This is a genomic window from Bradyrhizobium sp. Kon37, assembly GCF_055807535.1.
This window is the reverse complement of record NZ_JBVVOY010000016.1, coordinates 1-56,116: the sequence shown is the minus strand read 5'-3', so window position 1 is coordinate 56,116 and position 56,116 is coordinate 1. Positions and strand designations below refer to the sequence as shown.

The window sequence follows — 56,116 nt, the reverse complement described above, 5'->3', positions numbered from 1 at the left end:
GAAGGCCTATGACGGTCCGCCGACCGACCCGAAGGTGTTCGAGGAAACCCAGAGGAAGCTGCAGGAAGAACTCCAGAAGAAGGCTGAAGAGCTGCAGAAGAAGCAGCAGCAAGCGCCTGGCGCCCCTCCGGCTGGACAGAAGTAATCGGGACCCGATCCCGGACATGAAAAAGGCGCTCGGTTCGAGCGCCTTTTTTGCTGGCCAGTTGATCGCTGCGAAACTCAGTTCAGCGACGGATTGCGCGGGCGGTAGCCGCCGGTCTTGTCCTTGACGAAGATCTCGGCGACCTGGGAATGCCGGACCGGTTCGCCGGAATCGTCCGGCACCAAATTCTGTTCGGAGACGTAGGCGACGTATTCCGACTCCGCATTCTCCGCGAGCAGGTGATAGAACGGCTGGTCCTTGTGGGGCCGCACCTCCTCGGGGATCGACAGCCACCACTCCTCGGTGTTGTTGAATTCCGGATCGATGTCGAAGATCACGCCCCGGAACGAGAAGATCCGGTGGCGCACGACCTGTCCGATCTGGAATTTGGCGGTCCGCGCTTTAATCATTCCCCGTCGATAGACCAGGATTGTGGCCGATGCTAGTGCCCTGATCTGGAATTAACCCGCGGGTGCGGGGCAGATAGCCCCCAAATCTTCAGAAAACACTTCATCAATGGTCGATATCCTCAATCTGGCTCTACCTTATTTCGGCTTGATCTTCGTTGGATTTGCCTGCGGCAAGGTCAAATCCCTGCCGGAATCGGGTCTCGCCTGGATGAACTTCTTCCTGCTCTACGTGTCGCTCCCGGCGCTGCTGTTTGCGATCATGTCGAAGACGCCGTTCTCCGAATTGAACAACCCGCCATTCCTGGTCGCGACCACGCTGTCGACGGTTGCGGCGTTCACACTCGCGCTGGTCGTCGGCAAGGTTTTGGGCGGGCTGACATTGCGCGAGGCGACGCTCGCCGGGCTCTCGGGCGGCTACGGCAATATCGGCTATATGGGACCGGGCCTGGCGCTCGCCGTGCTCGGGACCAAGGCCTCGGCGCCCACTGCGCTGATCTTCTGCTGCGACAGCATCTTCCTGTTCACCATCGTGCCGCTGCTGATCGAGCTCTCCGATCGCGATCATCCCTCGATCGTGCATGCCTTCGGCGTCGTGCTGAAGCAGATCGTGCTCAACCCGCTGATCATGTCGGCGTGTTTCGGCGCGGCCTTCGCATCGCTGCATATCGAGATGCCGGTCGCGCTTGATCGCACCATCACCTTCCTCCAGAACGCAGCCGCCCCGACCGCGCTGTTCGTGCTCGGCGTCACCGTCGCGCTCCGCCCGTTCGATCGGGTCCCGTGGGAAGTGCCGGGCGTGATTGCGGTCAAGCTCCTGATCCACCCGCTCGCAGCGTTCGGCCTGATGCTGGCGTTCGGCCCGTTCGCGCAGCCCTGGGCGGCAACCGCCGTGCTGATGGCCTCGCTGCCGCCGGCGCTGAACGTGTTCGTCATCGCCCGGCAGAACGACGCCTGGATCGAATCCGCCTCCGTCGCGGTGCTGCTCGGGACGTTTGCGTCCGTGGTCACGCTTACGAGCGTGATGTGGGCGATCCAGACCGGCCGGCTGGCGTTTCCTTGAAGGGGCCTATCGCCGCCAAGTCGGCGTCAGGCCTTCGCGCATCGCAAAGCGCCGGAGCGGGCCGATCGCGCCGAGCAGGTGCATGCCGACCGCGCGGACCGGCTGGAGCGGCAGGAAATCGTTGAGCAGTGAGCGGTTGGCGATGTCGATCGCAAAGGTTCGGCTCAGGATGTCGGGACGCCGGGCCCGGTCGTAACGCTTGAGCACGTCTGCTGCGCCAGGATCCTGACCGGACGCGATGGCCTCGCCCGCAAGCCGCGCAATGTCGGCGGCATCGCGGAGGCCGAGATTGAGGCCTTGGGCGCCGATCGGCGGAACCACATGGGCGGCTTCGCCGACCAGCGCGATGCGATCGCGGCCAAAGGATTTGGGACGTTCGATCGCCAGCGGGAACAGATGGCGGCCCGGCTCGACCGTCATGCGTCCGAGGATCGAATGCGACTGCTTCTCGATCGCGGCGGACAATTCCTCGTCGCTCAATCCGCGAAGCCGTTCGGCCTGCGCAGGCGCGGAGACCCAGACGACGCTGGAGCGATCGCCGGGCAGGGGCACGAACACGCAAGGACCATGCGGCGTGTGGAACTCGGTCGAGACGTTGCGATGGGGCCGCGCGTGGCCGACGTTGAAGGTCAGCGCCGTCTGCGTCAGCTCGCGCCGCGTCACCGCGATGCCGGAGGCTTCGCGGCAAAGGGAATGCCGGCCGTCGGCGCCGACCACGAGGAGGGCGGAGAGAAATTGCGCAGCGGCGGTGCGGATCGCGACGTCATCGGCTTCGATGACGACAGTTTCGGCCTCGTCGTCGAAACGGACGAGACCGGGCAGTTCGGCCGCGCGCGCTTCCAGCGCCAGCATCAGCGAGCGGTTGTCGATGTTGTAACCGAAGGCATCGCGGCCGATTTCATGGCAGGAGAACCGGACCTCAGGGCTGCGAAACAGCCGGCCGGTGTCGTCGACGAGCCGCATGATTTCTAGCGCGGCCGCCTTGTCCTTGCAGCGGGGCCAGACATCGAGGCTCTCCAGCAGATCGACGGAGGCACCGAGCAGCGCCGTGGTGCGATTGTCGGCATAGGGCACGCGACGCGCCACCAGCGCGGTCCGTACGCCCGCCTGCGCCAGTGCGATTGCCGCGCTAAGTCCCGCCGGTCCGCCGCCGATCACGGCCGCGTCAAAGAGTGTCGATGCATCTGTCATGGAACGACATTGGACACGCCCCGCGGCAAATTCAAGCCCAGTCATATTGCCCTGATTTTATGACGAATTGTGCGACCAGGCGCCGCAATGGCTTATGTGCAAACCGGTGTCATTCTGATAGCAGAAGCCATGGACAGCCAAGAGGATTCCCCGAAGCCCAGGCCCGCGATCCGCGCCGCTGCCTTCTCGGTGCACATCTTCACCGCGTTCGGTGCGGCGATCGCGCTGCTGGCGATGCTTGAGGCCGTGCGCGAGCACTGGGCGGCGATGTTTCAATGGCTGGGCGTCGCCCTCATCATCGACGCGATCGACGGGCCGATCGCGCGCCGGCTCAACGTCAAGGACGTGCAGCCGAACTGGTCGGGCGACGTGCTCGATCTCGTGGTCGATTTCGTCACCTACGTCTTCGTTCCGGCCTATGCGATCGTGGCCAGTGGCTTGCTGCTGCCGGTCGCAGCACCCTTGCTCGGCGTCGCCATCATCGTCACCAGCGCATTATATTTCGCCGATCTGCGCATGAAGGCGGACGACAATCATTTCCGCGGTTTTCCGGCGCTGTGGAATGCGGCGGCGTTTTATCTGTTCCTGCTGCATTGGCCGCCGCTGCTGTCGACGCTATTGGTCGCAAGCCTGGTGGTGCTGACCTTCGTGCCGTTCCACGTGCTGCATCCGGTGCGCGTGGTGCGGCTGCGCTGGTTGACGATGTCGCTGATCGCGATCTGGGCTCTGCTTTCCTTCTACACGCTGCAGATGGACTTCCGCGTCGGCACCGGCGTGACTGTCGTGCTCTGCGCGATCGCGCTCTGGATCAGCTTCAGCGACGCATTGATACGGCTGACGAGATCCTTCGCATGATGCACCTGTTGACCAGCCCAGAAGCCTGGGCCGCGCTCCTCACCTTGACCGCGCTTGAGATCGTGCTCGGCATCGACAACGTCATCTTCCTGTCGGTGATCGTCTCGCGCATTCCCGAGAAGCAGGCGCACCGCGCCCGCCAGATCGGGCTCGCGCTTGCGCTGATCTTCCGCATCATCCTGCTCAGCCTGCTGGTCTGGCTGATTGGCCTGACCGCGCCGGTGTTTTCGGTTTCGGGCTATGGCTTCTCCTGGCGCGACCTCATCCTGATCGGCGGCGGCCTGTTCCTGATCGCGAAGGCGACGCACGAGATCCATGGTGAGGTCGAAGCCGATGACGGCGAGGGCGACGAGAAATCCCCTCGGAACGCTTTCTTCTGGGTCATCGTGCAGATCGTGATCATCGACATGGTGTTCTCGCTGGACTCGATCATCACGGCGATCGGCATGGCGCAGGACCTCGAGATCATGATCGCGGCCGTCGTGATCGCCTGCCTGATCATGTACATTTCGTCCGGGCCGGTGTCGCGATTCGTCGCGGAGCATCCGACCACGAAAATGCTGGCGCTGGCCTTCCTGGTGCTGATCGGCGTCGCGTTGGTCGCGGACGGATTCCAATTCCACATCCCGCGCGGCTACATCTATTTCGCGATTGCGTTCTCGGCGGCGGTCGAGTTCTTCAACGTGCTGGCGAAGCGCAATCGCAGGAACACCGGCAAGCGGTCGGTCTAGGCGTTCCAGCCGGCGTCGAGTTGACAAGGCGGGCGCGATGTCTTTCGCTGGCCCCGCGAGAAGAGGAGGTCAGGTGATGACCAAAGCCGTCCGTGTGCACAAGGTCGGAGGCCCCGAAGCCCTGGTCTATGAGAGCGTCGACGTTCCGGCGCCCGGGCCCGGCGAGGTGCGCATCCGACAGCATGCCGTCGGCCTGAACTTCATCGACGTCTATTACCGCACCGGCCTCTACAAGGCGCCGGGGCTGCCCTTCATCGCCGGCAACGAGGCCTCGGGCGAGGTTCTCGCAGTCGGGGCCGGCGTGACGAATTTCCATCCGGGCGACCGCGTCGCCTACTACCACAATCTCGGCGCCTATACCGGGGAGCGCAACATTCCCTGGGAGCGGCTGGTCAAGCTGCCCGACCACATCACCCACGAGCAGGGCGCCGTGCTGATGCTGAAGGGGCTGACGGTCTGGTATCTCCTGCACAAGACCTTCAAGGTCGAGCCGCATCATCGCGTGCTGATCCATGCCGCGGCCGGCGGCATCGGCCTGCTCGCCTGCCAATGGGCGAGGGCCATGGGCGCCCACGTCATCGGCACCGTCGGCTCGCGCGAGAAGGCTGCGCTTGCCGAGGCCAATGGCTGCGACCATGTCATCCTCTACAACGAGGAAGACTTCGTCGCGCGCGTCAAACAGATCAGCCGCAACGAGGGTTGCGATGTGGTCTATGACGGCGTCGGCAAGGCGACGTTCCCGGGCTCGCTGTCCTGCCTGAAGCCGCGCGGGATGTTCGTCTCCTTCGGCAATGCCTCGGGCCCGGTGCCGCCATTCTCGATCGCCGAGCTCAACACTCACGGCTCGCTGTTTGCGACCCGGCCCAAGCTCAACGACTATATCGGCACGCGCAAGGAGTTGCTGGAAGGCGCCGACACGCTGTTCGCCGCCGTCATCAACGGCAAGCTGCACGTGCCGATCAACCATGCCTACGCACTCAAGGACGCCGCCAAGGCGCATATCGATCTCGAAAGCCGCAAGACCACCGGCGCGTCGATCTTGAAGCCGTAACTCACGGTCATTGCGAGCGAAGCGAAGCAATCCAGAATCTTTCCGTTGAGGCAGTCTGGATTGCTTCATCGCTGCGCTTCTCGCAATGACGAGCTTACGCCACGCGCCGTGCCGCGCCGGCCCTGGTCAAGATCCCGTCGAGACAATCGATCATCTCGGCGATCTCGGCCCGCGTGACGTTCAGCGCCGGCATGAAGCGCAGCGTGTCGACCTGCGGCGCGTTGAGGAGCACGCCGGCCTCGAACGCCTGCGCGACGATGCCGGGTGCGATCGGCAGCTTGAGGTCGAGCGCGAGCAGGAGCCCGCGGCCTCGCACTTCGCCAAGCCCATGCCGCGCCGAGACCTTCTGCAGCTCGCTTTCGAGCAGCAGCCCGGTTTCGGTCGCCGTCTTCAGGAAGTCCGGCTTGTTGACTTCGTCGAGCACCGCAAGCCCCACCGCGCACATGATCGGGCTGCCGTTGAACGTGCCGCCCTGGTCGCCGTGCTCGAAGCAGGCCGCGCGTTCGGTCGCAAGCAGCGCTGCGAGCGGCACGCCGCCGCCGATGCCCTTGCCGAGCGTCATGATGTCGGGCGCGACGCCGGTGTGCTCGTAGTGGAAGAGCTTGCCGGTCCGGCCCATCCCGGTCTGGATCTCGTCGAAGATCAGGAGGAGGCCGTGCGCGTCGGTGAGGGCGCGCAACTCCTGCAAGAACTGGTCGGTCGCCGGCCATACGCCTGATTCACCCTGGATCGGCTCGAGCATCACAGCGACGGTGTTGTCGTTGATCAGCTTTTCGACCGACGCGATGTCGTTGAGCTTCGCCTTCTTGAAGCCGGCGACCTTCGGCTCGAACAGCGGCTCAAAGGCCTTCTTGCCCGAGGCCGACATCGTCGCCAGCGTGCGGCCGTGAAAGCCGCCTTCGAAGCTGATGATCTCGAACGCGCCGCCTCTATGGATGCCGCCATATTTGCGCGCGAGCTTGATCGCGCCCTCATTGGCTTCCGCACCCGAATTGGCAAAGAACACCTGGTCGAACGCGCTGTTTGCGACAAGTGCCTGCGCGAGCTTCAGGCTAGGCTCGTTGTAGAAGGCCGGGCTCGGCGTCAGCAGCCGCTTGGCCTGCGCGGCAAGCGCGTCGGCGATCACGGGCGGGGAGTGGCTGAGGCAGTTGACGGCCCAGCCCTGCACGAAATCGAGATAGCGCTTGCGGCTGTCGTCCCAGAGGTAGGAGCCGGCGCCGCGGACAAACACGGCCTTGGGCCGGGCGGTGATGTCCATCAGCGCGTCATACGGATGGGTGGCGTTGGTCATGTCGAACTCCTCTTGGGGCAGGAAGATCTGGGAGGCGGGTGGAAAGGGCGCGCGAAAAGCAAAAAGGCCGCACCTTGCGGGTGCGGCCTTTTCGAAAACTTACGCTGAATTCAGTGGTTCAGCGGCGTCGTCGGACATGGCGCACCCTCTCATCGTCGCGGAAGCGACGGCGGAGCATTTCGGTGCGCTGATGGGTCCGAGCGTTGATCATGGGGCGCGGCAATACATGCGAATGGCAGGGCTTGTCAAGCGGGCCTTTTACAGACCACTCGCCGAGCGTGCATGGGCAGGTGAAAGATGCGCGCCTGGAAACCATCACGTCTCTAGCGCGTTTGTGATCACAGGACGCGAATTGGCTCGAACCGAACGCATCACGGCTCGGACCAAGAGGGGCGGGACCAACCAGATAGTTTTAAGCCTTGTCCGACACGCCTTATCCGATCGACCTCGACAGCATTCGCGGCGCGTTTCCGCCGGGCATCGAGGCGCCGCCGCTGTTGCTGGACTTCGCCGGCTGGCTGAAGGGACGGCCCTGGGGCAGCGTCGGCTGCTTCTCGCTGCAGGGCCAGTTTTCCGATCAGGCGCCGATTGTCGACGGCAGTCCGTTGCGCGACAGGTTTTCGCTGTTCATGCGGCTGCCGGATGGCTCGGCTGTTGGCGGTTGGTATGGCGCGGGTCTCGACCGCGACAATCCGCCGATCGTGGGGCTTGGGTCCGAGGGTGATTACGAGCTGCTGGCGCCGAGCCTCGATGGCCTGCTCGCGAGACTGACGTCGCAACAATTCGACAAGGCGTGGCACGATCTGCTGCCGCACGATGAAGTCGAATGTCAGACGGTCGAGCTCGCGCAATGGCTCACCGGACGGCTGAGTGGGGAGATGGCGGCGGGCGATGACGATCCGTCGGAGCTGCCCGACTTTCGCGGCTTCATGGAAAAATGGAGCCGGGATCGCGAAGACTATTGGGCCAATCATCGCTTGATGGCCGAACTCGGCTGGCGCCTCGCCGCGCATCTGCCGAAGGGCAAGAAGCCCTGGGACAAGACGAGCTTCGAGATCGCGATCGTCGGCAGGCAATACCAGGCGCGCGTCCTGTCGCGCGGACCGCAACCGTTCGAGGAAGCCGCCGCGATCGAATCCCTGCTGCGCGATCTGCGCGAGGAGATGCGGAAGGCGCAGCCCGAGCTCGGGCTGTGGTACGCGATGAAATTCGGCCTCTATGCCGACGGCCGCGTCATGCCCAATTTCGAATACGATGTGCGCCCGAGCATCGACGGCGAGCCTGCGAAGCTGGCGGAGGCGCAGGCCGATCTTGCCCGCGCGCCACGACCGGAGCGCTGGGTGCCGAAATGGCTGGTGTGATCTTGAAGCTCGGAGTGCCGCGACGCTGCCGCCCAGCCGGCGCGCCGAAATCTTTGCACCTTCGATCCCCCTTGACTTAGAGCGCGCTCGAAGGGGTATCTGTATGTGCGTCAGTACGAGAACGGGCACACATGAAGATCGGTGACCTCGCAAAACGAACCGGCCTGTCGACGCACACGCTGCGCTACTACGAGCGCATCGGGCTGCTGCCATACGCCGACCGGGATCGCTCCGGCCAGCGCGACTTTGACGCATCGATCCTCACATGGATCGCATTCCTTGGTCGGCTCAAGACCACGGGAATGCCGATCCGGGACATGTTGCGTTACGCGGCGCTTCGTGACGAAGGCGACGCTACCGGCACAAGCCGGCGGCAGATCCTGGAAGTCCACCGGGAACAGGTGCGCACGCAGATTGCCGAACTCCAGGAATGCCTGCTCGTCCTTGATACCAAGATCGCCGGCTATGCCAGCGACGAACAGAGGACGAAGGAAAATGACGCACGCCTCAACACAAGACGAAAGCCGATTCGATCGCGGCCAGCGGGCCCTGTCACGCATTGACGGCAGAGCTGGTGAAGCGGTCGTTGCCTCACTCGCCGACATCGCTCCGGATTTCGCGCGATATGTGATCGAGTTTCCGTTCGGCGACATTTACTGCCGCCCGGACCTCGGCCTGCGCGATCGAGAGATCGCCACGATCGCGGCGCTGACGGCGCTCGGAAATGCCGCGCCTCAGCTCAAAGTACATCTCGAGGCGGGTCTGAACGTCGGGCTGTCTCGCGACGAGATCGTGGAGATCATCATGCAGATGGCCGTCTATGCGGGCTTCCCGGCGGCGCTGAACGGGCTGTTCGCAGCCAAGGAAGTGTTCGCCGCACGTGACGAACAGCAGGTGTCGCTGGCGTGACTGAGCGGTTGTTCCAGCGACGTTAGCGGCTGCACTATCGCATTGAACATTTGCAAGAGGTCGTCATGCCCGGGCTTGTCCCGGGCATCCACGTTCCTTATGCCGCGCATCAAGACGTGGATGGCCGGGACAAGCCCGGCCATGACGCTGTGGCCGCGTCAGCGTGCAGGAAGGCTCTCAGAATCCCGCGACGCTGCCGTGCAGGTCGTACTGGTCGGCGCGTTCGATTTTCGCGGTGACGATCTCGCCGACGCGCAAGGGGCGGCGGCTCGACAGGTAGACGGCGCCGTCGATCTCGGGCGCATCGGCCTTGGAGCGGCCTTTCGAGACGGTCGGGCCGACCTCGTCGATGACGATCTGCTGGCGCGTGCCGACCTTACGTTTCAGCCTGCGCGCGGAAATCTTCTGCTGGCGCGCCATCAGCGCGTTGTAGCGCTCCTGCTTGATCTCTTCCGGCACGGGGTTCTCGATCGCGTTCGCGGTCGCGCCGGCGACCGGCTCGTATTTGAAGCAGCCGAGCCGATCGATCTCGGCTTCGTCCAGCCAGTCGAGCAGATAGGCGAAGTCGGCATCGGTCTCGCCGGGGAAGCCGACGATGAAGGTCGAGCGCAAGGCGAGTTCGGGACATTGCTCGCGCCAGCGCTTGATGCGCGCCAGCGTCTTGTCCTGCGCCGCCGGGCGCTTCATCGCCTTCAGCACCTCGGGGCTCGCATGCTGGAACGGAATGTCGAGATAGGGCAGCACCTTGCCCTCGTTCATCAGCGCGATGACCTCGTCGACATGCGGATAGGGGTAGACGTATTGCAAGCGGACCCAGGCCCCTAATTCGCCGAGCTCGCGCGCGAGGTCGATGAATTTGGCGCGGACCTGGCGATCCTTCCACGGGCTCTCGGCGTATTTCAGGTCGACGCCGTAGGCCGAGGTGTCCTGCGAGATCACCAGCAGCTCCTTGACGCCGGCACCGACCAGGCGCTCGGCCTCGCGCAGCACGTCGTTGGCCGGACGCGAGACCAGGTCGCCGCGCAGCTTCGGAATGATGCAGAAGGTGCAGCGGTTGTTGCAGCCCTCGGAGATTTTCAAATATGCGTAGTGCCGCGGCGTCAGCTTGATGCCCTGCGGCGGCACCAGATCGAGATGCGGATTGTGGGCGGGCGGCAGCGCGCGATGCACGGCGTCCAGCACGCTCTCATATTGCTGCGGGCCGGTGATGGAGAGCACGCCGGGATAGGCCTGCTCGATCTGCTCGGGTTCCGCGCCCATGCAACCGGTCACGATCACCTTGCCATTCTCGGCCATCGCTTCGCCGATCGCCGAGAGCGATTCCTGCTTGGCGCTGTCGAGGAAGCCGCAGGTGTTGACGATGACGATGTCGGCGCCGTCATGCTTGCGGGCGAGCTCGTAGCCCTCGGCGCGCAGGCGCGTGATGATGCGCTCGGAATCCACCAAAGCCTTGGGGCACCCGAGCGACACGAAGCTGACCTTCGGCGCGGCCGTCTGATCCATATCCAAATCTGCCTGATTGACAGGGTTGAGCTAGTCCCAATTGCCCATAATTACAACCCTTTGCATGGCTCGCGGGCATGCTATGGATGAATCACTGGTGGTGAGTGAGCAATGAGCGCCGAACAGTCGCCCAAAATCGTGATCGTCGACGAAAGCCCGATCCGGGCTGCGATCCTCGAGGAAGGGTTGCGGGAGGCCGGATTCACGCAGATCGTCCATATCAGCGAGATGCAGAGCCTGCTCGCCCGTATTTATGCGGTCGACCCCGATATCATCCTGATCGATCTGGAAAACCCCAGCCGCGACGTGCTGGAAGCGATGTTCCAGGTCAGCCGCGCCGTGAAGCGGCCGATCGCGATGTTCGTCGACCAGAGCGATTCATCCTCGATCCAGGCTTCGGTCGAGGCGGGGGTCTCCGCCTATATCGTCGACGGGCTGAGGAAGGAGCGCATCAAGCCGATCCTCGACCTCTGCGTGTCGCGCTTCAATGCCTTCGCAAAACTCCAGGAGGAACTGGAGCGCACCAAGTCGCAGCTTGAGGATCGCAAGGTCATCGAGAAGGCCAAGGGCATCCTGATGAAGGTGAAGGGCCTGACCGAGGACGAGGCCTATGTGCTGCTGCGCTCCACCGCGATGCGCGAGAAGAAGAAAATCGGCGAGATCGCCCAGTCGATCATCACCGCGTCGGAGATGTTGAAATGACCGCTCACCTCCGCATCGGATTCATTCCGCTGGTCGACGCCGCAGCGCTGATCGTTGCCGTCGACAAGGGATTTGCCGCGGCCGAAGGGCTCGAGGTCGAACTGGTCCGCGAGGTCTCCTGGTCCAACGTCCGCGACAAGCTCAATATCGGCTTGTTCGACGCCGCGCATCTGCTTGCGCCCGTCGCGATTGCGTCCTCGCTTGGTCTCGGCCACGTCAAGGTGCCGATCGCGGCGCCCTTCAATCTCGGTATCAATGGCAATGCGATCACGGTCTCGCCTGCGCTTCATGCCGCGCTGATGGAGGAGATCGACGGCGACCGCTTCGATCCGCTCGCCACGGCAAAAGCATTGGCGCGCGTAGTTGCCAAGCGGCGCAAGGCGGGAGCCGACCCGTTGACCTTCGGCATGACCTTCCCGTTCTCGACCCACAATTACCAATTGCGGTTCTGGATGGCGGCGGCCGGTGTCGATCCCGACGAGGACGTGCGGCTGGTGGTGCTGCCGCCGCCCTATATGGTCGACAGTCTCGCCAATGGGCATGTCGATGCGTTCTGCGTCGGCGCGCCCTGGAATTCGATCGCGGTCGATCTCGGGATCGGCCACATCCTGCATTTCGTTTCCGACATCCTGGCCCATGCGGCGGAGAAAGTCCTGGCGCTCCGCCAAGTCTGGGCCGACAAGAATCCGGACGTGGTGGCCAGTCTGGTGCGCGCGGCGGTGAAAGCCGCGGAGTTCATCGAGCATCCGGAAAACCGGACCGAAGCGGCCCGGATCCTGGCGCAGCCCGAGCGGATCGGCGTCGATGCCGAAGTCATCCAGCGCACCCTCACGGGACGCCTCAAGATTTCGCCGGACGGCACCTTTCGCGAGAGCGGCAGCTACCTTCTGGTGGGACGCGAGGAAGCAGGGCGCCCCGATCCGGTCCAGGCCGCCTGGCTCTATGCGCAGATGGTGCGCTGGGGGCAGACGACGCTGACGCCCGACGGCGTCAAGACGGCCATGGCCGTGTTCAGGCCCGATCTCTACGACGGCGCCCTCGGCCGGCGGCCGCCCGCCCAGGCCCCCGCGGCATTCGGCGCATTCGCCGGGCCGGCTTTTGATCCCGCCAATATTCGGGGGCATCTCGAAGCCTTCGAGGTTGGCCGCTGGAGGGTGTGATTCGGGTCTGCATCGTTTTTGAGCGCTGGAGATCCGAGTCTAAATTTTAGGCCGACTGCTCGAATTTCATAAGAGTTCAAGAGCCCAGAGTTCCCCAAGGCGCTTTTAATTACCTGATACCACACACATTTTTATTTCATCGAAGCTGGCACGCAACTTGAATGTTGCAGTGCGGCCAGCCTGTCACAGACGCCTGCTGCGCCAGTCCCCAGCAACGAAGCTGATCGGACCGTTGGGTGCACAGCCGGCTCTCGAGCCAGCCGAGCTCCTCGCGGGTCGTGCACTTTCCGTCGATACCACCCAGGTGGCCGCAGGAGCTTCGTTACTGACCATGAAACTCGACACCGTCTCAGTCGACTTTACCGACGACCAGAAACGCTATCTCGAAGGCTTCACGACCGGTCTGCAGATCAGCCGGGTTGGTCTCGGCGGCGGCGCCGGCAAGGCGAATGCCGAGCCGACCGGTCCCGATGCCGTGCACATCAAGGCGCAGGACAAGGTCATCGCCGCGGGCAAGAAGCTCGCCGACCAGGAGAAGGTCAAGCGCGACGAGCATCCCTTCGATGCGTATCCGCGTCTCCGTCAGCAGGCGCTCGACAATACGCCGCCGAGCCCGGCGGACAATTTTCGCTGGCGCTATTACGGCATCTTCTACGTCGCGCCGACGCAGGACTCCTACATGTGCCGTCTGCGCATTCCGAACGGCATCATGAAGCACTGGCAGCTGTCCGGCCTTGCCGATCTCGCCGATGAAACGTGCGGGCCTTACAGCCATGTCACGACGCGCGCCAATCTCCAGCTTCGCGAGATCCCGCCGAAGAACGCCGTGAAGCTGATCGAGGGCATTCAGGATCTCGGCCTGTGCTCGCGTGGCTCGGGCGCGGACAACATCCGCAACGTGACGGGAACGCCGACGGCAGGCATCGATCCGCAGGAGCTGATCGACACGCGGCCTTATGCGCGCGAGTGGCACTACCACATCCTGAACGATCGCTCGTTGTATGGCTTGCCGCGCAAGTTCAACGTCGCCTTCGACGGTGCCGGCAGGATCGCCGTGCTCGAAGAGACCAACGACATCGCTTTCACGGCGGTCGAGGTGAAGGACGGTTTCGGCGTCGAGCCCGGGATCTGGTTCCGCCTCGGCCTCGGCGGCATCACCGGTCACAAGGATTTTGCGAAGTATTCCGGCATCGTCGTCAAGGCTGAAGACGCTACCGCCGTTGCCGACGCCATCGTGCGCGTCTTCATCGAGCACGGCGACCGCACCAACCGCAACAAGGCGCGGTTGAAATACGTGCTCGATGCCATGGGCCATGACGGTTTCCTCAAGCTCGTCGAAGAGCGGCTGAAGACGCCATTTACGCGCGTGCCGGAAGAGGCGTTTGCGCCACGGCCGGCCGCGGACCGCATGGCGCATATCGGCGTGCACAAGCAGAAGCAGGACGGCTTGAACTGGATCGGGGTGTCGCTGACGCTCGGCAAGATCAGCAGCGACCAGATGCGGGGCCTCGCCAAAGTGGCGCGGGACCTCGGCGACGGCGAGATCCGTCTGACCGTCTGGCAGAACCTGCTGATATCAGGGGTGCGCGACGAGAATGTCGAGCTTGCCATCGCGGCGATCAAGCAGATCGGACTTGCGGTCGAGGCCTCGCACATCCGCGCCGGCCTGATCGCCTGCACCGGCAATGCCGGTTGCCGCTTCGCCGCCTCCAACACCAAGCGTCACGCCGCCGAGATCGGCGACTGGTGCGAGCCGCGCGTCGAGATGGACAAGCCGGTCAACATCCATGTCACCGGCTGCCACCATTCCTGTGCCCAGCACTACATCAGCGACATCGGCCTGATCGGGGCGCGCGTGCCTGTCAACGAGGAGGACACGGTGGAGGGCTATCATCTCTTCACCGGCGGCGGGTTCGGTCCTGACGCCGACGTCGGGCAGGAGGTCTATCACGACCTCAAGGCCGAGGACGCGCCGAAAACGGTCGAAGGGCTGCTCAAGGCCTATATCGCCCATCGCTCGTCTCCCGACGAAACCTTCCTGTCTTTTGCGCGCCGCCACGACGGCGAAACGCTGCGCAAGCTTGCCGATGCCGAGGTGTCTTCATGAACCAGATCAGCCCTCCGCCCAAACTCGACATCATTCCCACGAGCGCTCCGTTCTCCGACGCGCAACGCTCCTGGCTGAACGGCTTCTTTGCCGGGCTGCTGTCGCCTGAGGCGGCCACGCCGCTCTCGGCCGAGCAGGGCGCCGCCGTCATGCAAGCCGGTGATGGTGACGACGGTGAAGCGCCCTGGCACGACCAGACCATGCCGATCGCCGATCGGATGAAGCTTGCCGAAGGCCGTCCCGTGCGGCGCAAGATGATGGCGGCGATGGCGCAGCAGGATTGCGGCCAGTGCGGCTACAATTGCCACGACTATTCGGAGGCGATCGCGAGCCGCAGTGAAGCGCGGCTCAACCTCTGCGTCCCCGGCGGCAAGGAAACCGCGCGGATGCTGAAGTCGCTGCATGAAGAGCTGGACAAGGCGCCGGCGGCCAAGCCGGCTGATAAGCAAGACACGGTGGCGGCCCCCGCCGTGACCGTGACGATCGCCGAGCCCGGCCGCTCCCGCGACAACCCTGTTGCGGCGACCTTCCTGTCGCGCCGGCTTCTCAACAAGGGAAAGTCGGAGAAGGAAACCTATCACGTCGAATTCGATCTTTCCGAGAGTAAGCTCGACTATGTCGTCGGTGACAGTTTTGGCGTGTTCGCCCGCAACGAGCTCGGCCTCGTCGACCAGGTCATCGCGTTGCTCGGTGCCTCCCACACCACCAAGGTCAATGGCAAGACGTTGCGCGAGGTGCTGATCGACGACGTCTCGCTGTCGCCGGCGCCCGACACGCTGTTCGAACTGCTCTCCTTCATCACCGGCGGCGCGCAGCGCGAGAGGGCGCGGGCGCTGGCGCAGGGCGAGGATCCCGATGGCGACGCCGCCACACTCGACGTCATGGCGGCGCTGCAGAAGTTCTCGGGCACACGGCCGCATCCGGAAGCCTTCGTCGAGGCGCTGGAGCCGCTGCAGCCGCGGCTCTATTCGATCTCGTCCTCGCACAATGCGACGCCTGGAAGGCTGTCGCTGACGGTCGATTCCGTGCGTTACGTGATCGGCAAGCGCAAGCGCATCGGCGTCGCCTCGACCTTCCTCGGCGAGCGCATCGCCGAGGGCGAGAAGCTCAAGGTCTATGTGCAGAAGGCGCACAATTTCGGCCTGCCGCAGGATCCGAAGACGCCGATCATCATGATCGGTCCCGGCACCGGCATTGCGCCGTTCCGCGCCTTCCTGTTCGACCGCAAGGCGACCGGTGCGCCCGGCAAGAACTGGCTATTCTTCGGCCATCAACGCAGTGATTGCGACTTCTTCTACCAGGAGGAGCTCAACGCGATGAAGACCTCGGGCCTGCTCACGCGCATGTCGCTGGCCTGGTCGCGCGACGGCGAGAAGAAGTTCTACGTGCAGGATCGCATGCGCGAGGTCGGCCGCGAGCTGTGGACGTGGCTTGCCGAGGGGGCGCATCTCTACATCTGCGGCGATGCCAAGCGCATGGCCAAGGACGTCGAGCGCGCACTGGTCGATATCGTCGCCCAGTTCGGGGCGCGCTCGACCGACGAAGCCGTCAGTTTTGTCGCCGAGCTCAAGAAGACGGGCCGATTCCAGGCTGACGTCTACTAGCTGTCATCCTGCCGTCATCCGAGCCGGTTCCAACTGGCTCGGATTTGAACGAATAAGATTCTCGGAACTGGTAAGCGAGGAGAATTTGCTCCTTCAATGCGGGGTCTTCAGAGAACCGGCATCGCTATTTCCGCGGGTCTCTTGCCCGCCACCCCGGTTGATCCCTCATAATCCCGCGAATGGGGCGTTGGAGATCGACCATGCGCGAACTATCGGCGGAAGCCAGGCTGCACTTCTACGCGCGCTCGCTCTCGCGGCGGACCGGTGCGAGCGTGCATCATGCCGCGATGTACAGCGCCTTCGCGGTCATCGCCGCCATCGTGTTTGGGACGCTGTCGGTGCACCCGTTCTGATCACGCCCCGCGCTTGAACGGCGCGACCTCGATCCCTGCATCCTTCAATGCCTGCCGCAGGCCGCGGGCGATGTCGACTGCGCCCGGCGTATCGCCGTGGATGCAGACCGTGTCGGTGCGCATCTTGATGACCTTGCCCGTAACCGAGACCACCGCGCCGTCCTGCACCATGCGCACCACGCGCTCGGCGATGGCCTTTGCGTCATGCAGCACCGCACCGGGCTTCTTGCGCGAGACGAGATTGCCGTCGTCTTCATAGGCACGGTCGGCGAACACCTCATGCACCATCGGCAGATTGGCGGCTTCGCCGGCCTTCACCAGCTTCGAATTGGCGAGCACGACGAAGATCAGGCCGGGATCGACCGCCTTGATGCCGGCCGCGATCGCCTTCGCCGTCATGTCGTCCTCGCAGGCGACGTTGGAGAGCGCGCCATGCGCCTTCACATGCGTCACCTTGTGGCCGGCCGCCGTCGCGATCGCCTGCAACGCGCCGATCTGGTAGGCGACGAGATTCTCGATCTCGGAGGCCTTCAGGCCCGCGATCGGATGGCGGCCGAAGCCGTGCAGGTCGCGATAGCCAGGATGCGCGCCGACCGAGACGCCGCGCGCCTTCGCCAGCTCGACCGTCCGGCGCATGATATCCGGGTCGCCGGCGTGGAAGCCGCAGGCGACGTTGACTGAGCTCGCCAGTTCGATCATGGCGGCATCGTTGCCCATCTCCCACGCGCCAAAACCTTCGCCGAGATCGCAATTGAGATCGATCGTCTTCATGGGGTGCTCTCCATCTCTGGTCGTCTTGTCGTTTACGGCTCGGCCGCGACCTGCCAGGTCCCGGCGTCGACGGCACTGACAGCATAGCCCGCGACATTGGCATCGCTGAGCGCTTCCATGTTGAGCGCGACGGTGTCGGCGGAGCGCAGGCGATCGGGCAGGTTGCGGATCAGTTGCGCAAATTTCCTCGCCTCGTCCTGTGCCTCGGCCATGCTGACCGCCTTGAAGCGAAACGCCGTTCCTGCTGAGGTCTGCGCGAGACGGCCGACATCGGCCGTGATCACGGTCGCGATCTTCGGGTAGCCGCCGGAGGTGCCGCGGTCCATCATCAGCGCGATCGGCGCGCCGTTGCCAGGCACCTGGATGCTGCCGTTGACCGTGCCGTCGGAGACGATGTTGTGGCCGTGCAGATGCTTGATCGCGGGGCCCTCGAGCCGGTAGCCCATGCGATCGGAGGTCGCCGAGATCTTCCACTCGCTGTCGAGGAACAGCGCCTTGTTGACGTCGTCGAATTCGTCGTCCTGCGGTCCGAGCAGGACGCGGATCGGACCGTTCGATGGCTTCGGCAGTTCGATGCGCAATTCCGGTGCACCGCTTGCGGCATCGCCGCTGAATTCGTCGCCGGCCTGTAGCGGGCGCGGGTAGGGGCTGCCGAGCCCGGCACGGGCGTTGACCGCGAGACTGCCGAACACCGGCTCGCCCTTGATCCCGCCTTCGATCGCCAGATAGGTGAACGCACCACCGCGGGCAAAACCCAGCGTCAGCGTCTCGCCCTCCTTCAGCGTCACCGATGTGTCCATGGCGATCGGACTGCCGGCGATATCCGCATTGCGCGGCGCGCCTGACATCGCGACGCGCACGGCACCGTCGCGTGCGGTGAACGAGGCGCCGAACGGGCCGATCTCGACAACGGCTGCGAATGGTTCGTTGCCGACGAGCGTGTTCGCCGCCGCGAGCGACAGGCGGTCCATCGCTCCGCTGACCGTCAGGCCATAGCGTTGCGCGCCATGGCGTCCGCCGTCCTGGACCGAGCTTGCGGGCCCGATGCTGGCGATCACGAGCCGGCTCATGCGACCACCTGCTCGGCAATGATCTCGCCGGCCTCGGCGGCGCGGTCCTGTTCCTCGAACGTCTTGTGGTCGATGGCGAAAAACGTCACGCAATCGCCGGGTTCGGTGAGGAAGGTCGGATTGCGGTGGAGCTGATAGGTCCGCACCGGCGTGCGGCCGAGCAGGTGCCAGCCGCTCGGCGCTGCCAGGCACTGGATTCCGGCCTGGATGCCGCCGATCGAGACCGTGCCGGCAGGCGTCAGCAGCCGCGGATTCTGCCGCCGCGACATCTGCAGGGATTTGTCGAGGCCGCTGAGATAGGACCAGCCCGGCGTAAAGCCGATCATGGCAACCTTATAGTCGCCGGCGACGTGGCGCGCGACGATGTCGTCGGGTGTGGTGTTCAGCGCCTTCGCGACGTCCTCGAGGTCGATGCCGTGCTCACCGCCATAGGCGACGGGAATGCGCCAGCGGCGCGCCTTAGTGGCCGGCGGCAGCGGCTGACTGGCGAGCGCGAGCAGCTTTTCGCCAAGGGCGTCGAAGCCGATCTTGCCGGGATCGTAATGCACCAGCAGCGAGCGATAGGTCGGCACGGACTCGGTGATGGCGTCGATCGAGCTTGCTGCGAGCGCCTTGTCGAGCGCCAGCACGCGCTGGTTGGCGTCGTCGTCGATGGTACGGCTGAACTCGACCGTGACGGCGCTGTCGCCACTGGGCAGAAGGCGGGGCGGGGGAAGCGTCGCGGACATGGGCTGTCGAAATCGGGCTTCTGGAGATACGCGGGCTCGGCCTTGAGCTCCGCTCGTTCCTGCTTCGCGTAAATGCGCCCGCAAGTCCAATAAATTAATGCAGGGGGAGGCGATAAAGCCTTGTTATCGCGACGCATAACTGCGCTGCGGCCCTGCATGATTGGTATCCTCTTGGCCCTTGACGCAAGGCCCGCACCCCGCAAGATGCGCGCGTTCTTTCCCGCCCATCCGGAGCTCGTCTGTTTCCATGTCGCTGTCCCCCGAAGCCCGCAAGACCCTCGCCGGCATCACCACTGCCACCATCACCACGGTCCTGCTGAAGAAGGGCCTGCGCAACATCTGGATGCGCGGCGCGCGTCCGCTGCGTCCGGGTCTGCCGCGCCTGGTGGGACCGGCCTTCACGCTGCGCTTCGTGCCGGCGCGGGAAGATCTGGCGACGCCGGAATCCTGGTCGTCGCCGATCTCGACCCGCACCGCCATCGAGGCGATGCCGGAGGGCTGCATCGCCGTGGTCGACGCCATGGGCATCACCGACGCCGGCATCTTCGGCGACATCCTGTGCGCGCGCATGATGAAGCGCGGCGTCGCCGCACTCGTCACCGACGGTGTCGTGCGCGACGTCGAGGGCGTGCTCGGCACCAACCTGCCGGTCTGGTGCGACGGCTATGCCGCGCCGCCGTCGGTTGCCGGTCTGACCTTCGTCGGCTGGGGCGAGCCGATCGGCTGCGGCGGCGTTGCAGTGTTCCCGAACGACATCGTGGTCGCCGACCAGGACGGCTGCGTGCTGATCCCGCAGGCGATGCTCGAACACGTGCTCAATGAGGGTGTCGAGCAGGAGCGGATGGAAGCCTGGATCGTCAACGAGGTGAACAACGGCGCGGTACTCCCGGGCCTCTATCCCATGAACGCCGAGACCAAGGCGCGCTACGCCGCAAGCAAGAAGTAATCGGGAAAGAAGCGAGGAAAATCCAATGGACATCACTGTTGCAGGGACGAGGCCGACACGCCGTGCGCCCGGGGAACACTTCACCGGCACGGTCTGGCAGGACCCCGTCATCATGGCGCCCGCGCCGGCGCGGCTGAACTGCTCGCGCGTCTCGTTCGAGCCGGGCGCGCGCACCAACTGGCATCATCATCCGCTCGGGCAGACGCTCTATGTGATTTCGGGGGTTGGCCGGGTCCAGACCAAGGGCGGCCCTGTCATCGAAATCCGTCCCGGCGACACCGTCTGGATTCCACCGGGCGAGTTGCACTGGCATGGTGGGTCGCCGACCAACGGCATGACCCACATCGCCATGCAGGAAGCGCTCGACGGTGTGTTCTCGACCTGGCTGGAGCCGGTGACCGACGCGGAATACGGCGCGGCGGTCGGCTAGTTTGCGTGACCCGGCTTTGCGCAGCGACGCTTTGCGTCGCTGCTCGTCCGGGACAAGAGCGCTTACATCCGCTCCGCCGTCCAGGTGCCAGTGCACATGCTGCCGCGCCAGGTGCCGGAGCCCGAAGTGCCGCTGAGCCGGCCGAAGCCGACGGCGCGCTTGATGCCGGTGCTCAAGGTGACGTTGATGCTGCCCGCGTCCGCGACGCGGCCTGACGCCGTCACCATGGCGCTGCTCGAGGCGATCTGACCGTTGTTGATGCCGATCGCGACGGTCGAGCCGTTACCGCAGGTCTCGCTCGACGACGAGATACGGACATTCCATGCGCCGTCAAAGGTGGAGGTGGCCGCGCCTGCCTGCGTCAGCGGGAAGGCGATGGCGACAATGGTGACGAAGAGACCCTTGCGAAATCCGTTCATGACACGCCCCTTGGGTTGATCCGGGGGCACCATGACAGACGCGGCGGGCGGACGATGTGAGGGGCGTCACGCACCTCACCGGAGCAGTGTTCCGGGGTGTCCGAATGGGTTTGCTCGGCTTCAAGCCCGGACGGGCCTGCCAGAAACGGTCATTTTGACGTCGAAGTGCGATCGAGCACGCGCGCCAGCGCAACGGCGGAGTTGGCATCGACCCGCGCCACCTTGGCGATCGTTTTCCTCAATTCGGACGCCTCGGATGCGAAAAGTCTGTCCGGATCGTCCGGGGCTCCGGTGACGCCGGAGAGGAGGCTGAGCTGCATCCCTCCCAGAACCTGCGCCACGGCCGGCGTTGCGCTTTTGCCGAGGGCTCCGTTCAAGAGAGGTCCCCGTGAGCCGCGGTGGGCGTTTTTCGGCGTCATTCGTTCGACGAGCTTGTCGAAGCTCGTCTGGTAGGCGCCGATGGCGATGAGGCGATCGTTTTCAGCCAGTTCCGGCGACGTGATGACCTCGGAGCGCAGCGCCAGCATCTGCTCCTCCGCACGGTCGAAATCTCGCGTCATGACGACGCGTGCGACGTCTTGCCAGCGCCGATGGAAGCCCAGCTGCGTCAGCGGATTGATCGTGTCCGGTCCGTCGGCGAAAAGAGTGCCCGTAAACTCGACGGCGAGCAGACAGTAGTTCAATCCGGCGACACGCTTGCCGTCCGACAACAGCTGGTCGTCGGTGACGACCAATCGCTTTGCCGCGGCCTCGTCGAGTTCGGGGCCTGCGACCAGGAAATAGCCGCTGCGGCCGAGCGCGTTTCCGTCCGCATAGGACAACAGTGGCGTGACGATGTTGAGTCCGAACAAGCCAGCGACGCGGTCGTAGACTTTTTCTGCGACACGCACGCCCTCCGACACGCCGGGCACCAGCCCGGTCTGCGTCGTCAGGTCGGCTGCAAGTTGCAGGATTTGCTGGGCGACGTCATGGTAGGGCAGGCGGAACAGGCCCACGAACAGGGACAGATTGTCTTCCTTCATGGGCGCGCGCCTGACGGCGTAGATATTCCTGAACTCGATATAGCCCGGAGCAGCCGCCCCCGCGGACTTGAGTTGCGCGGCGATCTCGTCATTGCTCAAGATCGTCGGCCTGCGCTGCCGGCCGTCGCCGAAGCTGAACTCCGTCAGGACGACGCCAAGCGGCAGGAACGAACTGAAGAATTTGCCGCCTTCGCTCAGCCCCATCTCGACCATGCGGAGTCCGAAGTAGCTTGCTTCGGGAACGAAGGCTGCTCCCGTCGAAATCGCGTTGTCGCCAGAAGCGGGCACATAGCCGACATAGGGACGCTTCAATTCGCGGCTCGCCCAATGTTCGACAGTGTTCTTGAATGTGGTCCAGACAGTCATGACAGGATCCGATCTCGGCTCAATTGCAGCGTGTTGCCCAATCCGTCGACTGCGCGAGCAAGATGGGCGAAAGCCAGATCGGGCTGTCCTCGTCGTCGGCGAGGCGCTCCCAAGAAGCTCGGCATGCCTTCCGGAACGCAAGGCAAACGGACCGCGTTTCATGCAGTTCGCTGTAGAACGCCTTGGCGAAATGAGGCGCGCGGTCATCCTCCACGTTCCAGCGGAATCCCAAGGCATAGGGGATTCCGTTCATCACCAGCTGTTGCACGCTGCCCCTGGAGATGCCGCGGCAAGCGGAGAGATAGACCAGCGTGGTCGACGAAAGACCTTCGGATGCGACCATTCTGTCGAGCTTCAGCCCGATCGCTTCTTCCGGCCTTGTGCCGGGAAGGACGAGAGACACGGTTTTCTGGCCGTCACTCCAGGCATGGCCGGCGTAGTGGAGGATCGACGGCCGAAAATGAGCAAGCCGCTGCAGCAAATGGGGCACGGCCTCATTGCCGGGAGTGCCGGAGAGGTCGACAACCTCCAGCTCGAAGCACCCTGTGGCGGCCAATTCCTTCAGGTACTGGAGTTCAACGTCGATATTGCCGAGCTTGTCGAACGTCTTGCCGTCGCAGATCACCCGTTCGAGCTTGCGGTCTGGGTGCTCGCCGACCTGCGAGCGAACAAACATGAGCCTCGAGCCTGGCTCGATGCGCCCGCGCTCGGCTCTCGCCCCTCTCTGCAGCCGAATAACCGACGGCACGCGTCGGACGATCGGGGCATGAAGAAGCACGAATGGCCCGTTCTCTTCAGCGAGATACCGCACGCTCGCCTCGAAGGGGACAGGATAATATCCGGCATCGTTGATCACGAAGCGGAACGACAGTCCTGCCAGCCCACCGGCCGCCCTCTCGATCTGCGAAAACAGGTGCTCGCCGATCGCCTTGACGACGAAGCTCTTGAACAGCCGTGTTCCGACACCCCGCGTCTGGGCGAGCCAGTTCTTGGGCAGGCTGGTGCCGATCCAGTGATCCGCATCCGCGCGGTCTTGGGGTATCTCGTCCCGCCCATAATCCCGGGCGGCAGACTTCAGATCATCCAGATCGCTGACTGTGTTCCAGCGCAGCATTGGAGAGCCGTCGTCGCCGGTTCCGAGACGGCATTCTACCTTGGCGCTATGGATTTCCGTTTCGATCACCCGGAACGCGCCAGGAATGGCGCCCTTCTCATCGGGATGCCCGGTCAGCATCGCAATGAACGGCCTGAGGATTCGATGCCGGTGGAGCTGCAGGGCGTCCATTGGCAGGATCAGAGCGTTGTCGGCTCTGCTGCACTCCTGCTCGAGATCAGGGCAGGCCCCGAACGACGGAGCGATGACGAGGACGGACGTGTGAGGGTCTCGGGCCTGCACGACGGTGCTGAGCAAATCCTGCGCGGCGACTGTCGTTCGCGTGTCGCGATGGACGCGCGGGTCCATCGGCAATCCGGCATCGAGGACGAGCAACTCGGTGTCGTTCGCAATGAGCCACTCGTTGGTCTGGTCCGTAGTCATCAACTGCTTGTCGTGCAGGTTCTCGGGATCGACGCCTGCCGCGAGCAGATGCGTGCGCAGTGTTTCGAACATGCCCGGTTCGGCCGTGGCTATCGCTATCCTTGCGGTCATGCTGATGCCTCCTGCGCACATAATGGCAAGTCGAATTCGAATCCCATGCCGTCCAGTTCGGTCAAGCTCCCGTCATGCTGCTCGACGGCTTTCTGTATCGCCTCTACGGCGACGCTGGCCATTTGCCGGGCCCGGGACTGACTCCGCTCGATCAGATCGGCGGCCGACTGATCCAGCGGCTGCGCGGTGACCGCAGGGATGCGCATGGATACGAACAGACGATGCGGTGGTCGTTCCGCGATGGTCACGGTGAGCCGATCGGTCGGGGCGACGCGGAGCGAAAGAAGCGAGCTGAGCGCCGAACGAAATGCGAAGCTCAATCGCTCCAGCCAGCCGCTGACGATCAGACGAGCTTCGTCCGTGATGTCGCCCTCTATATCGATCGCGTCACGATCGTCGACGGGAAGGCCCTCGATCTCGTGATAGAGCGCTTCCAATACGTTGAACGAGGTCGGTGCCTCCTGCGGCGTCTGCTGCACGGTCAAACGTTCGGACAGACGTTCGAAGGTGAGATCAGCCTTCAGGAGATGATTGGCCGCCTGCTCCAGCATGTTGGCGCAGTTTCTCATCAGTTCGGGTTTGCTTAGAAGGGACTGGGCGCTGCGCAACAAACCATCGGCCATGAGCAGGGGAGCCCGGGTCTCGCGCGCAACAGCCGTGACCGTCTCCTCCAGATATCCCCAGTCGCTCTCTCGGCTTTGATCGGCGAGGCTCGTGAACAGCCACAGGTGGTGGCCATAGTCGTCATTCAACGGCTCGCGGTTTGCAAGGGTGGTCACCTCGGTGCGCGGTGCGTCACCGATCGTCAGGTGGATGTGAAGTCGGTGCTGGATACCAGATTGCGACAGTTCCTCGATATCTTCGTCTCGTGCCCCGAACGACACGAGTTCGCGGTCTCGTGCCTGACCAAAAATGCTCTCGGCCGCGCCATTCATGTGACAGATCTTGCCGACCGCGTCGACGATGACCGCCGCCTGCTCAATCCTGTTCATAAGCGCCAGCTCGATCGCTTCGTGCCAGCGCGCCGCAAAAATCTGCTCGCAGTCGGCGGCGAGTCCGCGGGCCGCTTCGCGATCGGGTCCGAGAAAGGCGTTGGATTCCGAAGATTCCATATCGAGGATCATCTCGATCTTGCCATTCACGAAGAGGGGGACGGTCATCGCGGATCGCTGATCCGGCGCGGTCTGAATGAAGCCGTAGTTCCGCTTGGAATCGCTGATGTCTGGAACGACAAGAATGGACCGCTGGACGAGACAGCTGCCGAGCATTCCGCTGGATAGGTCCTGGGTGTATTCGGACTTTTGGGCGGCGGACTTCACGAGCAGGTTTCGGTCGTTCTTGACGTGCTCGGCGACCAGCACGAACTTGCCGCGGGCGCGGTCCACCCGGAACACACCGACGTACTCCCAGCCGAAGCATTGTGTCGTGCCGGTCGCCAGCAGTGTGGCAATGGTGCGGGCGCTGGGCGCCTTGTTCAAATTGTCCTTGAGCTCGCGCAAGGCGCGCGCCTGAGCGTGCTCGATGGCCGCGTCCGCAGCCTGCAGGATTTCCTCGACTCCGAGATTCTGCAGGGTCCGGAGGTCGGCTGCCGTATATTTGTGGTTACGGGACATGAGAGCCAGCGAGCTTCCGAACCGGCCGCCCGCCTTCCGAATCGGCAACACAACCATCGATTTGAAATCGTCGGAGAGGATCGCCTTGCTGACCGGGTTGTCCTTTTCCTCCGGGTTGAGCTGCTCGACGAATTTGCTCAGGTCGTTATTCCACGTCTTGCCCTGTTCGAGCCATTGAATCACATCGGCCGTTACCTTGAACCAGCGTGTACTCCACTCCCAGCGAGGTTTAGGAAAGACGGTGAGCGCTCGCCAATGGTCGCTGAGGTCGTTGTAGACCCCGAAAGCAGACATCTCGAACGGAATGACCTTTTCGACGACCCGCAGCATAGCCTCGATGATCTCTTGCGGGTCTGCGTGCTCGGCAAGAACGGTCTTCAGCTGCTGGCGCGCCAAATCCTCGTTGAGGGGAGCGAACAACAACAACAGCCCGGTCGAGCTATTCTGTTCCTCCATGTACGGCGCTGCACTGACTCTCGCCAGGACGGAACGGCCATCCATCGGACGAAGCCGCACGAAATCCGTAAATCCCGTTTGTGTGCCGATCCATTCGTCAAACCGGCTCGTCGTGCCCTCGTCGTCGGGCGCGAAGACATCGGACAGCGACATCTCCTTGAGGGTCGCCTCGGCGAACCCGAGAATCTGCACGGCTCGCTCGTTTGCGAACCGGATCTTGCCCGCCCGATCGGTCCTGAGCACGCCGTCCTGCAAGGCGTCAAGGCGGCTCCGTTCGGCGCTCTGATCCAGGAGGAGGGCGTAGTTGCCTTGCTGCCCGTCTTCGTCGCGCAGCGGGCCGATCTCGACCCTGACCTGGTGGATCAACTTATTGGTCCGGATGTCTACGCGCAGGCTTGTGTTGTGGTTTGCCTTGAGGGCTGCGCCCACGTCGGCCGCACGGGACCCGAATAGCCCGGGAAACGGAGCGTTGCGGCCGTCGGGAACGAGCTTGTCGAACGCCGCATTCGCATAGACGATGCGGCCATCGCCTGCCAGTTCGACGAACGGGATGTCGCTGTGATGCGCGGCCTCGTCGAGCGCGTCGTACCGATCGGAAAGCACACTCAGGAGCGTGGTTTGCGATTGAAGGATCTTGTCGACGGCTTCGGCAGCCAGACCAAACTCCGAAACGAGCATTCGGGCCAGCTCGTCGACGAGGGGCTTGAGCGCGGTCTTCAGGCCGTTCTGCCTGCTCCTGAGCGCGCCGATCACATGGCGCCGGATACCTTGCTCAGTTTTCAAGAAATCCTGGTCCCAGTCACCTGAGATGAGCGATGGCGCTGCACGGAGTTCCTCCATAACAACCTCGCTAACGCAACTGTGAAGCGAAACGATAAGGTGCTTGAGCCGGCACAAAAATTCGAGTGCTGTCGGTCTGAGCGCATCGGCGGGATCAGAGGTGCCAAGGCGACTTTTGACCGCGGAAATTCGTCGTTCAACCTAAGCTAGAGGCGATCGCGGCCGTCCTAGTATTAACTAGTTCACAGAAACGGCCTGAATTTCCACGGATTCGTCGATCGAGACGGTGATGACGTGCTCAGCGATCGGGTCCGACGCTGTGTCTTTGCCGGGCAAGCACAGGCGCAGCGGCAATCCTCGTTGCCCGCTGGCGCAGGGTAACGCTCAATCCCACCGTGTCACGCGCGCGTGACAGGACCCTCAGTTCACACGCGTCCAGGTCTGGCCGCCGCAGAACATGCCGCCGAAGGCGCAGCCCTGCACGCGCAGGCGATCGGTGCCCTTCAGCGCGATGGTTGAATCGTAGGTCGAGCCGGAGTTCGGATCGAGGATGCGGCCGGACCATTTCTGGTCCTTGTTCTGATCCTTGCCGGGCTTCATGTTGATCAGAACCTGCTCGCCATTCTGGTTCGATTTCGAATCGACCGAATAGCCGCAGAGATTGCTGCCGCATTGCTCGATCCGGACCTTGCCTTCCTTCTCCTCGGTGAGCCAGACCCCGAGCGGTGAATTGAGGTCGCGCGTGGGCGCGGTTGCGGGAGCCGGCGGCGCGACGGCGGCCGACTGAACGGGGGCAGGCGCAGGCGCCGGGACGGGAGGCGGAGATGGCGCCGGGGGCGCGGCTGCGACGATCGGGGCGGGCGGCGGCGGCGGTGCGGGCGGTACGGCGGCCACCGTCGGGGCCGCACTCGGGGCCGGCTGGGGCGGCGGCACAAGCGCCTCTTCGGCCGGGGCATTGTTCGCCGTGGTGGCCGGAGGTGTCGGCGGGGCGGGAGGCGCGACGGCCACGGGAGCTTGGACGGGGGCTTGGACAGGGGTCTGCTCGGCCGCCGGAGGCGCCGCGACAGGTGCGGGGGCCGGCGCTGGATTGGCGGGCGCCTGCGGGTCAGCCTTGGCTTGTTGCGGTGCCTGCGGCTCCGATTTTGGAGCCCCCTTGGCATCGTTCTTGGTTCTCTTGGCCTTGCCCTGGCCGGTGTTGTCGTAGACGCCGGGGATTTGCACCGTGCCGCGGTCGGGATCGATGCGGATGGTACGCCCGCCATAGTCGAAGGTGTACTGCGCCTGCGCAGCGGTGCTCGCCAAAAGGAATGCGGCCGTGGCCAACAGCTTCCTCATTTCGCATCTCCTGAAACAGGTGGTCCCCGCACCGACGCTTACGCCCCGGTTCGATCGCAAAAAGTGACCTAGATCACTGTCACCGTATGAGTCGTGCTCCGGCGGTTGCGGGTTCAATAACACCGGAGCGGGTCCAAAGTTGGACAGCGGCGTGGCCCGCATCTGGACGGATACGGGACGGGCAAGTACAACCGCCCTGGTTGAATAGTTTGAAAGTACACGCTCATGCCACGGCCACTTGCCACAATCATTCTGATCGCGGCCTGCTGTCTGGTTGCGACCCTGGCGCAAGCGGCCGGACTTCAATTTATCGAGGTGCCCGCGGATGCCGACGGGCTCGCTCTCAAGGGCATGGCGTGGACACCTTGCACAGCGGCGCCCTCCGAGGTCGCCTTGGGCCGCGGAGTCATTGTGCCGGGCGTAAAAGACTGTCCGGTCGCGGGCAATCGATTGCCACTGATCGTTGTCTCGCACGGGCGCCGCGGCTCGTTTCTCACGCACAACGATACCGCGGCCGCACTTGCTGATGCCGGATTCGTGGTCGCTGCCATCAGCCATCCCGGCGACAATGCCAGGGACAGCAGCCGGACGGACGAGTTCTCCGTCCTAATTCAGCGTCCCACCGACATGAAACGGCTCACCAGTTTCATGCTCGGCGCATGGAAGGAAGCGGCGGTCCTGGACCCGCGGCGGATTGGCCTGTTCGGGTTCTCGCGCGGCGCCTATACCGGTCTCGTCGTGATCGGCGGCAACCCTGATTTCGGTGCGCTGGCCCGGCTCTGCGAGAGAGAGGGAGCCACGACGCCGAAATGTCGGGACATTCGCGAGGGCCGGATGCCAACCGAGCCGGCAGTCCACGATCCCCGTGTCAGAGCGGCCATCTTGGCGGATCCGCCACTTCTTGATGGTCTCTTCAGCCGAGAGCGCCTCGCCGATCTAACGATCCCAATGATGTTGTGGCGTTCAGCGCTCGGTGGCGACGGCGTCACGCCCGATGCTGTCGATGCGCTGGAAGTCCTTCTTCCCGCACGGCCCGATTATCGGATCGTGCCCAACTCCGCGCATTTTTCCTTTATCGCGCCATGCTCGCCCCAACTGGCCGAAACAGCGCCGATTCTTTGCACCGATCCGCCAGGGTTCAATCGAAAAGCGTTTCACGACGAGTTCAACGGCGCGGTCGTGGCCTTTTTCCGCGCGCGCCTGGAGTGACGGAAGACGCACGCAGCGCGGGCGTCGCCTAATCGAACCAGGCGGCGTAGATCTTCTTGTAGCTGCCGTCCTGCATGGAAATGTGCAGCCATTGGTCGACGAACGCCTTCAGCGCCATGTCGCGCTGGAGCCAATAGGCCTTCTCGGAGAAGTCGAACGGCTTGTCGGGATGCACCGCGCAGAGCACGCCTTGATGCTGCTTCTGCTGGTAGCGCGTCTCGGAGGCGTCGGTCATCATCAAATCGGCATTGCCCTTGGCGATCTCGTCGAAGATCACGATATTGTCCGGGAAGACGGTGATGTCGGCGTCCTTGATGTTGGCGCGCGCGAAGCGCTCGTTGGTGCCGCCGGGATTGACGATCACGCGGGTGCCTTTCTTGTCGATGTCGGTGATGCTCTGGTATTTGCCGACATCGGCACAGCGCGCGATCGGCGTCTTGCCCTCGCGCATGATCGGCGTGGAGAAGAAGCCCTTCTTCTGCCGGTCCAGCGTGACCGAGACGCCGCCCATGGCGATGTCGAACTGATCGGCCTCGAAATCCTTCATCAGCTTCGGCCAGGCCGTCGGCACGAATTCGACCTTGACCCCGAGCGCCTTGCCGAGTGCCTCCGCCATGTCGACATCGAAGCCGTTGAACTGCTGCGTCGTCTTGTCGAGATAGGTGAAGGGCTGGTAGTCGCCGGTCATGCCGACGCGCAAAGTGCCGCGCTTGACGATCTCGTCGAGGCGGGACGGCGTCGCCTGCTGTGCCTGCGCCGAAAGGTTTGCCAGCAGGACCACGGCCAAGGTCACCAAAATTCGACTGGTCATTCGAACGATCATCTCTTTTCCACCCATGCCCAAGCTGTCATTGTGCAGCTCTCGATGCTTGTCTTGAGGCCTGGATTTAGACCAGATGCCCGTCGCTGGCGAGGCGGAATTGAAGGGAATTTTGAAGTGACGATCTCGATGCATGACGCCTCGGTCGGCGTCTTCGTGCCTTACTTGCGCAACCTTTCCGCACTGCTCGACAAGGGCGTTGCCTATTCCGAAGCCCGGAAGTTCAATCCGGCCGTCCTGCTCGGCATGCGCATCGCGCCCGACATGTACGATCTGGCGCAACAGATCGGCGAGGCCTGCCGCCATGCCACGGTCGCCGCGGCCTTGCTGGCCGACCGCGAGCCGGTGACGCTGCCGGTGCTGGAGCACGACATGGCCGGACTGCAGGCCCGCATTGCGACGTCAATCGAGTTCATCGAAAGCCTGCCGCGCGCGGAGATCGATGCTGCGGCGGAACGGAATGTCTTCTTCAGGCTGAAGAACGGGACCGAGTTGCCCTTCACCGGGCGGACGCTGCTGCTCACCTTCAGCATGCCGCAGTTCTTCTTTCACGTCACGACCGCCTACGACCTGTTGCGGCACGCAGGCGTCGAGCTCGTCAAGAAGGATTATCTCGGCCGACGATAAGCCGAACCGGCATCCACTTCGCGCGAAAACGCGCTAGGCTTCGCCCTTGCGCTCGTAATCGGCGAGCGAGCTGCGGCCGGCGATCTCGCTGCGCAGCTCTTCGAAGCGCCGATGGGCCTCGTCCTCATGCGTGTCGACGAAATGCACAGCGGCTTCGCCGGTCATCGGGCCGCTGACCACGGGCACCGACTGCTCGCCGATGGTCTCGTGGACGTAGAACTGGCCGTCGTCGCTGCGATGGACCGTCCATTTCAGACGGATCGCCACCATCGGCCCGGGGCCGACCTTGCTGTAGCCGTCGGCATCGGTGTGCTCCGGCACCAGCGGCTGCTCCTCGACCACCGGATGCTCGTCGACCACAGGGTGCTCGTCGGCGACCCCATGCTCACCGGCAACCACCATTTCGGTCACGGTGACCGTCTCGGTCTCGCGCACGGTCTCGGTCTCGCGCACGACGAGGACGGGTTCAGGGTGCTCCAGGATGCTGGCGATGGTCGCCAACGCGTGGTCGGTCGGGTCGATCTCTGACAAGGGTCCATCCTCCAGCTCGACGCGGCCGGCAAGTCTGTCCCACTGCCGCCGCGGCCGGACCTATTACGCGGGTTTGATTAAGGCTGAGTGAGGGCTCGATCTGCACCAAAATGGGACTCATTCTGGCGTTCCGAAGGCGGGCGGGCTGATCGCCCGCCCGTGAGAACTGCCGGCCCAGGAGACCAGCTCAGCCCAGGACATCCTGATTGATGATGTTCTGCCGGATGGGATCGCCGTCCAGCACACTCAGGATGTTGCGCGCGGTCTGCTCGCTCATCCGGCTCACCGCCTCGACCGTGACGCCGGCGACATGGGGGGCCATGATGACGTTGGGCAGCGCGAACAGCGCGTTGCTGACCGGCGGCGGCTCGACCTCGAACACGTCGATGCCGGCACCGGCGAGCTTGCCCAAGACCAGCGCGTCGTACAGCGCCGCTTCCTTCACGATGCCGCCGCGTGCGGTGTTGATGAGGTAGGATTTCGGCTTCATCCGGCCGATCCTGTCAGCATCGAACAGACCGACGGTCTCCGGCGTCTTCGGGCAGTGGATGGTGACGAAATCGGCGTGCGGCAGCGCGGCATCGAGATCGGCGACCGGCTCGCAGCCTGCCGCCTTGATCTCTGCGGCTGCCTTGTAGGGATCATAGACCTGCACATTCATGTCCATCGCCAGGCAGCGCTTGGCGGTGCGGGTGCCGATGCGGCCGAAGCCGATGATGAGGACGGTCTTGCCGTAGAGGTCGAACGGCAGCATGCCGAGCCGGTCGGCCCATTTGCCGTCCTTGACGCAGGAATGCATCTCCTGCGCGCGTTTAGCCAGTGTCAGCATCATGAACAGCGCCTGCTCGGCGACCGAGGGCGAATTCGCGCTGCCCGCGACCATCAGCGGCACCTTGCGGCGGGAGAGGGCGGGGACGTCGACGGCGTCGTAGCCGACGCCGATCCGGGTCACCACCTTCATGTCCTTCGAGGCTTCGAGTTCGGTCTCGCCGAAAGCGGTGGCGCCGAGCGCCACGCCATGGACCGGCGCGTGGCTCTTCAGCAAAGCCTCGAAATCCCCAGCGGAGATCAGGTTCGGAAACTCGATGAGCTCGATGTCATCTCGCTGGGTGAGGAGGGCGCGTGCCCCTTTCGACAAAGTTTGCGTGACAAAGATTTTCTTCTTGTTGGTCGACATCGTCCCTACCTGCGCGAGTTTCTTGGCCGGCCGTCACAAGACGGCGCCGGTCGCCTCGTTTAGCAGGTGCATATTGTTGAGGTCCATCGCCAAACGCATGGGGCCCCCGTCCTTGGCGCCCGCATTGGGATCGACACGGCCGCAGACGGGCGTGCCTTCCAGTCCGAAATAGACCAGCGTCTCCATTCCCATCGGCTCGGTGACATCAAGCACGGTATCGAAGGTCTCGACGCCCGGATCCAGATGCGCATGCGACTCCGTGAGATGTTCGGGGCGGATGCCGAGCAACAGGTTTTCAGCTCGGGGCAGCGCGCTGTAACGGGCGGCGCGGGCCGGCGGCAACGGGAATGAGATGCGGTCCGTCAGGCGGACGTTGAGCTTGCCGCCGACGTCCTCGAGCCGGCACGGGATGAAGTTCATCGCCGGCGAGCCGATGAAGCCCGCGACGAAGCGCGTCGCCGGCTTGTGGTAGAGCTCGTTCGGCGTGCCGATCTGCTCGATCCGCCCCTTGTTCATCACCACGACGCGATCGGCCAATGTCATCGCCTCCACCTGATCGTGGGTGACGTAGACCGTCGTGGTGCGCACCTTCTGGTGCACCTTCTTGATCTCGATCCGCATCTGCACGCGCAGCTTGGCGTCGAGATTGGACAGCGGCTCGTCGAACAGGAAGACTTTCGGATTGCGCACGATGGCCCGCCCCATGGCGACGCGCTGGCGCTGGCCGCCGGAGAGCTGCTTCGGCTTGCGGTCGATCAGGTCGGTGATGTCGAGGAGGCGGGCGGCCTCCGTCACCCGCGCCTTGATCTCGGCCTTGGGGTAGTGCTTGAGCCGCAACCCGAACGACATGTTCTCCGCGACCGTCATATGCGGGTAGAGCGCGTAGTTCTGAAACACCATTGCGATGTCGCGGTCCTTCGGCGGCACGTCGTTGACGACGTCCCCGCCGATCATGATGTCGCCATCGGTGATGTCCTCGAGTCCCGCGATCATCCGCAACGTCGTCGACTTGCCGCAGCCGGAGGGGCCGACGAGCACGATGAACTCATGGTCTGAGATGTCGAGATCGATGCCGCGCACCGCCTCGACGTCGTCGTAACGCTTGACCACCTTCCGCAACGCAACCTCAGCCATAAGACATCAACCCTTTGTCGCGCCGGCGGTCAGGCCGGCAATGTAATAGTCCATCAGGAAGGCGTAGATGACCAGCGGCGGGGCTGCGCCAAGCAGCGCGCCGGTCATGATCTGACCCCAGTTGAAGACGTCGCCCTTGATCAGCGTGGTAGTGATGCCGACCGGCAGCACGAGCTGGTCGATGGACGTCGTGAACACCAGGGGATAGAGGAACTGCGCCCAGGATACGGTGAAGGCGAAGATGGTCGCTGCGATCAGGCCGGGCAGGGCAACGGGGATGAAAATCCGCGTCAGGGTCTGGAGCCAGGAAGCGCCGTCGATGATGGCGGCCTCATCGAGCTCCTTCGGGATCGAGGCAAAATAGCCGATCATGATCCACGTGCAGAACGGCACTGTCAGCGTCGGATAGACGAACAGCAGCACATACCAGCGATTGAGCAACGTAATGCCCGTGATGTCCTGGACCGCAGCGAGCATTTTGAATAGCGGAATGAACAAGAGACTGTCCGGAACCAGGTAGGTCAGAAACACTCCCGTGGCGAGCGTCGTCGAGCCCCAGAACTTCATGCGCGCGAGCGCGAAGGCCGAGGGGATGCTGATCAGCATGGTGATGATGACGACCACGATCGAAACGATCGCCGAATTCCAGAAGAAACGGAGGAACTGGTTCGAGGTCAGAAGCTCGACATAGTTCGACAGTGTGGGGTGGAACACCCACCACGGATTTGTCGCGGCCGAGATTTCAGCACTGCTCTTGAGCGAAGTGATCAACATGTAGAGCGGCGGTGTCAGCGAGAAGATCGCAAACAACACCAGAAAGAAGTACGACCAGCGCAGCGCCCAGGTGCGGTCCCGGCTCATGCTGCCAAGCTTGACCTTGCGTGTCGGACCGGTCTTGTCGATTGCGAGCGTGCTCATCAGGCTTCGTTCCCGCGTTTGTTGACATCGCGCAGGATGAAGATCGCTGCGACGGCGAGGATAGGCACCATGAACAGCGAGACGCTGGCGCCAAGCGGAATATCGCTGCCCTCGATGCCGACCTTGAAAGCCCATGTCGCAAAAATGTGGGTTCGATCCAGCGGGCCGCCCGACGTCAGGATCCGGACAATGTCGAAGTTGGCGAAAGTCACGATCAGCGAGAACAACGTGGTGATGGCGATGATATTGCGCATCATCGGCAGGGTGACGAACCAGATCTTCTGCCACCAATTTGCCCCGTCGATCGCTGCGGCCTCATAGAGCTGATCCGGAACCGATTTGAGCGCCGCCAGATACATGATCATAAAGAACGGTGCGCCGTACCAGACATTGACCAGGATGACGGAAAAGCGCGCCCATGACGTGTCGCCGAGCCAGTTGATCGGACCGATGCCGAAGAACGACAGCGTGTAGTTGAAGGCGCTGTAGGAGGGGTCGAACAGCCACAGCCAAGCCAGCGTGCTCATCGCCGGCGGGATTACCCACGGCACCAGCAGCATGCCGCGCCATTTGCGTTGGCCTTTGGCGGGAATGTTATGCACGAAATGCGCGACGATGAATCCCATCAGCGCCTTGAAGAACACCGCTGTGAGGGCGAAAATGCAGGATTGCTGCACCACCATCCAGAACGTGTCGCGCTTGAACAGGAAGGTGAAATTGCCGAAGCCGACGAACTTCTGCATCGACTTGTTCAGGGAGGCGAGGTGGATCGAGTAGATCGCAGGGTAGAGCACGAGCAACGCAATCAGGAGGATCAGCGGCAGCGTCAGCAGGAACGCCGCCGTCGATTTGCGCCCCATAGCTTTGCGGAGACTCGTTCGCTTGCGGGCGCTCCGCGCAGGGACCACGCGACCTTGCTCAACGACGACGTCGGCCATGACAGATATTCCTTCAAGGTGTCGAACGGGATGCCGGCCCTGTCGGTCGGCTTCCCCGTGGCGGGAGGCAGAACCAGGAGTTGCGCCGGCGGCTCACGCCTCGCGCGTGAACCGCCGTGGCACATCCTCGGGCTAACTCCGCATGAAGCCCTCGCACTCGCCTTCTGCCCAGGCGAGTGTGGTCTCCATCTTCTCGCCCTGCGCGAAACGCAGCGCCATCTTGGTCAGCGTCGCCTGGAAGTAAATCTGCTGGGCGATCTTAGGCGGCGCCGGAGACGCGGCGATCGACAGTGTCTGATGATTGTAGGGGTTCGGATAATGGAAGAGCGTGCCCTTCGGCGGTCCTTCCTCCGCCCAGGTTTTCAAGGTCGTCAGGTTGGCATAGGCGGGCAGATCGTAGCCGCCGCTTGCCGCGACGAACTTCTCGATCGATGACGGCTGCGACAGATGGGTGAGTAGGCTCTTGCCCGCTTCCTTGTTCTTGCTGAAGCTCCAGAGTCCCCAGAAGTACGGAAGGTAGGGTGCGAAACGGCCTTTTGGCCCCGCCGGGAAGCCGTGAGTCCAACACTGCTCGGCGACCTGAGGAGCGTCGCGTTTGGCGACGGCCCAGGCGCTCGGCGGATTCAGGATCATGGCGCCGCGACCGGAGATCAGCCATTTGTTGTTCGAGGCGTCATCCCAGGACGGCGCGTCGGGCGGCAGGAACGCAATCAGCTTCTTGTAGTATTCGAGCGCCTGCCGAACGGCGTCGGTCTTGACCGTGACGTCGCCCTTGGCGTTGACGAGCTCTGCCCCGAACGACTGGAAGATTGCACCGGCCGTGTCGACGCTGTCGGTGGTTTCGCCAAGCCCGATACCGAAGGGGACGCCGCCCTTCTGGCAGGCTTCGGCCGCCTTCAGGAACGTGTCCAGTGTCCAGTTGTCGGCTTTTGGCGGGCCGCCGGCCGGATACATCTCCTGCACGTCGATGCCTGCATGCTTCTTCATGAGGTCGATGCGGGAGCAGGGCCCCTTGATCTGGCTTCCCGGGGTCGCGGGGATCCCGAGCCATTTGCCGCCGGCCTGGCCGAGATATTTGACCGTGCCGTTGACGTCGCCGTTCTGCTTGAGGAGCGGCTCCATGACATCATTGAGCGGCTCGAGGTTTTCAGAATAGGCGTGCGGCCACCAGGTCGGCATCTGCAAGATGTCGTGACCGGATTTGGCCTGGGCTTCCGCCGCAACGGTGAGCTGGATCTTGTTGTTGTTGCTGGTGATGTAGTCGATCGAGACTTCGACTTTCTCCTTCGCCGCCCATTCGTTGACGAGAGCTTTGGAGGCATCGTTGGCGCCGGGCACCCAATGGTCCCAGAAGCCGATCGAGAGCTTGCCGGCGGCGTAAGCGCCTCGGACGTAGGGCGCCGTGATCAGCGCCGCGGAGGACATTGCAGTGGCAGCCACAAATTGACGTCGCGTCAGTGTCTTGCGTGACATCTCGTTTCCTCGCTTGGGTGTTTTATTGTTCTGGCGTTTCCTCTGAACTCTTCCGAGTTCTACTTTTGATTTTCTTTTTGAAAGTTTCTTGTTCGACGTTTCTTATTGATGCCGTCGGCTTCGAAGGCAAATTGGTAGCGCGATCAGATCATGATTGATTGCGTCTGTCGAGAAAACCGAACGGCTCGCGCCTAGAACTAACGTTGTGTCCGGGAAGGCGGCCGTGCCCTCGACGTCATGCGCGGACCATGAACCACGATCGGTCATTTTGCGACGCACACTTTGCGCCGACCCGCCCGGTCGATGCATGCGCAATTACGCCGCAGTTTCGAATAAGCCTGCATAAGCGCCTCGCGCCAAACACTTTTCGGGCGTGGATAGCAATTGTCGGTGGCTAGACCTCGAAGCGGTGAAAACGATAGAGTTGCAACTGGCGGGTGGTTCTCACCCCCAACGGCCTAATCAGATCGAGATGGAGACCAGAATGATCAACCCGGCGCCGCTCGCGCGGCTTAACCTGCGACGATGGTTCGCGCTGGGATCCGTTTTCGTGTTGCTGCTCGGCGCAGCCGCGGTGGCGAACGCTCAAGGCCTGGTCAAAGGGGTTCAGGAAGGAGCGGCGGCCGGGAACAAGGCGGCAGGTCCGGTCGGCGGCGTGCTCGGCGGCGCGATCGGCGGTGTGGTCGGCGTCTTCACCGGCGTGCTCGGTGTTGGCAATAATGGCAATCAGGCGCCCGCCGCCAAGGATTCAAGCAAGGATTCGAGCAAGGACGCTGCCAAAGACGCCAAGCAGGGCGCCGGCAAGGACAAGGATGCCAAGAGCGCCAAGGCTGGCAAGGGCGCCAAGGCGAGCAAGGAGGCGAAGAACGCGCCGCAGGACAAGGATGTCACGGTCCTCAGCCAGACCGGCGCGCCGCAATTGACCGCCGACCAGATCGTCACCAACAGCGACTCCTATATCGAGCGGATCAAGACCGAACTGAACCTCACGCCCGAGCAGGAGAAGCACTGGTACGGCTTCTCGAGCGCCATGCACTACCTCGGGCATAACGGTGCCGAGCGGCTCAACCTGCGGGTCGCGCGCGCCAAGCGGGATCCGCCCGACGACATCGTCGAGCAGATGCGCAACGAGGCCCAATTCCTCATCGACCGCGCTGCCGACCAGCGCAATGTCGCCGACGCCGCCGAGCCCCTCTATTCGAGCCTCGATGACAAGCAGAAGCAGGTGTTCGTACAGGAGATGGTGCGGCTCAGCCACGAACGAGGACTGGATTGATCAAGTTGAATCGGATCGGGCGCGTCTGAATTAACGGCGCCCGCCACGAATTCGTGAATCCTCTTCGCGATTCGGTTATGATTAGCTTCGGAAGCTGATGGCGGGGTTGATATGGCGGACGGACTCTCCGTTTTCCTGGTCGAAGACGAGACGTTGATCCGGATGATGATGACGGACATGGTGGAGGAACTCGGCCACCACGTCATCGCGGAAGCGGATAATGTTCGGGACGCCAGCGCGTTCGCCATGACGGCGCAGTACGATCTTGCGATCCTCGATATCAATCTCAAGGGCCTCTACGTCGATCCGGTTGCCGATCTGATCGAGCGCCGCGGCAAGCCGTTTCTGTTCGCGACGGGCTACGGGCCGGAGCTGCTGCCGTCCTTGCTCCGGCGCCGGCCGATCCTGCGCAAGCCGATTTCGATCGATCAGCTCAAGGCGATGATCGATTCGATGTTTCCGGAAGCGCTAGCGAAGACGCCGCACTGAGACCAAAATAAAAATGGCCGCCCGTCAGGGGCGGCCATTTCGCGACGGAATGCGTCGCGGTCTCACATCAGGGCGGCGCCGAGATCGATGCCGCGCGCCATCAGGCCGAACGAGGCGACCAGGCCCGTGCAGCAAAACAGCAAGATGGTCTTGAACGAAGAAAACGAAGATTCGGCCAAACGCGTTTCGATGGTGGCCGGCATCGCGGCGATCGAAATTATGCTCATGTTCATTCCCCCCTTTGTTGCTCCTGAATTGCATCAGGTGAGGGAACTTCTAGAGCAAAAAGTTTGACGCGAGCTTTCGAGAGATCGTTAACGAAATGGCAATTGATGCCGCGCTTTCGGGCACCGTAGCGCAATCACTTGGTTTACTGGCGCCCGTTCTTCAGCACGGTAGCGATAGTGTGGGCCGTCATGGCGGCGCGGTCCGAAGCGCGCTGGGCGGCGAGGCGGTCACGCGCCTTTTCCTCGATCAAGAGCTCGATCAAGGCCAGCCGCTTGCCATCGTCGTCCGCCTCGAGCAGCAGGCGGTGATAGCGGTGATAGTCGAAACCTAGATCCTGCTTACGCATGTCACGCCCCCGCAACTACGCCACACACACAAGCCAGGATTGTTTCTCATCCGGGACGTGCGCGCAAGCACGATCCCGCGTCGAGCGGGCGTGCCGTGCAATCAGCTGTGCATGACTGGAACCCGCGGACGGCTGCGCGCGCCGCTAAGGCTGGTTGTGCTCGGCGAACATCGTGAGGCCGAGGAAACTCGCATCAGGTTTCGTGACCAGTCTGGTCGGGATGTTGCGCAGATATTCCTGGAAGCGTCCTTTGGCTTCGAAGCGCGCCCGGAATGCGGAGGCTGCAAGGAACTCGGGAAAGCGCGGCACGATTCCGCCGGCGATATAGACGCCGCCGCGTGCGCCGAAGGTCACCGCGAGATTGCCAGCGACCGAGCCGAGAATGGCGCAAAACATCTCCAGCGTCTTGCGACTGAGCTCGCAACTGCCTTCCAGGGCGGCCTTCGTAATGGCGGCAGCATCGCGATGCGGCACCTGCGCGCCTTCCACTTCGGCCAGCGCTTCGTAGAGGCTTTGCAGGCCGGAGCCGGACAACGCGCCACGCTCGATGGAGACATGGCCGAGGCGTCGGCGCATGCACGCGATCACGCGTTCCTCGCGCTCGTCCTCCGCCGGCAGGGTCGCGTGGCCCGCCTCGGTGACGACGGCCAGCCGTGAGCCGTGGCGCTCGACCAGGCAGGAAACACCAAAGCCGGTTCCGGGTCCGACCACCAGCAGCGGCTCTCCGGGAAGGCCATCCCCTCCGCCGAGCGGGATCAGGTCGGCGGGCTGCAGGGCGGGCAGGGACCAGGCCACCACCTCGAAATCGTTGAGAACATGGACGCTGTCGAAGCCGAGGGCGGGCTGAAGCTCGTTGCCGTCGATGACCCACGGGCTGTTGGTCATGACGCAGCGGTTGTTGGTCACCGGCCCCGCGACGGCCAGCACGGCCCTTGGGGGCGTTTTGCCGTCTGAGCGACGCGCGAGAACATCGGCAATGGCTTCCCGGACGGTCGGAAAGTCTGCCACTTTGACGTAATCGATCGGTCCGGTCTCATCGCCCTGACTGAGCGCGAAGCGCGCATTGGTGCCGCCGATATCGGCGAGAAGAATCTGTCCTGTCTTGCCGATGGTCATGTGCGTGTGGCTGCCGCGGCCCTTCGGGCTGCGGGAACCGCTACCTCCGCTCTATCCGATCGCAAAATGCGAACGGCTTTCAGAATCCGCCCCCGGATGGATCTAGTCAACACGCATCAGCCCAAACCGTTGCATCCCGGGGCCGACGGGGTGCATTCGCGCAGACCGCCGCACCGCTTCGGTGGTTGCGAAGCAGCGCGGGAAGATCGACACTGGAGACGTGCCTTCGGCGCCGGTCGCGCGGGATGGCCTGGAATGGACCATGCGATGAAGCTTTCCGACCGCGACGTGCTGCTGATCATCGACGTGCAGAACGATTTTTGCACCGGCGGGGCGCTCGCCGTGCCGGGCGGCGAGAAGGTCGTCCCCGCCATCAATCGGATCGCCCAAAACTTCGCCAATGTGGTGCTGACCCAGGACTGGCATCCCCGCGATCATGTCTCCTTTGCGCCGAACCATGCGGGCAAACAGCCGTTCGAGACCATTGCGCTTGACTACGGCGTCCAGGTGCTCTGGCCGAGCCATTGCGTGCAGGGCACGGCCGGCGCTGAATTTCATCGCGATCTCGACGCCACTCGCGCAAATCTCGTGGTGCGGAAGGGGTTTCGGCGCGGCATCGATTCCTATTCGGCGCTGTTCGAGAACGACAGGAAGACGCCGACCGGCCTGCTCGGATATTTGCGCGAGCGCGAGTTGAAGACGATCTTCGTCGTTGGCCTCGCGTTCGACTTCTGCGTCCGCTTCTCGGCGGAGGATGCCCGCAAGGCGGGGTTCGAGGTCGCCGTCATCGAGGACGCCTGCCGCGGCATCGATCTCGACGGCTCGGTGGCCGCGACCCATCAGAGTTTTCGGGAGCGCGGCATTTCGCTCGTCAGCTTCGAGGCCTTCCTGTGAGGACCGTGAGATAGCCAATGGCAGAGAAGACCGGCAAACAGCAGCGCGCACCGGGCCCGGTCCCGGATGACCCGCTGCTGTGGCCGTTCGCTGCGGCTCGGCTTGCGATGGATGCCTGCTTCGGATGGCTCGAGCGCGGTCCGCCGGAGCAAGCCGACAGCAGCCTGCCGTGGACCACGCCCAACTCCGTCGCGCTGGAGCTTGCGACCATGCGCCTGCGCAATTGCACGCGGACCGAGTCCGGCCAGCCGGCACTGGTCTGCGCGCCCTATGCGCTGCACCGGGCCCTGATCGCCGACTTCGCCCCCGGCCATAGCGTGGTGCAGTCCCTGCAAAATGGCGGCATCGACCGGGTCTACCTCACCGACTGGCGCTCGGCCGCACCCGACATGCGCTATCTCTCGATCGACAGCTATCTCGGCGATCTCAACGTCGCCATCGACGAGATCGGCGCGCCGGTCGATCTGGTCGGCCTGTGCCAGGGTGGCTGGCTGTCGCTGCTCTATGCGGCGCGCTTTCCCGCCAAGGTGCGGCGGCTGGTGCTGGCAGGCGCGCCCGTCGACCTCTCGATCGACTCCAGGCTGTCGCAGCTCGCCCGCAACGCGCCGGCGATGGTCTATGACCAGCTCGTCGCCCGCGGCGGCGGCAATGTCAGCGGCGAGGAGATGCTTCGTGTCTGGTCGAAGGCGCCGAGCCGCGACGACATCGTGACGGCGCTGCAGAGCGACCTCTCCGGCGAGGAAGGTGCGGCGCTGCTGGCACGCTTCGAGCGCTGGAATGCCGAGCCTCTCAATCTGCCCGGTGCCTATTATCTCGAGATCGTCAATTGGATTTTCCGGGAGAACCGGATCGCGCGCGGCCAATTCACGGCACTCGGCCGCGTGGTTGATCTGAAGGACGTCAAGGCGCCGGTCTTCCTGCTGGCCGGACTCGATGACGACGTCGTGCCGGCAGAGCAGGCGCTCGCCACCGCCGGCTTGCTCGGCACGCCACCGGCTTTCATTGCGGCCACCTCGGAGCCCAGCAACCATCTCGGCCTGTTCATGGGCGCGCGGACCCATGCCCATGCCTGGCCCCGGATCGCCGAGTGGCTGCGCGACGATCTGCCCGGCATGCTGGTGCGCAGAGCCTGACACTGCCCCCAGAGGGGCCCGGCGCCGGGCAGCGAAGCTGCAAATCCGTTATGCATGCCGTTGAATGGCCTGCACGGGGCGATGTCGATGGGTTAAATGGAGTTCAGAGCTGGCGGAGGCCGGTCGCGACGAGACAAAGGGACTGTGCTCGATGAGTTTCCACTCGATCTATGCCCACGGATTTGCGCGCGTGGCGGCCTGCGTCACCACCTCTCATGTGGCCGATCCCACGGCCAACGCGAGGGCGGTTCTGGCGGCGGCGAAGGACTGCCACGCGCAGTCGGTGGCGGTTGCCGTGTTTCCCGAGCTCTGCCTGTCCGGCTATGCGATCGAAGATCTCGTGAAGCAGGACCCGCTGCTCGATGCGGTCGAGCGCGGGCTCGTGGCCATCGTCGAGGCATCCTCGGCCCTGATGACCGTCCTGATCGTCGGCGCGCCGCTGCGCTTTGGCAATCGCATCTACAATTGCGCGGTCGTCATCCATCGCGGCAAAGTCCTCGGCGTCGTGCCCAAGAGCTATCTGCCGACCTATCGCGAATTCTACGAGGGACGGCATTTCGCCTCCGGCGCCGGCATCGTCGGAGAGATGGTCGCCTTCGGCGGGCTGCATGCCCCGTTCGGCGTCGACCTCCTGTTCGCGGCCGAGGACGTACCGGGCCTGACCATCGGCGTCGAGATCTGCGAGGACATGTGGATCCCGGTGACGCCGGCCTCCGAGCTCGCGCTCGCGGGCGCGAGCGTGCTGATCAATCTCTCGGGCAGCCCGATCACCATCGGCCGCGCCCGCTCGCGTGCGCTCTTGTGCAAATCGACGTCGGCGCGCTGCCTCGCGGCCTACGTCTATTCCGCCGCAGGGGCAGGGGAATCGACCACGGATTTGGCCTGGGACGGCCAGACCTCGATCTACGAGAACGGCGTGCTGCTGGCCGAGGGCGAGCGGTTCCGCCAGGGCGGCCAGATCACGCTGGCTGACGTCGATCTCGACCTGCTCAGGCAGGAACGCGCGCTGATGGGAACCTTCGACGACAACCGCCGGCAGCGCGAGGCCTTCTTCCGGAAAGTCAGCTTCGCCTTGAAGGCGCCGGCGGCCGATATCGGCTTCCTGCGCGAGGTCGAGCGCTTTCCGTTCGTGCCGAGCGACGAGAGCCTGCTCGAGCAGGACTGCTATGAGGCCTACAACATTCAGGTCGCGGGCCTTGTCCAGCGCATGCGTGCGACAGGCACCAAGCGCGTCGTCATCGGCGTCTCAGGCGGGCTCGATTCCACCCACGCCTTGATCGTCGCCGCCAAGGCCGTCGACCTTCTTGGCCTGCCGCGCGAAAACATTCTCGCCTACACCATGCCAGGCTTTGCCACCGGCAGCGAGAGCAAGACCAATGCGCTGGCGCTGATGAAGGCGTTGCAGACGAGTTGGCAGGAGCTCGACATTCGCACCACGGCGACGCAGATGCTGAAGGACATCGGCCATCCCTTCGGCAAGGGTGAGAAGGTCTACGACGTCACTTTCGAGAACGTGCAGGCGGGCCTGCGCACCGACTATCTGTTCCGGCTCGCCAACCACAACGGCGGCATCGTCATCGGCACCGGCGATCTCTCCGAACTCGCGCTGGGCTGGTGCACCTACGGCGTCGGCGACCAGATGGCGCACTATAACGTCAATGCCGGGGTGCCGAAGACGCTGATCCAGCATCTGATCCGCTGGGTGATTGCTTCCAAGCAGTTCAGCGACGACGTCAATCGGACGCTTGGATCGATCCTGTCGGCCGAAATCTCGCCGGAGCTGGTTCCGGCCGAGCCGGGCGAGAAGCCACAGAGCACCGAAGCCTCGGTCGGTCCCTACGAGCTCCAGGATTTCAACCTGTTCTACACGCTGCGGTTTGGCATGCGCCCATCCAAGATCGCCTTCATGGCGCTGCAGGCGTGGAAGGACGTCGCCGAGGGCGAATGGCCGCCGGCATTTCCGACCGACAAGCGCAAGGCCTATGATCTCAAGGAGATCCGCCGCTGGCTCGAGGTGTTCCTGCGCCGCTTCTTCGCTTTCAGCCAGTTCAAGCGCTCGGCGATGCCGAACGGACCCAAGGTTTCGGCCGGCGGCTCATTGTCGCCGCGCGGTGACTGGCGCGCGCCGTCGGATTCGAGCGCGGCGGCGTGGCTTGAAGATCTCGAACGGAATGTGCCGGTTTGAACGGGAGATGAGCGATGTCGGCCGGCGATGGGCCCGAGCAGGGCGGCAACCTACAGAAGGTCCTCAACGGCCTCTACATCTTTGAGATCGAGATGCGCGACGGCAAGCGCGGCCAGGCCAAAGGCGTCGTCGTGCTCTGCGATGGCCGCATCATGGGCGGCGACAGCTATTTCTACTACACCGGCAGCTACACCTTCCGGAACGGGAAATGGCGCGGCGACATGACCGTCAATCAGCACACCGAGGCCGTCGGCAAGCCGCTCGCGTTCGGCGGCAGGGAAGTAACCTGCGGCTTTTCCGGCGATTACTCCGCCGACGGCGCCGAGGTCGAAGGCATGGCGCTGGTTGGCAAGACCAGCGTGACATTCACGGCGCGGCTCACGCTTAAGGACGCCATGTGAGACCCGCCTGAGATGTGAGACCGGCGTGATCGGCCCTCGTTCCTGATCAGGAACCTTCGCACCCAAAGAACGTTCGCGTCTGTTGTTGCGAATTTCCGAGGAGAGGGACCATGCGCAAGCACTTGATGTTATCGACCGCAGCTATCGGACTGATGCTTGCTTCCGGCTTCGCCTACGCCCAGGCGCCCGGTGAGCGTAGAGACGAGCCGAGACGGAGCGAGGAGCCGGCGAAAGGCGCTGCGCCGCAGCGCGGCGGCGCCCAGGAGCGAGTTCAAGAGCGCGCGCAAGGCGCCCAGGAGCGATTGCAGGGCGCTGGCCGCGAGGAAAAGGGCGGCGCTGCCAGGCAGGACGCGAGTGACGACAAGCGCCAGCCGGCCAGTTCTGCCGAGCACAACCAGCCGAAGTCGAAGGATCAGGCGCAAGAATCCCGCGAGCCCTCCCGCGATCGCAACCGTGACGCCGAGAGCCCGAAACCGGGACGCGACAGCAAGAGCAGCGCCGAGACGAAGCAGGACAAGTCCGCGCCGCAGAAATCAACGGCGGAGTCCGAGAAGTCCAAGTCCGGCACGTCTAGCCAGCAGAACGAGCGCGCTGGCACCGCGGCCAACCAGAACGAGCGCAACCAGACCCAGCCGCCGCGCAACGCGGCTGAGCAGCAGCCGGCGCAACAGAACAACCGACCGGCCACCGCGACCGACACGAACCGGACGGCCCCGACCAACAATGCGCAGACCGCGCCTGCCACCCCGGGCACGCAGACCAACCAAGCCAATCAGACCACCCAGACCAACACGCAGACCAATCAGCAGACCCAGGTGACGTCCGAGAAGCAGGTGCGGATCTCCGAAACGGTGAGCCGTGCACGCCTGGCGGAGCCGGAGCGTAATCTGAACATCTCGATCCGGGTCGGCGAGACCATTCCCTCGCGCGTGCGCCTTCACAGGCTCCCGCCCGAGATCGTCTCGATCGAGCCCGAATATCGAGACTACGAATATTTCGCGACCGGTGACGACGTCGTCATTGTGGAGCCGCGGACGCATCGCATCGTCAGCCAGGTGCCTCGCGATCCATCGCGAGCCCGTGCCCAGATGAGCGGCGGCACCTCATCGAGCATGACGGCGGCCGGGGGCAGCAACGTAAACTGCCAGATCATGCGGCGTGACGCCTCGGGCAATGTGGCCCAGGCAGAACCCTCCACCGTAGGCTCGACCGCGCGAACCGATTCTCTGAGCGTGACTGTCCAGTTGCCCGGCGGCGGCTCGTCCGCACCGATCGCCCTCGGCGCTCCCGCGGGCAACATCGTGGTCGCGACGCAAGGGCAGGGCGACTGCACGGTGACGATCGAGCCGCAGACGCGCTAGCGCCGAAAGAAAAACGGGCTGAAACGACTTCGCGCCGCACGGCTGATCAAGCCGGCGGCGCGAAATCACGTTCAATCTAGAAAGTCCCGAGGTCCGGAGTGCCTAGGAGTCCGGACCTCGTAACCTTGCCCCAGCCTTTGATCCCCCCGCCCCATGTGGTCCCCCAACCCCATGTTGCGCGATCAGAGGGTGATGCCCTTGGAAGGCCGCCGATCGATGTCCCGCGATGTACGCGACATCGGAATAGGATTCCATTCCGGATCACTACGGATTTAATCGCGCTTGATCCGAGCGCGGATGCATGCGTCTGCACGCACTGCACTCGCCGCTGCCTGAATTCGATGCACGCGATCGGGGGATGTCCACATCTCCTCAGCGCTTCGGAACCTGCATTTCACCGGCCTGTCATTGAACTGGTCTAGCGCTGCCCCTGTCATTGTTGACGGCCGAGGAGCAAGCCATGTCGAAGCCGGTACTGGGCGCCGCATTGTCCATTAGATCGATCCCTGCGCATCGCGACTGGCTTCTCGAACGGCAGCGCGATCTCGAAATTCAGGATTTCTTTCGCGCGGACTTGCTCGACGGCGACTGGCGAAGTGCTGCTAGCGAAATCAAGCAGATGCTCTCAGGTCACACCGGCCGGCTCGGCATCCACGGACCGTTCTGGGGCTTCGCCATCGGTAGCCACGACCCGATGATCCGCCAAGTCGTAACGAAACGCCTGCTTCAGGGCCTCGAAGCCGCCGAGTTTCTCGGCGCGACGCAGATGGTGATCCATTCGCCGTTCACGACCTGGGACCACAACAACCTCGACCTCTATCCGGATAATCGCGGCAATCTCGTCGAACGCGTCAAGGCGACACTCGCCGAGGTGATCGTGCGCGCAGAAACCATCGGCTGCGAGATCGTCATCGAGAACATCGAGGACAAGGATCCGCGCGATCGCGTGCGTCTCGCCAAGGCGCTCGAAAGCAGCAAGGTGCGGGTCTCCCTCGACACCGGCCACGCCAACTACGCGCACATCTCCACCGGCGCGCCGCCGGTCGACTACTACGTCGAAACCGCCGGCGACATGCTGACGCACGTCCACCTGCAGGACACCGACGGTTTTGCCGACCGGCACTGGGCCCCGGGCGAAGGCAATATCCCGTGGGTCGCAGTGTTCCGCGCGCTGGGCCGGCTGAATTCCAACCCCCGGCTGATCCTCGAACTTCGCAATCACGACGACGTCCGCGCCGGCGCAGCCCATCTCGCCGCATTTGGTCTCGCCGAATAACCGCATCATCCAGGGCAGGGGTTCCCGTCATGAGCAAGCTTACCCGTCGCACCATCCTGAAATCCGGCGGCGTTGCCGCTGGCACATTGCTTCTGCCGCGTTTTGCCATCGCGCAGGCCGACAACCGTCCTTCGGTGACGATTGCCGTTCAGAAGGTGACCAATTCGAACGTGCTCGACGTGCTGCGCGAGCAGTCCAATGTCGGCGAGCGCGTCTTTTTCTCCTCGATCTGGGAAGGCCTGATCTCCAAGAACTGGCGCGGCAGCCTTGAGGCCGTGCCGGGGCTTGCCACCGAGTGGCGCCGTATCGACGACCAGACCGTCGAGGTGAAGCTGCGCCAGGGCGTCAAATTCCACAATGGCGACGAGCTGACGGCCGATGACGTCGTCTTCACGTTCAGCCGCGAGCGCATGTTCGGCGAGACCGAGGCCAAGAGCCGCAGCACCATCCAGGCTTTCGAGAAAATCCCGACGCCGCGGCCGGGCAAGGAGCTGCCGCCGGACGTTCCGGCGGTTGCACGCCGGATCTGGCCGGATCTCGTCCGCGTCGATGCCGTCGACAAGTACACGGTGCGCTTCTACAACGCGACGCCCGACGTCACGATCGAGGGCCGGCTGTCGCGCTACGGCTCCGACATCGCGAACCGTCGCGCCTGGGCTGAATCCGCGAGCTATCTCGACTGGGCGCGCAAGCCTGTTACCACCGGGCCCTACAAGGTCGTCGAACTCAAGCCCGACGTGTCGCTGACGCTCGAAGCGCACGACGAATATTGGAGCGGCCGTCCACCGCTCAAGCGCATTCGCTTCCTCGAGGTCCCGGAGGTCGCGAGCCGCATCAACGGCCTGTTGTCGGGCGAGTACCAGTTCGCCTGCGACATCCCGCCAGACCAGATCGCCGGCATCGAGAAGAATTCAGCCTTTGAAGTGCAGGGCGGTACCATCCTCAATCATCGCCTGACCGTATTCGACAAGAACCACGCCCAGCTCGCCAATCCGCTTGTAAGGCGCGCCTTCACCCATGCGATCGACCGCCAGGCCATCGTCGACAGTCTGTGGGCCGGCCGCACCCGCGTCCCGAAGGGCCTGCAGTGGGAGTTCTACGGCGACATGTTCAATGCCGACTGGAACGTGCCGGCCTACGATCCCAAGCTGGCGCAGGACCTGCTGAAGCAGGCCAACTACAAGGGCGATCCCATTCCCTATCGCCTGCTCAACAATTACTACACCAACCAAGTCGCGACCGCACAGGTGCTGGTCGAGATGTGGAAATCGGTCGGTCTCAACGTGCAGATCGAGACCAAGGAAAACTGGTCGCAGATCATGGAACGTGCGCCGACCCGCGCGGTGCGCGACTGGTCGAACTCGGCCGCCTTCAACGATCCCGTGTCTTCGCTGGTTGCCCAGCACGGTCCCAACGGCCAGCAGCAGCAGATCGGCGAGTGGACCAATGCCGAGCTGAACACGCTCTCGGAGTTCCTGGAAACCTCGATCGATCGGGCCGCCCGCAAGAAGGCGTTCCGCCGCATGCTGGAGATCGCCGAGCGCGAAGACCCGGCCTATACGGTGCTGCACCAGAACGCGACCTTCACGGCCAAGCCGAAGTCGATCAAGTGGAAGGCATCGCCGGCCTTCGCGATGGATTTCCGCGCCGGCAATTTCGAGGCCTGATCGGTGGCGCCGCTGATCAGCATCAAGGACCTCAGCGTCGCCTTCCCGGGCGTGCCGGTCCTGCGCGGTGTCGATCTCGCCTTGCATAAGGGCGAGGCCCTCGGCCTCGTCGGCGAGTCCGGATCGGGCAAGTCGGTGACGTGGCTTGCGGCACTCGGCCTATTGCCGCGAAATGCCCGCGTCTCGGGCTCCGTTCGTCTCGATGGTCGCGAGATCCTTAGTGCGCCCGCCGCCGAGCTCGACCGCATCAGGGGCGGGCGCGTCGCCATGATCTTCCAGGATCCCGCGAGCGCACTCAATCCCGTGCTGACCATCCGCCGGCAGCTCTGCGAGTCCTTGGCGCTGCATCGCGATCTGTCGGGCAACACGGTGAAAGCGGAAGCGCGGCGGCTGCTCGATCTCGTCGGCATTCCCGACGCGGCGCGCAGGCTCGAAGCCTATCCGCATGAGTTCTCCGGCGGCCAGGTCCAGCGCATCATGATCGCGATGGCGCTCGCCGGAAATCCCGACCTGCTGATCGCGGACGAACCGACGACGGCGCTCGACGCCACGATTCAGGCGCAGATTTTAGAACTGCTCTCGACTATCCGCCGCGAGATGGGCATGGCGATGGTCCTGATCAGCCACGATCTCGGCGTGGTCGCGGAAAACTGCGACCGCGTCGCCGTGATGTATGCCGGCCGCATTGTCGAGCAGGCGCCGGCGAACCAGCTCTTCGCCGATCCCGTCCATCCCTATGCGCAGGGCCTGATCGGCGCGCTGCCGCCGCTCGACGGGCCGAGGCGCCGCCTGACCGCCATCCCCGGAACGGTCCCCGATCCCGCGAGGATGCCTGATGGCTGCGCATTCGCGCCGCGTTGTGCGCTGGCAGAAGAGGCGTGCGGCATTGTGGCTCCAAGCCTCGCGCCGATCGCGGCGGATCGCGCCGTTGCCTGCGTTCGCGCCGAGGCTTCGCGTCGCGCGCTGCTCGGGATTGCTGCCGAATGAGCAGTCCGCTCGTCGAAATATCCTCGATTTCGCGCAGCTATAGCATGCGCTCCGGGATGTTCGGCCGAAGTGCCGCCGTGCATGCCGTCGATCGCGTTTCGCTCACGATTCCCAAGGGCGAGACGCTGGGCCTCGTCGGCGAGTCCGGCTCGGGAAAATCGACCACCGGCCGCATCGTGCTCGGCCTCGAGCCGCCGGACCATGGCGAGGTGCGGTTCGACGGCAAGCCGATGGCCGCGCCCGGAACAACCGCATGGCGTGCGCAACGCGCGCACATCCAGATGATCTTTCAGGATCCGCTGGGGGCGCTGGACCGGCGGTTACCGGTCGCTACCCAAATCCGTGAGCCCCTGGACATTCACGGTCTCGGGACGCCCCTCGAGCGCGAGGAGCGGGTCCGCGAATTGCTGCGCGCGGTCGAACTGACACCCGCACATGGTGCGCGCTACCCGGGCGCGCTCTCCGGCGGACAGCGCCAGCGCATCGTGCTGGCGCGGGCGCTGGCGACCAAGCCGGATTTCCTGGTCTGTGACGAGCCGGTCAGCGCGCTCGACGTCTCGATCCAGGCGCAGGTGGTGAATCTGCTCGCCGATCTCCAGGCGCAGCTTGCGCTGACCTTGCTCTTCATCAGCCACGATTTGCGGGTTGTCCGGCAGATCAGCAATGTTGTGGCCGTGATGTATCTCGGCCGCATCGTCGAGATCGGCAGCGCCGATGATCTGTTCGCGCGGCCGGAGCACCCGTACACGCAAGCACTGGTCTCGGCATCGCCCGCGCCGGGTCGTCGTAGCGCGGGCCGCATTGTGCTGGCAGGCGATCCGCCGAACCCGGCGGCCCGTCCTCAAGGCTGCGCCTTCCATCCGCGCTGCCCGCGCGCGATCGCGCGTTGTGCAAGCGAGATGCCAGCGCTGTCCAACGTCGGTGGCGACAGGCAGGTCGCCTGCCACCTTGTGGCGGGGCCGCACGTCGAGACGCGGGATGCGGCCTGATGGGACGCTATTTCGCCATTCGCATCGGACGCGCGGCGTTGACGATCGTGCTCGTCGTCACCTTCGCCTTCGTGGTGCTGCGTCTCTCGGGCGATCCCGCGCTGATGATTTTGGGACCGGAAGCGCCGCCGGAAGTCCTCGCCGCCTTCCGCAGGGCGTGGGGCCTCGATGATCCCATCTGGTTTCAGTATCTCGATTATTTTGGCGCGATCGCCAAGGGCGAGCTCGGCCGTTCCATGCGTGACGGGCGGCCTGCGATCGAGCTTGTGCTGGAGCGGATTCCGGCAACCCTGGCGCTGACGCTGCCGGCCTTCGCATTCAAGGTCGCGCTCGGCATTCCCGCCGGCATCTACGCGGCGCTGCACCGTGGCTCGGGAATCGACCGCGCGGTGATGATGACGGCGGTCGCCGGCTTCACCGTGCCGAGCTTCGTGCTGGCGCTGCTGCTCGTGCTGGTCTTTGCCGTGCAACTCGGATGGCTGCCCTCGGGCGGGCAGGACAGCTGGCGTCACGCCATCCTGCCGATCGTGACACTCAGCCTTGGCGGCGCCGCGGTGCTGGCGCGCTTCACTCGGAGCGCCATGCTGGAGGTGCTGGGCCAGCCCTATATCCGCACCGCCTCGGCGAAGGGCGTGCCGTGGCGAAAAGTCGTGACGTCGCATGCGCTGCCGAACGCGGCTATTCCGACCGTCACCATTCTGGGCTTCATGGTGGGCACGCTGATCGCGGGCGCGGTCGTGGTCGAGAGCGTGTTTTCGTGGCCGGGAGTAGGGCGCTTGCTCGTCGTCGCCGTCGCGAACCGCGACCTCGCCGTCGTGCAGTGCATCCTGTTGCTGGTGGCGATGACCATGGTCACCTCCAACCTGATCGTCGACTTCCTCTACGGCTTCCTCGACCCGCGGCTGCGCGCCAAAGGAGCGCACGCATGACGGACGCAACGCTGAAGGACGCGTCTGTCCGCCGCCGCATGAGCCTCCCGGCGATCCCGGTCTCGGTCGCCATCGCGATCGGCTGGATCGTCGCGATGCTGGTGATCGCGGCCTTCGCCGAGAAGATCGCCCCCTACGGCTATACCCAGCTCGACCTGCGCAATCGTCTCGCTGCGCCCGGCAATGTCGCGCACTGGCTCGGCACCGACGAACTCGGCCGCGACGTGCTGTCGCGGCTGCTCGTTTCGATCCGCATCTCGCTCCTGATTGCCTTCGGCGCAACGGCTATCTCCGCCATCGTCGGCACCACGCTCGGTTTCCTCGCCGCGCATTTCCGCGGACCCGTCGAGCAGCTCGTGCTGATGCTGTCCGACTTCCAGGCCAGCATGCCCTTCCTGATCATGGCGCTCGCAGTGCTCGCCTTCTTCGGCAACTCGCTGCCGCTCCTGATCGGCCTGATGGGATTTTTCGGCTGGGAGCGTTACGCCCGGATCGCGCGGGGCCTTGCCATTTCCGCCAATGCGCAAGGCTATGCGGCGGCGGTCCGGCAGCTCGGCGCGACGCCGGCGCGGATTTACCTCCGGCATATCCTGCCCAACATCGCCTCGACCCTGATCGTGTCGACCACGCTGGTGTTTCCCGAGGTGATCCTGATGGAGTCGGGCCTCTCGTTCCTCGGCCTCGGCGTGCAGCCGCCGATGACCAGCCTCGGCAACATGGTCGGCTACGGCCGCGAGTACCTGACCCGGGCACCCTGGATCATGCTGGCGCCGGCCACCACCATCGTGGTGACCACGCTGGCGGTCTCCGTCATCGGCGACTGGCTGCGCGACCGGCTCGATCCCGAGCTGCAATAATGCTTCGTCATGGCCGGGCTTGTCCCGGCCATCCACGACCTTTTCCGCGGCATCAAGAACGTGGATGCCCGGGACAAGCCCGGGCATGACGGCTGAGATCGCCTGTGCTCCCGCGCCGGGAGCAGGGGAGGCCTGCGCAAGGCCGATCAGGCCCGGTCGGGCTCAAGTTCCCGTTGCGCGCGTTCCCCCCGTGCGCTATCCGGCCGGAAAGGCCTGAGGCGGCTTCGAAATTTTGCCGCGCCCGGCTAGCCAAACCCGAGGACGGAAACCGCCATGCCAGCCTATCGCTCCCGCACCACCACCCACGGCCGCAACATGGCGGGCGCCCGCGGCCTCTGGCGCGCGACCGGCATGAAAGATGGCGATTTCGGCAAGCCGATCATCGCGGTGGTCAATTCCTTCACCCAGTTCGTGCCCGGTCACGTCCATCTGAAGGACCTCGGCCAGCTCGTCGCCCGCGAGATCGAGCAGGCCGGCGGCGTGGCGAAAGAGTTCAACACCATCGCGGTCGACGACGGCATCGCCATGGGCCATGACGGCATGCTCTACAGCCTGCCGTCGCGCGAGCTGATCGCCGACAGCGTCGAGTACATGGTCAATGCGCATTGCGCCGACGGCATGGTCTGCATCTCCAATTGCGACAAGATCACCCCCGGCATGCTGATGGCCGCGCTGCGGCTCAACATCCCCGCCGTGTTCGTCTCGGGCGGACCGATGGAGGCCGGCAAGGTCACGCTGCAGGGCAAGACCAAGGCGGTCGATCTGATCGATGCCATGGTCGCAGCCGCCGACTCCAAGGTCAGCGACGAGGACGTCAAGGTGATCGAGCGCTCGGCGTGCCCGACCTGCGGCTCGTGCTCGGGCATGTTCACGGCCAATTCGATGAACTGCCTCACGGAAGCCCTTGGCCTTGCGCTCCCCGGCAACGGCACGGTGGTCGCGACCCACGCCGATCGCAAGCGCCTGTTCGTCGAGGCCGGCCACACCATCGTCGATATCGTGCGCCGCCACTACGAGCAGGACGACGCTAGCGTGCTGCCGCGCAATGTAGCGAACTTCAAGGCGTTCGAGAACGCGATGACGCTGGACATCGCGATGGGCGGTTCGACCAACACCGTGCTGCATCTGCTCGCCGCCGCCCATGAAGGCGAGGTGAAGTTCACCATGCAGGACATCGATCGCCTGTCGCGCCGCGTGCCTGTCCTTTGCAAGGTCGCACCATCGGTCGCCGACGTGCATGTCGAGGACGTGCATCGCGCCGGCGGCATCATGGGCATCCTGGGCGAGCTCGACCGCGCCGGCCTGATCGACACGTCGGTCTCGACCGTGCACGCGCCGACCATGAACGACGCGCTGGAGCGCTGGGACATCAAGCGCTCCAGGAGCGAGTCCGTCCGCACCTTCTTCCGGGCCTCGCCCGGCGGCATCCCGACCCAAATCGCCTTCAGCCAGGAGCGTCGCTACGACGAGCTCGACACCGACCGCGAGAAGGGCGTCGTCCGTAACCTCGAACACGCCTTCAGCAAGGACGGCGGTCTCGCCGTGCTCTACGGCAATCTCGCGCAGGACGGCTGCATCGTGAAGACCGCCGGCGTCGACGCCTCGATCCTGAAATTCGCAGGCCCCGCCCGCGTGTTCGAGAGCCAGGACGCGGCCGTGGAAGGCATTCTGGGCGGCAAGGTCGTTGCCGGCGAGGTCGTGGTCATCATCTATGAAGGCCCGCGCGGCGGCCCCGGCATGCAGGAGATGCTATATCCGACCAGCTATCTGAAATCGATGGGCCTCGGCAAAGCCTGCGCGCTCGTCACCGACGGACGCTTCTCGGGCGGCTCGTCGGGCCTGTCGATCGGCCATCTGTCGCCGGAAGCCGCCGAAGGCGGCAACATCGGTCTCGTCAGGACCGGCGATCGCATCGCCATCGACATCCCGAACCGCAGCATCACCCTCGAGGTCTCCGACGAGGAGCTGGCGAAGCGTCGCGCCGCCGAAGACGCGAAGGGCGATGCCGCCTGGCAGGCGATCGGCCGCAAGCGCAACGTCTCGACCGCGCTGCAGGCTTACGCGGCGCTCACCACCAGCGCCGCGCGCGGCGCGGTGCGCGAGGTCAAGCGTCGCGTGAAGTAACAGCATCACGTGCCGGCGTGATCGCAAGCATCACGCACCGCGCATGGTCAACAAGTTCTGAACGGCCGGCGCAAGCCGGCCGTTTGCATTAAGGATGCCCCGACGAACTTCGGCAAAGCAAGATTTTGCCGCGTATACTGATGCGACCTTCGCAAATCCATTTCGGGCAATTGGGGCACCACAATAATGTCTCGCACTCTCGCTGTCGTTTTCTCGACCGTCGTCGCTGCGATTTCCATGACGAGCGCGGCTTCCGCCGGCTGCTACAATTGCTACACGCCTCCGCCGTGCACGACCTGCTACCAGCAGCAATATGTGCAGCCGCAATACCGCACCGTCGACGAGACCGTGATGGTTTCGCCCGGCGCCGTCGTGGCGCACCGCGCGCCGGCGCAGTACCGCACCGTGATGGTGCCGCAGACCGTGATGGTGGCGCCGCCGAGCGTCCAGTACGAGCGCATCCCGCCGCAATACGCCACGCGCCAGCGCGTCGAGATGGTCCAGCCGGGCTATTCCTATTACGCCCCGGTGCAGATGGGCTGCGCGTCCTGCGGCGGCTACTGAGCTAGAGCAACAACGCAGAATTCAAGCGGCGCTCCCTCGGGGGCGCCGCTTTGCTTTTGAGGGCAGCAAACGAGGCCCGGAAGCGGAAGCGACTCCAGGCCGGGCCTCGCAACCGGCGACGCGACGCCCTGGGAGATGTCGCCAGTGTCCGGATGCCTGAGGCGTACAGGCTAAGGGAACAGGTTGACGCTCGCCTGACAGATCGTGTGCAGCGGAGGGGGTTCGGGTCCGGCGCCAACTTCGCGTTGCCTTGGGCCGTCTACTGCGTTAAGCGACAACCATTCCGGGTTTGGAAGGGTGGCCGAGTGGTTTAAGGCACCGGTCTTGAAAACCGGCGTGCCCGCAAGGGTACCGTGGGTTCGAATCCCACCCCTTCCGCCACCTCATTGTTGTCCGGCCCGAAGACATGGGTAACGGAACGTACCTAAGACATAGGTGACAGCCTCGTGC

Annotated in this window: 54 protein-coding genes and 1 tRNA gene (1 of these 55 cut by a window edge); 33 read left to right on the top strand and 22 right to left on the bottom strand. The window is 64.1% G+C overall.

Features of this window, described 5'->3' with window-relative positions; all coding sequences use genetic code 11:
• Window positions 1-145 carry the 3' portion of an invasion associated locus B family protein gene (locus AC0L3J_RS25650; RefSeq protein WP_456764283.1) on the top strand. Its footprint begins 665 nt before the window's first position, so only the last 145 of its 810 coding nucleotides appear in the window; the start codon falls outside the window, past its left edge; it ends in the stop codon at window positions 143-145.
• A 77-nt stretch (window positions 146-222) separates the two neighbouring features.
• Here the strand turns inward: AC0L3J_RS25650 and hspQ are convergent, their stop codons facing one another.
• The gene (hspQ, locus tag AC0L3J_RS25645) at window positions 223-555 is read right to left on the bottom strand and encodes a heat shock protein HspQ (protein WP_027518019.1); all 333 of its coding nucleotides are present in this window, start codon (window positions 553-555) and stop codon (window positions 223-225) included.
• A 106-nt stretch (window positions 556-661) separates the two neighbouring features.
• Here hspQ and AC0L3J_RS25640 point away from each other — a divergent pair, with 106 nt between their 5' ends.
• Window positions 662-1,615 (top strand): AEC family transporter, encoded by a 954-nt coding sequence (locus AC0L3J_RS25640; protein ID WP_354059364.1) that lies wholly within the window; start codon window positions 662-664, stop codon window positions 1,613-1,615.
• Window positions 1,616-1,621: 6 nt separating this feature from the next.
• On the opposite strand, the gene AC0L3J_RS25635 is transcribed toward AC0L3J_RS25640, so the two are convergent.
• Complete coding sequence (locus AC0L3J_RS25635; RefSeq protein ID WP_473348723.1) at window positions 1,622-2,806, bottom strand: UbiH/UbiF family hydroxylase; 1,185 nt, start codon at window positions 2,804-2,806, stop codon at window positions 1,622-1,624.
• Between the two features lie 87 nt (window positions 2,807-2,893).
• Between AC0L3J_RS25635 and pcsA the strand changes: the two genes are divergently transcribed.
• From pcsA to AC0L3J_RS25620, 3 genes are all read left to right on the top strand, one after another.
• Window positions 2,894-3,661, top strand: coding sequence for a phosphatidylcholine synthase (gene pcsA / locus AC0L3J_RS25630; RefSeq protein WP_473348722.1), 768 nt, complete (start codon window positions 2,894-2,896; stop codon window positions 3,659-3,661).
• Window positions 3,658-4,392 (top strand): TerC family protein, encoded by a 735-nt coding sequence (locus AC0L3J_RS25625; RefSeq protein WP_473348721.1) that lies wholly within the window; start codon window positions 3,658-3,660, stop codon window positions 4,390-4,392. Before pcsA ends, AC0L3J_RS25625 begins: the two co-directional genes overlap by 4 nt.
• A gap of 76 nt (window positions 4,393-4,468) precedes the next feature.
• Entirely contained in the window at window positions 4,469-5,443 is a 975-nt protein-coding gene (locus AC0L3J_RS25620; protein ID WP_473292355.1) for a quinone oxidoreductase family protein, read from the top strand.
• A gap of 94 nt (window positions 5,444-5,537) precedes the next feature.
• Here the strand turns inward: AC0L3J_RS25620 and AC0L3J_RS25615 are convergent, their stop codons facing one another.
• Window positions 5,538-6,734: an acetylornithine transaminase gene (locus AC0L3J_RS25615; protein WP_473348720.1), complete on the bottom strand. Its 1,197-nt coding sequence runs from the start codon at window positions 6,732-6,734 to the stop codon at window positions 5,538-5,540.
• A gap of 419 nt (window positions 6,735-7,153) precedes the next feature.
• Between AC0L3J_RS25615 and AC0L3J_RS25610 the strand changes: the two genes are divergently transcribed.
• The 3 genes from AC0L3J_RS25610 (at window position 7,154) to AC0L3J_RS25600 (ending at window position 9,004) form a co-directional block, all read left to right on the top strand.
• On the top strand, window positions 7,154-8,095 hold the full coding sequence (locus AC0L3J_RS25610; RefSeq protein ID WP_473348719.1) for a hypothetical protein: 942 nt from the start codon (window positions 7,154-7,156) through the stop codon (window positions 8,093-8,095).
• Between the two features lie 131 nt (window positions 8,096-8,226).
• Complete coding sequence (locus tag AC0L3J_RS25605; RefSeq protein WP_473348718.1) at window positions 8,227-8,658, top strand: MerR family transcriptional regulator; 432 nt, start codon at window positions 8,227-8,229, stop codon at window positions 8,656-8,658.
• A complete protein-coding gene (locus AC0L3J_RS25600) occupies window positions 8,591-9,004 on the top strand; it encodes a carboxymuconolactone decarboxylase family protein (protein ID WP_473348717.1) in 414 nt (137 codons plus the stop codon). The genes AC0L3J_RS25605 and AC0L3J_RS25600 overlap by 68 nt, the downstream gene beginning before the upstream one ends.
• 177 nt (window positions 9,005-9,181) lie before the next feature.
• On the opposite strand, the gene rimO is transcribed toward AC0L3J_RS25600, so the two are convergent.
• Window positions 9,182-10,507 (bottom strand): 30S ribosomal protein S12 methylthiotransferase RimO, encoded by a 1,326-nt coding sequence (gene rimO, locus AC0L3J_RS25595; RefSeq protein ID WP_473348716.1) that lies wholly within the window; start codon window positions 10,505-10,507, stop codon window positions 9,182-9,184.
• Between the two features lie 111 nt (window positions 10,508-10,618).
• On the opposite strand from rimO, the gene AC0L3J_RS25590 reads away from it, so the two are divergent.
• From AC0L3J_RS25590 to AC0L3J_RS25570, 5 genes are all read left to right on the top strand, one after another.
• Window positions 10,619-11,209 carry an ANTAR domain-containing response regulator gene (locus tag AC0L3J_RS25590; RefSeq protein WP_007610503.1) on the top strand — a complete coding sequence of 197 codons (591 nt, stop codon included), beginning with the start codon at window positions 10,619-10,621 and terminating at the stop codon, window positions 11,207-11,209.
• A complete protein-coding gene (locus AC0L3J_RS25585) occupies window positions 11,206-12,369 on the top strand; it encodes a CmpA/NrtA family ABC transporter substrate-binding protein (protein WP_473292377.1) in 1,164 nt (387 codons plus the stop codon). Before AC0L3J_RS25590 ends, AC0L3J_RS25585 begins: the two co-directional genes overlap by 4 nt.
• Before the next feature lie 331 nt (window positions 12,370-12,700).
• Entirely contained in the window at window positions 12,701-14,476 is a 1,776-nt protein-coding gene (locus AC0L3J_RS25580) for a NirA family protein (RefSeq protein WP_473348715.1), read from the top strand.
• Entirely contained in the window at window positions 14,473-16,080 is a 1,608-nt protein-coding gene (locus AC0L3J_RS25575) for a sulfite reductase subunit alpha (RefSeq protein ID WP_473348714.1), read from the top strand. Before AC0L3J_RS25580 ends, AC0L3J_RS25575 begins: the two co-directional genes overlap by 4 nt.
• Before the next feature lie 200 nt (window positions 16,081-16,280).
• Complete coding sequence (locus AC0L3J_RS25570; RefSeq protein ID WP_007590908.1) at window positions 16,281-16,433, top strand: hypothetical protein; 153 nt, start codon at window positions 16,281-16,283, stop codon at window positions 16,431-16,433.
• Here the strand turns inward: AC0L3J_RS25570 and AC0L3J_RS25565 are convergent, their stop codons facing one another.
• From AC0L3J_RS25565 to pxpB, 3 genes are read right to left on the bottom strand one after another with little or no spacing between them, the layout of a single operon-like run.
• Entirely contained in the window at window positions 16,434-17,204 is a 771-nt protein-coding gene (locus AC0L3J_RS25565; RefSeq protein WP_473348713.1) for a LamB/YcsF family protein, read from the bottom strand.
• A 32-nt stretch (window positions 17,205-17,236) separates the two neighbouring features.
• On the bottom strand, window positions 17,237-18,274 hold the full coding sequence (locus tag AC0L3J_RS25560) for a 5-oxoprolinase subunit C family protein (protein WP_473348712.1): 1,038 nt from the start codon (window positions 18,272-18,274) through the stop codon (window positions 17,237-17,239).
• Complete coding sequence (gene pxpB / locus AC0L3J_RS25555) at window positions 18,271-19,002, bottom strand: 5-oxoprolinase subunit PxpB (RefSeq protein ID WP_473348711.1); 732 nt, start codon at window positions 19,000-19,002, stop codon at window positions 18,271-18,273. Before pxpB ends, AC0L3J_RS25560 begins: the two co-directional genes overlap by 4 nt.
• A gap of 247 nt (window positions 19,003-19,249) precedes the next feature.
• Here pxpB and AC0L3J_RS25550 point away from each other — a divergent pair, with 247 nt between their 5' ends.
• Both AC0L3J_RS25550 and AC0L3J_RS25545 read left to right on the top strand, forming a co-directional pair.
• Complete coding sequence (locus tag AC0L3J_RS25550) at window positions 19,250-19,948, top strand: ribonuclease activity regulator RraA (RefSeq protein ID WP_473348710.1); 699 nt, start codon at window positions 19,250-19,252, stop codon at window positions 19,946-19,948.
• 25 nt (window positions 19,949-19,973) lie between these two features.
• Entirely contained in the window at window positions 19,974-20,378 is a 405-nt protein-coding gene (locus AC0L3J_RS25545; protein ID WP_456764298.1) for a (R)-mandelonitrile lyase, read from the top strand.
• 62 nt (window positions 20,379-20,440) lie between these two features.
• Here AC0L3J_RS25545 and AC0L3J_RS25540 read toward each other — a convergent pair whose 3' ends face one another.
• From AC0L3J_RS25540 to AC0L3J_RS25520, 5 genes are all read right to left on the bottom strand, one after another.
• Window positions 20,441-20,797, bottom strand: coding sequence for a hypothetical protein (locus AC0L3J_RS25540; protein WP_473348709.1), 357 nt, complete (start codon window positions 20,795-20,797; stop codon window positions 20,441-20,443).
• Between the two features lie 149 nt (window positions 20,798-20,946).
• Window positions 20,947-22,185, bottom strand: coding sequence for a hypothetical protein (locus AC0L3J_RS25535; RefSeq protein WP_473348708.1), 1,239 nt, complete (start codon window positions 22,183-22,185; stop codon window positions 20,947-20,949).
• A 19-nt stretch (window positions 22,186-22,204) separates the two neighbouring features.
• A complete protein-coding gene (locus tag AC0L3J_RS25530; protein WP_456764301.1) occupies window positions 22,205-23,833 on the bottom strand; it encodes a CHAT domain-containing protein in 1,629 nt (542 codons plus the stop codon).
• Window positions 23,830-26,742, bottom strand: coding sequence for a PAS domain-containing protein (locus tag AC0L3J_RS25525; RefSeq protein WP_473348707.1), 2,913 nt, complete (start codon window positions 26,740-26,742; stop codon window positions 23,830-23,832). Before AC0L3J_RS25525 ends, AC0L3J_RS25530 begins: the two co-directional genes overlap by 4 nt.
• 360 nt (window positions 26,743-27,102) lie before the next feature.
• Entirely contained in the window at window positions 27,103-28,017 is a 915-nt protein-coding gene (locus tag AC0L3J_RS25520; RefSeq protein ID WP_473348706.1) for a DUF2147 domain-containing protein, read from the bottom strand.
• A gap of 225 nt (window positions 28,018-28,242) precedes the next feature.
• On the opposite strand from AC0L3J_RS25520, the gene AC0L3J_RS25515 reads away from it, so the two are divergent.
• On the top strand, window positions 28,243-29,226 hold the full coding sequence (locus tag AC0L3J_RS25515; RefSeq protein WP_473348705.1) for an alpha/beta hydrolase family protein: 984 nt from the start codon (window positions 28,243-28,245) through the stop codon (window positions 29,224-29,226).
• A gap of 28 nt (window positions 29,227-29,254) precedes the next feature.
• On the opposite strand, the gene AC0L3J_RS25510 is transcribed toward AC0L3J_RS25515, so the two are convergent.
• Window positions 29,255-30,037, bottom strand: a complete 783-nt coding sequence (locus AC0L3J_RS25510; protein ID WP_473348704.1) for a transporter substrate-binding domain-containing protein — start codon at window positions 30,035-30,037, stop codon at window positions 29,255-29,257.
• A 138-nt stretch (window positions 30,038-30,175) separates the two neighbouring features.
• Between AC0L3J_RS25510 and AC0L3J_RS25505 the strand changes: the two genes are divergently transcribed.
• The gene (locus AC0L3J_RS25505; protein ID WP_473348803.1) at window positions 30,176-30,673 is read left to right on the top strand and encodes a DUF1993 domain-containing protein; all 498 of its coding nucleotides are present in this window, start codon (window positions 30,176-30,178) and stop codon (window positions 30,671-30,673) included.
• Between the two features lie 33 nt (window positions 30,674-30,706).
• Here AC0L3J_RS25505 and AC0L3J_RS25500 read toward each other — a convergent pair whose 3' ends face one another.
• The 6 genes from AC0L3J_RS25500 to AC0L3J_RS25475 all read right to left on the bottom strand — a co-directional run bounded on the left by AC0L3J_RS25500 (window position 30,707) and on the right by AC0L3J_RS25475 (window position 36,844).
• Window positions 30,707-31,204: a hypothetical protein gene (locus AC0L3J_RS25500; protein ID WP_473348703.1), complete on the bottom strand. Its 498-nt coding sequence runs from the start codon at window positions 31,202-31,204 to the stop codon at window positions 30,707-30,709.
• A gap of 187 nt (window positions 31,205-31,391) precedes the next feature.
• Complete coding sequence (locus AC0L3J_RS25495) at window positions 31,392-32,381, bottom strand: hydroxyacid dehydrogenase (protein ID WP_473348702.1); 990 nt, start codon at window positions 32,379-32,381, stop codon at window positions 31,392-31,394.
• A 33-nt stretch (window positions 32,382-32,414) separates the two neighbouring features.
• The gene (locus tag AC0L3J_RS25490; RefSeq protein WP_473348701.1) at window positions 32,415-33,515 is read right to left on the bottom strand and encodes an ABC transporter ATP-binding protein; all 1,101 of its coding nucleotides are present in this window, start codon (window positions 33,513-33,515) and stop codon (window positions 32,415-32,417) included.
• Between the two features lie 6 nt (window positions 33,516-33,521).
• On the bottom strand, window positions 33,522-34,433 hold the full coding sequence (locus tag AC0L3J_RS25485; protein ID WP_007610465.1) for a carbohydrate ABC transporter permease: 912 nt from the start codon (window positions 34,431-34,433) through the stop codon (window positions 33,522-33,524).
• Complete coding sequence (locus AC0L3J_RS25480; protein WP_007610463.1) at window positions 34,433-35,371, bottom strand: carbohydrate ABC transporter permease; 939 nt, start codon at window positions 35,369-35,371, stop codon at window positions 34,433-34,435. Before AC0L3J_RS25480 ends, AC0L3J_RS25485 begins: the two co-directional genes overlap by 1 nt.
• A gap of 132 nt (window positions 35,372-35,503) precedes the next feature.
• Window positions 35,504-36,844, bottom strand: a complete 1,341-nt coding sequence (locus AC0L3J_RS25475; RefSeq protein WP_473348700.1) for an ABC transporter substrate-binding protein — start codon at window positions 36,842-36,844, stop codon at window positions 35,504-35,506.
• A gap of 484 nt (window positions 36,845-37,328) precedes the next feature.
• On the opposite strand from AC0L3J_RS25475, the gene AC0L3J_RS25470 reads away from it, so the two are divergent.
• Complete coding sequence (locus AC0L3J_RS25470) at window positions 37,329-38,120, top strand: Spy/CpxP family protein refolding chaperone (RefSeq protein ID WP_473348699.1); 792 nt, start codon at window positions 37,329-37,331, stop codon at window positions 38,118-38,120.
• A gap of 111 nt (window positions 38,121-38,231) precedes the next feature.
• A complete protein-coding gene (locus tag AC0L3J_RS25465; RefSeq protein WP_456764309.1) occupies window positions 38,232-38,609 on the top strand; it encodes a response regulator in 378 nt (125 codons plus the stop codon).
• A gap of 62 nt (window positions 38,610-38,671) precedes the next feature.
• Here AC0L3J_RS25465 and AC0L3J_RS25460 read toward each other — a convergent pair whose 3' ends face one another.
• The 3 genes from AC0L3J_RS25460 to glk all read right to left on the bottom strand — a co-directional run bounded on the left by AC0L3J_RS25460 (window position 38,672) and on the right by glk (window position 40,299).
• On the bottom strand, window positions 38,672-38,836 hold the full coding sequence (locus AC0L3J_RS25460; RefSeq protein WP_473348698.1) for a hypothetical protein: 165 nt from the start codon (window positions 38,834-38,836) through the stop codon (window positions 38,672-38,674).
• 143 nt (window positions 38,837-38,979) lie between these two features.
• Window positions 38,980-39,183, bottom strand: coding sequence for a hypothetical protein (locus AC0L3J_RS25455; protein ID WP_007590943.1), 204 nt, complete (start codon window positions 39,181-39,183; stop codon window positions 38,980-38,982).
• A gap of 144 nt (window positions 39,184-39,327) precedes the next feature.
• Window positions 39,328-40,299 carry a glucokinase gene (glk, locus tag AC0L3J_RS25450; protein ID WP_473348697.1) on the bottom strand — a complete coding sequence of 324 codons (972 nt, stop codon included), beginning with the start codon at window positions 40,297-40,299 and terminating at the stop codon, window positions 39,328-39,330.
• Between the two features lie 255 nt (window positions 40,300-40,554).
• Here glk and pncA point away from each other — a divergent pair, with 255 nt between their 5' ends.
• From pncA to AC0L3J_RS25380, 14 genes are all read left to right on the top strand, one after another.
• Complete coding sequence (pncA, locus tag AC0L3J_RS25445; protein ID WP_473348696.1) at window positions 40,555-41,193, top strand: bifunctional nicotinamidase/pyrazinamidase; 639 nt, start codon at window positions 40,555-40,557, stop codon at window positions 41,191-41,193.
• 17 nt (window positions 41,194-41,210) lie between these two features.
• On the top strand, window positions 41,211-42,326 hold the full coding sequence (locus tag AC0L3J_RS25440; RefSeq protein ID WP_473348695.1) for an alpha/beta fold hydrolase: 1,116 nt from the start codon (window positions 41,211-41,213) through the stop codon (window positions 42,324-42,326).
• Window positions 42,327-42,477: 151 nt separating this feature from the next.
• Window positions 42,478-44,511, top strand: a complete 2,034-nt coding sequence (locus AC0L3J_RS25435; protein WP_473348694.1) for an NAD(+) synthase — start codon at window positions 42,478-42,480, stop codon at window positions 44,509-44,511.
• Between the two features lie 14 nt (window positions 44,512-44,525).
• On the top strand, window positions 44,526-44,912 hold the full coding sequence (locus AC0L3J_RS25430) for a GrlR family regulatory protein (RefSeq protein ID WP_473348693.1): 387 nt from the start codon (window positions 44,526-44,528) through the stop codon (window positions 44,910-44,912).
• A 110-nt stretch (window positions 44,913-45,022) separates the two neighbouring features.
• The gene (locus AC0L3J_RS25425; protein WP_473348692.1) at window positions 45,023-46,273 is read left to right on the top strand and encodes a DUF1236 domain-containing protein; all 1,251 of its coding nucleotides are present in this window, start codon (window positions 45,023-45,025) and stop codon (window positions 46,271-46,273) included.
• Between the two features lie 460 nt (window positions 46,274-46,733).
• Entirely contained in the window at window positions 46,734-47,549 is an 816-nt protein-coding gene (locus tag AC0L3J_RS25420) for a sugar phosphate isomerase/epimerase family protein (protein ID WP_473348691.1), read from the top strand.
• A gap of 29 nt (window positions 47,550-47,578) precedes the next feature.
• A complete protein-coding gene (locus AC0L3J_RS25415; protein ID WP_473348690.1) occupies window positions 47,579-49,216 on the top strand; it encodes an ABC transporter substrate-binding protein in 1,638 nt (545 codons plus the stop codon).
• 3 nt (window positions 49,217-49,219) lie between these two features.
• Window positions 49,220-50,203: an ABC transporter ATP-binding protein gene (locus AC0L3J_RS25410; RefSeq protein WP_473348689.1), complete on the top strand. Its 984-nt coding sequence runs from the start codon at window positions 49,220-49,222 to the stop codon at window positions 50,201-50,203.
• On the top strand, window positions 50,200-51,192 hold the full coding sequence (locus tag AC0L3J_RS25405; RefSeq protein ID WP_473348688.1) for an ABC transporter ATP-binding protein: 993 nt from the start codon (window positions 50,200-50,202) through the stop codon (window positions 51,190-51,192). Before AC0L3J_RS25410 ends, AC0L3J_RS25405 begins: the two co-directional genes overlap by 4 nt.
• On the top strand, window positions 51,192-52,121 hold the full coding sequence (locus AC0L3J_RS25400; RefSeq protein ID WP_456764320.1) for an ABC transporter permease: 930 nt from the start codon (window positions 51,192-51,194) through the stop codon (window positions 52,119-52,121). Before AC0L3J_RS25405 ends, AC0L3J_RS25400 begins: the two co-directional genes overlap by 1 nt.
• Entirely contained in the window at window positions 52,118-52,978 is an 861-nt protein-coding gene (locus AC0L3J_RS25395) for an ABC transporter permease (RefSeq protein WP_473348687.1), read from the top strand. The genes AC0L3J_RS25400 and AC0L3J_RS25395 overlap by 4 nt, the downstream gene beginning before the upstream one ends.
• 273 nt (window positions 52,979-53,251) lie before the next feature.
• Entirely contained in the window at window positions 53,252-55,102 is a 1,851-nt protein-coding gene (gene ilvD / locus AC0L3J_RS25390; protein WP_473348686.1) for a dihydroxy-acid dehydratase, read from the top strand.
• 237 nt (window positions 55,103-55,339) lie between these two features.
• Window positions 55,340-55,666 carry a hypothetical protein gene (locus AC0L3J_RS25385; RefSeq protein ID WP_035969507.1) on the top strand — a complete coding sequence of 109 codons (327 nt, stop codon included), beginning with the start codon at window positions 55,340-55,342 and terminating at the stop codon, window positions 55,664-55,666.
• A gap of 291 nt (window positions 55,667-55,957) precedes the next feature.
• Window positions 55,958-56,047, top strand: a tRNA-Ser gene (locus AC0L3J_RS25380).
• Window positions 56,048-56,116 lie beyond the last annotated feature (69 nt).

Coding starts and splice junctions, on each gene's coding strand:
- hspQ (WP_027518019.1), bottom strand. CDS start 555: ATGATTAAAGCGCGGACCGCCAAATTCCAGATCGGACAGGTCGTGCGC.
- AC0L3J_RS25640 (WP_354059364.1), top strand. CDS start 662: ATGGTCGATATCCTCAATCTGGCTCTACCTTATTTCGGCTTGATCTTC.
- AC0L3J_RS25635 (WP_473348723.1), bottom strand. CDS start 2,806: ATGACAGATGCATCGACACTCTTTGACGCGGCCGTGATCGGCGGCGGA.
- pcsA (WP_473348722.1), top strand. CDS start 2,894: ATGGCTTATGTGCAAACCGGTGTCATTCTGATAGCAGAAGCCATGGAC.
- AC0L3J_RS25625 (WP_473348721.1), top strand. CDS start 3,658: ATGATGCACCTGTTGACCAGCCCAGAAGCCTGGGCCGCGCTCCTCACC.
- AC0L3J_RS25620 (WP_473292355.1), top strand. CDS start 4,469: ATGACCAAAGCCGTCCGTGTGCACAAGGTCGGAGGCCCCGAAGCCCTG.
- AC0L3J_RS25615 (WP_473348720.1), bottom strand. CDS start 6,734: ATGACCAACGCCACCCATCCGTATGACGCGCTGATGGACATCACCGCC.
- AC0L3J_RS25605 (WP_473348718.1), top strand. CDS start 8,227: ATGAAGATCGGTGACCTCGCAAAACGAACCGGCCTGTCGACGCACACG.
- AC0L3J_RS25600 (WP_473348717.1), top strand. CDS start 8,591: ATGACGCACGCCTCAACACAAGACGAAAGCCGATTCGATCGCGGCCAG.
- rimO (WP_473348716.1), bottom strand. CDS start 10,507: ATGGATCAGACGGCCGCGCCGAAGGTCAGCTTCGTGTCGCTCGGGTGC.
- AC0L3J_RS25590 (WP_007610503.1), top strand. CDS start 10,619: ATGAGCGCCGAACAGTCGCCCAAAATCGTGATCGTCGACGAAAGCCCG.
- AC0L3J_RS25585 (WP_473292377.1), top strand. CDS start 11,206: ATGACCGCTCACCTCCGCATCGGATTCATTCCGCTGGTCGACGCCGCA.
- AC0L3J_RS25580 (WP_473348715.1), top strand. CDS start 12,701: ATGAAACTCGACACCGTCTCAGTCGACTTTACCGACGACCAGAAACGC.
- AC0L3J_RS25575 (WP_473348714.1), top strand. CDS start 14,473: ATGAACCAGATCAGCCCTCCGCCCAAACTCGACATCATTCCCACGAGC.
- AC0L3J_RS25570 (WP_007590908.1), top strand. CDS start 16,281: ATGCGCGAACTATCGGCGGAAGCCAGGCTGCACTTCTACGCGCGCTCG.
- AC0L3J_RS25565 (WP_473348713.1), bottom strand. CDS start 17,204: ATGAAGACGATCGATCTCAATTGCGATCTCGGCGAAGGTTTTGGCGCG.
- AC0L3J_RS25560 (WP_473348712.1), bottom strand. CDS start 18,274: ATGAGCCGGCTCGTGATCGCCAGCATCGGGCCCGCAAGCTCGGTCCAG.
- pxpB (WP_473348711.1), bottom strand. CDS start 19,002: ATGTCCGCGACGCTTCCCCCGCCCCGCCTTCTGCCCAGTGGCGACAGC.
- AC0L3J_RS25550 (WP_473348710.1), top strand. CDS start 19,250: ATGTCGCTGTCCCCCGAAGCCCGCAAGACCCTCGCCGGCATCACCACT.
- AC0L3J_RS25545 (WP_456764298.1), top strand. CDS start 19,974: ATGGACATCACTGTTGCAGGGACGAGGCCGACACGCCGTGCGCCCGGG.
- AC0L3J_RS25540 (WP_473348709.1), bottom strand. CDS start 20,797: ATGAACGGATTTCGCAAGGGTCTCTTCGTCACCATTGTCGCCATCGCC.
- AC0L3J_RS25535 (WP_473348708.1), bottom strand. CDS start 22,185: ATGACTGTCTGGACCACATTCAAGAACACTGTCGAACATTGGGCGAGC.
- AC0L3J_RS25530 (WP_456764301.1), bottom strand. CDS start 23,833: ATGACCGCAAGGATAGCGATAGCCACGGCCGAACCGGGCATGTTCGAA.
- AC0L3J_RS25525 (WP_473348707.1), bottom strand. CDS start 26,742: ATGGAGGAACTCCGTGCAGCGCCATCGCTCATCTCAGGTGACTGGGAC.
- AC0L3J_RS25520 (WP_473348706.1), bottom strand. CDS start 28,017: ATGAGGAAGCTGTTGGCCACGGCCGCATTCCTTTTGGCGAGCACCGCT.
- AC0L3J_RS25515 (WP_473348705.1), top strand. CDS start 28,243: ATGCCACGGCCACTTGCCACAATCATTCTGATCGCGGCCTGCTGTCTG.
- AC0L3J_RS25510 (WP_473348704.1), bottom strand. CDS start 30,037: ATGACCAGTCGAATTTTGGTGACCTTGGCCGTGGTCCTGCTGGCAAAC.
- AC0L3J_RS25505 (WP_473348803.1), top strand. CDS start 30,176: ATGCATGACGCCTCGGTCGGCGTCTTCGTGCCTTACTTGCGCAACCTT.
- AC0L3J_RS25495 (WP_473348702.1), bottom strand. CDS start 32,381: ATGTCGACCAACAAGAAGAAAATCTTTGTCACGCAAACTTTGTCGAAA.
- AC0L3J_RS25490 (WP_473348701.1), bottom strand. CDS start 33,515: ATGGCTGAGGTTGCGTTGCGGAAGGTGGTCAAGCGTTACGACGACGTC.
- AC0L3J_RS25485 (WP_007610465.1), bottom strand. CDS start 34,433: ATGAGCACGCTCGCAATCGACAAGACCGGTCCGACACGCAAGGTCAAG.
- AC0L3J_RS25480 (WP_007610463.1), bottom strand. CDS start 35,371: ATGGCCGACGTCGTCGTTGAGCAAGGTCGCGTGGTCCCTGCGCGGAGC.
- AC0L3J_RS25475 (WP_473348700.1), bottom strand. CDS start 36,844: ATGTCACGCAAGACACTGACGCGACGTCAATTTGTGGCTGCCACTGCA.
- AC0L3J_RS25470 (WP_473348699.1), top strand. CDS start 37,329: ATGATCAACCCGGCGCCGCTCGCGCGGCTTAACCTGCGACGATGGTTC.
- AC0L3J_RS25465 (WP_456764309.1), top strand. CDS start 38,232: ATGGCGGACGGACTCTCCGTTTTCCTGGTCGAAGACGAGACGTTGATC.
- AC0L3J_RS25460 (WP_473348698.1), bottom strand. CDS start 38,836: ATGAGCATAATTTCGATCGCCGCGATGCCGGCCACCATCGAAACGCGT.
- AC0L3J_RS25455 (WP_007590943.1), bottom strand. CDS start 39,183: ATGCGTAAGCAGGATCTAGGTTTCGACTATCACCGCTATCACCGCCTG.
- glk (WP_473348697.1), bottom strand. CDS start 40,299: ATGACCATCGGCAAGACAGGACAGATTCTTCTCGCCGATATCGGCGGC.
- pncA (WP_473348696.1), top strand. CDS start 40,555: ATGGACCATGCGATGAAGCTTTCCGACCGCGACGTGCTGCTGATCATC.
- AC0L3J_RS25440 (WP_473348695.1), top strand. CDS start 41,211: ATGGCAGAGAAGACCGGCAAACAGCAGCGCGCACCGGGCCCGGTCCCG.
- AC0L3J_RS25435 (WP_473348694.1), top strand. CDS start 42,478: ATGAGTTTCCACTCGATCTATGCCCACGGATTTGCGCGCGTGGCGGCC.
- AC0L3J_RS25430 (WP_473348693.1), top strand. CDS start 44,526: ATGTCGGCCGGCGATGGGCCCGAGCAGGGCGGCAACCTACAGAAGGTC.
- AC0L3J_RS25425 (WP_473348692.1), top strand. CDS start 45,023: ATGCGCAAGCACTTGATGTTATCGACCGCAGCTATCGGACTGATGCTT.
- AC0L3J_RS25420 (WP_473348691.1), top strand. CDS start 46,734: ATGTCGAAGCCGGTACTGGGCGCCGCATTGTCCATTAGATCGATCCCT.
- AC0L3J_RS25415 (WP_473348690.1), top strand. CDS start 47,579: ATGAGCAAGCTTACCCGTCGCACCATCCTGAAATCCGGCGGCGTTGCC.
- AC0L3J_RS25405 (WP_473348688.1), top strand. CDS start 50,200: ATGAGCAGTCCGCTCGTCGAAATATCCTCGATTTCGCGCAGCTATAGC.
- AC0L3J_RS25400 (WP_456764320.1), top strand. CDS start 51,192: ATGGGACGCTATTTCGCCATTCGCATCGGACGCGCGGCGTTGACGATC.
- AC0L3J_RS25395 (WP_473348687.1), top strand. CDS start 52,118: ATGACGGACGCAACGCTGAAGGACGCGTCTGTCCGCCGCCGCATGAGC.
- ilvD (WP_473348686.1), top strand. CDS start 53,252: ATGCCAGCCTATCGCTCCCGCACCACCACCCACGGCCGCAACATGGCG.
- AC0L3J_RS25385 (WP_035969507.1), top strand. CDS start 55,340: ATGACGAGCGCGGCTTCCGCCGGCTGCTACAATTGCTACACGCCTCCG.